This is a genomic window from Bradyrhizobium centrolobii (assembly GCF_001641635.1).
In the GTDB taxonomy this organism is placed as follows: Bacteria; Pseudomonadota; Alphaproteobacteria; order Rhizobiales; family Xanthobacteraceae; genus Bradyrhizobium; species Bradyrhizobium centrolobii.
Genome location: NZ_LUUB01000072.1, coordinates 1 through 55438 on the forward strand (window position 1 = coordinate 1; position 55438 = coordinate 55438).

At 64.1% G+C, this 55438-nt stretch carries 46 protein-coding genes and 3 pseudogenes; 18 read left to right on the forward strand and 31 right to left on the reverse strand.

Translation table 11 applies throughout. The features are described 5' to 3' along the window. Positions 1-87: 87 nt before the first annotated feature. Positions 88-1223, forward strand: a protein-coding gene (locus tag AYJ54_RS23265; RefSeq protein WP_136623864.1) for an IS3 family transposase whose coding sequence is annotated in 2 segments (ribosomal slippage) — positions 88-346 and positions 346-1223 — 1137 coding nt in all. Because the reading frame shifts where the segments join, the coding sequence is not laid out codon by codon here. A 389-nt stretch (positions 1224-1612) separates the two neighbouring features. Here the strand turns inward: AYJ54_RS23265 and AYJ54_RS23270 are convergent. From AYJ54_RS23270 to AYJ54_RS23280, 3 genes are all read right to left on the reverse strand, one after another. Next, positions 1613-2305: a response regulator transcription factor gene (locus tag AYJ54_RS23270; RefSeq protein WP_063702524.1), complete on the reverse strand. Its 693-nt coding sequence runs from the start codon at positions 2303-2305 to the stop codon at positions 1613-1615. A gap of 96 nt (positions 2306-2401) precedes the next feature. Then, entirely contained in the window at positions 2402-3040 is a 639-nt protein-coding gene (locus AYJ54_RS50795; RefSeq protein WP_063702526.1) for a hypothetical protein, read from the reverse strand. Between the two features lie 201 nt (positions 3041-3241). Continuing rightward, on the reverse strand, positions 3242-4195 hold the full coding sequence (locus tag AYJ54_RS23280; RefSeq protein ID WP_063702528.1) for an AraC-like ligand-binding domain-containing protein: 954 nt from the start codon (positions 4193-4195) through the stop codon (positions 3242-3244). A gap of 93 nt (positions 4196-4288) precedes the next feature. Here AYJ54_RS23280 and AYJ54_RS23285 point away from each other — a divergent pair, with 93 nt between their 5' ends. Both AYJ54_RS23285 and AYJ54_RS23290 read left to right on the forward strand, forming a co-directional pair. After that, positions 4289-5293: an NAD(P)H-dependent flavin oxidoreductase gene (locus tag AYJ54_RS23285; RefSeq protein WP_063702530.1), complete on the forward strand. Its 1005-nt coding sequence runs from the start codon at positions 4289-4291 to the stop codon at positions 5291-5293. A gap of 411 nt (positions 5294-5704) precedes the next feature. Beyond that, entirely contained in the window at positions 5705-6754 is a 1050-nt protein-coding gene (locus AYJ54_RS23290) for a transporter family protein (RefSeq protein WP_063702532.1), read from the forward strand. A 280-nt stretch (positions 6755-7034) separates the two neighbouring features. On the opposite strand, the gene AYJ54_RS51370 is transcribed toward AYJ54_RS23290, so the two are convergent. Next, complete coding sequence (locus AYJ54_RS51370) at positions 7035-8147, reverse strand: ABC transporter substrate-binding protein (protein WP_430641443.1); 1113 nt, start codon at positions 8145-8147, stop codon at positions 7035-7037. A gap of 24 nt (positions 8148-8171) precedes the next feature. Beyond that, positions 8172-8432, reverse strand: a pseudogene (locus tag AYJ54_RS53750) (acyl-CoA dehydrogenase family protein); the annotation flags it as partial. A gap of 412 nt (positions 8433-8844) precedes the next feature. On the opposite strand from AYJ54_RS53750, the gene AYJ54_RS23300 reads away from it, so the two are divergent. Then, positions 8845-10005 (forward strand): DUF937 domain-containing protein, encoded by a 1161-nt coding sequence (locus AYJ54_RS23300; RefSeq protein ID WP_063702536.1) that lies wholly within the window; start codon positions 8845-8847, stop codon positions 10003-10005. A gap of 390 nt (positions 10006-10395) precedes the next feature. On the opposite strand, the pseudogene AYJ54_RS52650 reads toward AYJ54_RS23300, so the two are convergent. After that, a pseudogene (locus tag AYJ54_RS52650) lies at positions 10396-10821 on the reverse strand (hypothetical protein); the annotation flags it as partial. A gap of 223 nt (positions 10822-11044) precedes the next feature. Between AYJ54_RS52650 and AYJ54_RS23310 the strand changes: the two are divergent. After that, complete coding sequence (locus AYJ54_RS23310) at positions 11045-11296, forward strand: hypothetical protein (protein ID WP_063702540.1); 252 nt, start codon at positions 11045-11047, stop codon at positions 11294-11296. 607 nt (positions 11297-11903) lie between these two features. On the opposite strand, the gene AYJ54_RS23315 is transcribed toward AYJ54_RS23310, so the two are convergent. The 8 genes from AYJ54_RS23315 to AYJ54_RS50800 form a co-directional block, all read right to left on the reverse strand. Continuing rightward, positions 11904-13121, reverse strand: coding sequence for an acyl-CoA dehydrogenase family protein (locus AYJ54_RS23315; protein ID WP_063702543.1), 1218 nt, complete (start codon positions 13119-13121; stop codon positions 11904-11906). Positions 13122-13409: 288 nt separating this feature from the next. Beyond that, complete coding sequence (locus AYJ54_RS23320; RefSeq protein ID WP_063702545.1) at positions 13410-14621, reverse strand: ABC transporter substrate-binding protein; 1212 nt, start codon at positions 14619-14621, stop codon at positions 13410-13412. A 122-nt stretch (positions 14622-14743) separates the two neighbouring features. Then, positions 14744-14968 (reverse strand): LapA family protein, encoded by a 225-nt coding sequence (locus AYJ54_RS23325; RefSeq protein ID WP_063702547.1) that lies wholly within the window; start codon positions 14966-14968, stop codon positions 14744-14746. Positions 14969-15001: 33 nt separating this feature from the next. Further along, positions 15002-15577: an HdeD family acid-resistance protein gene (locus AYJ54_RS23330; RefSeq protein ID WP_063702549.1), complete on the reverse strand. Its 576-nt coding sequence runs from the start codon at positions 15575-15577 to the stop codon at positions 15002-15004. Positions 15578-15701: 124 nt separating this feature from the next. Beyond that, positions 15702-17225 carry an FAD-dependent oxidoreductase gene (locus tag AYJ54_RS23335; RefSeq protein WP_063702550.1) on the reverse strand — a complete coding sequence of 508 codons (1524 nt, stop codon included), beginning with the start codon at positions 17223-17225 and terminating at the stop codon, positions 15702-15704. 76 nt (positions 17226-17301) lie between these two features. Further along, positions 17302-18198 (reverse strand): alpha/beta fold hydrolase, encoded by an 897-nt coding sequence (locus AYJ54_RS23340; protein ID WP_063702552.1) that lies wholly within the window; start codon positions 18196-18198, stop codon positions 17302-17304. A gap of 125 nt (positions 18199-18323) precedes the next feature. Then, entirely contained in the window at positions 18324-19154 is an 831-nt protein-coding gene (locus tag AYJ54_RS23345) for a hypothetical protein (RefSeq protein WP_063702605.1), read from the reverse strand. Between the two features lie 305 nt (positions 19155-19459). Continuing rightward, complete coding sequence (locus tag AYJ54_RS50800) at positions 19460-19612, reverse strand: hypothetical protein (protein WP_161491895.1); 153 nt, start codon at positions 19610-19612, stop codon at positions 19460-19462. A 62-nt stretch (positions 19613-19674) separates the two neighbouring features. Between AYJ54_RS50800 and AYJ54_RS23350 the strand changes: the two genes are divergently transcribed. Then, positions 19675-20325 (forward strand): hypothetical protein, encoded by a 651-nt coding sequence (locus AYJ54_RS23350; RefSeq protein ID WP_063702554.1) that lies wholly within the window; start codon positions 19675-19677, stop codon positions 20323-20325. Here the strand turns inward: AYJ54_RS23350 and AYJ54_RS47705 are convergent. The 9 genes from AYJ54_RS47705 to hpaR all read right to left on the reverse strand — a co-directional run bounded on the left by AYJ54_RS47705 (position 20231) and on the right by hpaR (position 33157). Continuing rightward, positions 20231-20809 carry a tetratricopeptide repeat protein gene (locus AYJ54_RS47705; protein WP_347337227.1) on the reverse strand — a complete coding sequence of 193 codons (579 nt, stop codon included), beginning with the start codon at positions 20807-20809 and terminating at the stop codon, positions 20231-20233. The two genes, AYJ54_RS23350 and AYJ54_RS47705, sit on opposite strands and share 95 nt — an antisense overlap. A 292-nt stretch (positions 20810-21101) precedes the next feature. Next, a complete protein-coding gene (locus tag AYJ54_RS23360; RefSeq protein WP_063702558.1) occupies positions 21102-21776 on the reverse strand; it encodes a formyltransferase family protein in 675 nt (224 codons plus the stop codon). A 159-nt stretch (positions 21777-21935) separates the two neighbouring features. Beyond that, a complete protein-coding gene (locus AYJ54_RS23365) occupies positions 21936-22814 on the reverse strand; it encodes a transglutaminase family protein (protein ID WP_063702560.1) in 879 nt (292 codons plus the stop codon). Beyond that, positions 22811-25330 (reverse strand): circularly permuted type 2 ATP-grasp protein, encoded by a 2520-nt coding sequence (locus AYJ54_RS23370; protein WP_063702561.1) that lies wholly within the window; start codon positions 25328-25330, stop codon positions 22811-22813. The genes AYJ54_RS23365 and AYJ54_RS23370 overlap by 4 nt, the downstream gene beginning before the upstream one ends. Before the next feature lie 27 nt (positions 25331-25357). Continuing rightward, positions 25358-28627 carry a transglutaminase family protein gene (locus tag AYJ54_RS23375; RefSeq protein WP_063702607.1) on the reverse strand — a complete coding sequence of 1090 codons (3270 nt, stop codon included), beginning with the start codon at positions 28625-28627 and terminating at the stop codon, positions 25358-25360. A gap of 166 nt (positions 28628-28793) precedes the next feature. Beyond that, positions 28794-30317: a UxaA family hydrolase gene (locus AYJ54_RS23380; RefSeq protein WP_063702563.1), complete on the reverse strand. Its 1524-nt coding sequence runs from the start codon at positions 30315-30317 to the stop codon at positions 28794-28796. A 170-nt stretch (positions 30318-30487) separates the two neighbouring features. Beyond that, positions 30488-31264 carry an HpcH/HpaI aldolase family protein gene (locus tag AYJ54_RS23385; protein ID WP_063702565.1) on the reverse strand — a complete coding sequence of 259 codons (777 nt, stop codon included), beginning with the start codon at positions 31262-31264 and terminating at the stop codon, positions 30488-30490. Between the two features lie 126 nt (positions 31265-31390). After that, the gene (locus tag AYJ54_RS23390; protein ID WP_063702567.1) at positions 31391-32476 is read right to left on the reverse strand and encodes a malate/lactate/ureidoglycolate dehydrogenase; all 1086 of its coding nucleotides are present in this window, start codon (positions 32474-32476) and stop codon (positions 31391-31393) included. A 162-nt stretch (positions 32477-32638) separates the two neighbouring features. Beyond that, positions 32639-33157 carry a homoprotocatechuate degradation operon regulator HpaR gene (hpaR, locus tag AYJ54_RS23395; RefSeq protein WP_063702569.1) on the reverse strand — a complete coding sequence of 173 codons (519 nt, stop codon included), beginning with the start codon at positions 33155-33157 and terminating at the stop codon, positions 32639-32641. Between the two features lie 114 nt (positions 33158-33271). On the opposite strand from hpaR, the gene hpaH reads away from it, so the two are divergent. The 7 genes and pseudogenes from hpaH (at position 33272) to AYJ54_RS23425 (ending at position 39678) form a co-directional block, all read left to right on the forward strand. After that, a complete protein-coding gene (gene hpaH, locus AYJ54_RS23400) occupies positions 33272-34078 on the forward strand; it encodes a 2-oxo-hept-4-ene-1,7-dioate hydratase (protein WP_063702571.1) in 807 nt (268 codons plus the stop codon). A 30-nt stretch (positions 34079-34108) separates the two neighbouring features. Continuing rightward, positions 34109-34507, forward strand: coding sequence for a 5-carboxymethyl-2-hydroxymuconate Delta-isomerase (locus AYJ54_RS23405; RefSeq protein ID WP_063702573.1), 399 nt, complete (start codon positions 34109-34111; stop codon positions 34505-34507). Next, positions 34500-36038, forward strand: a complete 1539-nt coding sequence (gene hpaE, locus AYJ54_RS23410; RefSeq protein ID WP_063702575.1) for a 5-carboxymethyl-2-hydroxymuconate semialdehyde dehydrogenase — start codon at positions 34500-34502, stop codon at positions 36036-36038. Before AYJ54_RS23405 ends, hpaE begins: the two co-directional genes overlap by 8 nt. Positions 36039-36166: 128 nt before the next feature. Then, a partial coding sequence (gene hpaD / locus AYJ54_RS23415) for a 3,4-dihydroxyphenylacetate 2,3-dioxygenase (RefSeq protein WP_245329113.1) occupies positions 36167-36958 on the forward strand: 792 nt, incomplete at its 3' end. 1 nt (position 36959) lies between these two features. Further along, positions 36960-37154 (forward strand): annotated as a pseudogene (locus AYJ54_RS52660) (3,4-dihydroxyphenylacetate 2,3-dioxygenase); the annotation flags it as partial. A 3-nt stretch (positions 37155-37157) separates the two neighbouring features. Beyond that, positions 37158-38027 carry a fumarylacetoacetate hydrolase family protein gene (locus AYJ54_RS23420; RefSeq protein WP_063702577.1) on the forward strand — a complete coding sequence of 290 codons (870 nt, stop codon included), beginning with the start codon at positions 37158-37160 and terminating at the stop codon, positions 38025-38027. A gap of 25 nt (positions 38028-38052) precedes the next feature. Next, a complete protein-coding gene (locus tag AYJ54_RS23425) occupies positions 38053-39678 on the forward strand; it encodes a thiamine pyrophosphate-dependent enzyme (protein ID WP_063702579.1) in 1626 nt (541 codons plus the stop codon). A 22-nt stretch (positions 39679-39700) separates the two neighbouring features. Here AYJ54_RS23425 and alkB read toward each other — a convergent pair whose 3' ends face one another. The 4 genes from alkB to AYJ54_RS23445 all read right to left on the reverse strand — a co-directional run bounded on the left by alkB (position 39701) and on the right by AYJ54_RS23445 (position 43295). After that, the gene (gene alkB / locus AYJ54_RS23430; protein ID WP_063702581.1) at positions 39701-40354 is read right to left on the reverse strand and encodes a DNA oxidative demethylase AlkB; all 654 of its coding nucleotides are present in this window, start codon (positions 40352-40354) and stop codon (positions 39701-39703) included. Positions 40355-40363: 9 nt separating this feature from the next. Then, positions 40364-41110 carry a 2OG-Fe(II) oxygenase gene (locus tag AYJ54_RS23435; RefSeq protein ID WP_063702583.1) on the reverse strand — a complete coding sequence of 249 codons (747 nt, stop codon included), beginning with the start codon at positions 41108-41110 and terminating at the stop codon, positions 40364-40366. Positions 41111-41266: 156 nt separating this feature from the next. Then, complete coding sequence (locus tag AYJ54_RS23440) at positions 41267-41953, reverse strand: DUF2848 domain-containing protein (RefSeq protein ID WP_063702585.1); 687 nt, start codon at positions 41951-41953, stop codon at positions 41267-41269. Then, on the reverse strand, positions 41946-43295 hold the full coding sequence (locus AYJ54_RS23445; RefSeq protein WP_063702587.1) for an amidase: 1350 nt from the start codon (positions 43293-43295) through the stop codon (positions 41946-41948). Before AYJ54_RS23445 ends, AYJ54_RS23440 begins: the two co-directional genes overlap by 8 nt. A 193-nt stretch (positions 43296-43488) precedes the next feature. Here AYJ54_RS23445 and AYJ54_RS23450 point away from each other — a divergent pair, with 193 nt between their 5' ends. From AYJ54_RS23450 to AYJ54_RS23465, 4 genes are all read left to right on the forward strand, one after another. Continuing rightward, positions 43489-43902 (forward strand): Zn-ribbon domain-containing OB-fold protein, encoded by a 414-nt coding sequence (locus AYJ54_RS23450; RefSeq protein ID WP_063702589.1) that lies wholly within the window; start codon positions 43489-43491, stop codon positions 43900-43902. Between the two features lie 3 nt (positions 43903-43905). After that, entirely contained in the window at positions 43906-45045 is a 1140-nt protein-coding gene (locus AYJ54_RS23455; RefSeq protein WP_063702593.1) for a thiolase C-terminal domain-containing protein, read from the forward strand. A 159-nt stretch (positions 45046-45204) separates the two neighbouring features. Beyond that, complete coding sequence (locus tag AYJ54_RS23460; RefSeq protein WP_063702595.1) at positions 45205-46119, forward strand: SDR family oxidoreductase; 915 nt, start codon at positions 45205-45207, stop codon at positions 46117-46119. Positions 46120-46232: 113 nt separating this feature from the next. Continuing rightward, positions 46233-47405 carry an SMP-30/gluconolactonase/LRE family protein gene (locus tag AYJ54_RS23465; RefSeq protein ID WP_063702609.1) on the forward strand — a complete coding sequence of 391 codons (1173 nt, stop codon included), beginning with the start codon at positions 46233-46235 and terminating at the stop codon, positions 47403-47405. Between the two features lie 62 nt (positions 47406-47467). Here the strand turns inward: AYJ54_RS23465 and ppc are convergent, their stop codons facing one another. The 4 genes from ppc to AYJ54_RS23485 all read right to left on the reverse strand — a co-directional run bounded on the left by ppc (position 47468) and on the right by AYJ54_RS23485 (position 54045). Further along, positions 47468-50266, reverse strand: coding sequence for a phosphoenolpyruvate carboxylase (gene ppc / locus AYJ54_RS23470; RefSeq protein WP_063702597.1), 2799 nt, complete (start codon positions 50264-50266; stop codon positions 47468-47470). 149 nt (positions 50267-50415) lie between these two features. Further along, entirely contained in the window at positions 50416-50820 is a 405-nt protein-coding gene (locus tag AYJ54_RS23475) for a YccF domain-containing protein (protein WP_063702599.1), read from the reverse strand. 243 nt (positions 50821-51063) lie between these two features. Next, positions 51064-52161: a rhomboid family intramembrane serine protease gene (locus tag AYJ54_RS23480; RefSeq protein WP_063702601.1), complete on the reverse strand. Its 1098-nt coding sequence runs from the start codon at positions 52159-52161 to the stop codon at positions 51064-51066. Positions 52162-52500: 339 nt separating this feature from the next. Continuing rightward, entirely contained in the window at positions 52501-54045 is a 1545-nt protein-coding gene (locus AYJ54_RS23485) for an acyl-CoA synthetase (protein ID WP_063702603.1), read from the reverse strand. Positions 54046-54247: 202 nt separating this feature from the next. Here AYJ54_RS23485 and AYJ54_RS23490 point away from each other — a divergent pair, with 202 nt between their 5' ends. Beyond that, positions 54248-55387: an IS481 family transposase gene (locus AYJ54_RS23490; RefSeq protein ID WP_063696331.1), complete on the forward strand. Its 1140-nt coding sequence runs from the start codon at positions 54248-54250 to the stop codon at positions 55385-55387. Positions 55388-55438: the final 51 nt, after the last annotated feature.

The following is a 55438-nucleotide window of genomic DNA, read 5'->3' on the forward strand; positions in this document are numbered from 1 at the left end:
AGAGCTGGCTCCGGAAATCTGGACAGGGCGATAAGTGGAGTTTCTGCCTGACGGCGGGCAAGATTGTCCCGCGAATCAGGAGAGACGATGAGCAGACGAGCCCGCCGGCACCACGCACCGGCATTCAAGGCCAAGGTAGCGTTAGCCGCAATCAAGGGCGAGATGACGCTGGCCCAGCTGGCTGAGCATTTCGACGTGCACCCGAACCAGATCACGCAGTGGAAGTCCCAGCTTCAGGAAGCGGCGGCCGAGGTATTTGGTGCTGGCGGTGGCAACAGAACGAGCGAGCCGGCGGTGGACGTGAAAACGCTGCACGCCAAGATCGGGGAGCTGACGCTGGAGAACGATTTTTTAGAAGGCGCGCTCAGCAAAGCCGGTCTGCTGAGCGCAAAGCGATGATCGACCGTGAGCACGGCCTGCCGATCACGAAACAGGCGGAAGTTTTGAAGATCAGCCGTGGCAGTGTCTATTATCTACCACGTCCGGTGTCGCCCGCCGACCTCGCGATCATGCGCCGGCTCGACCGGCTGCACCTGGAGTTTCCTTTCGCCGGTTCGCGAATGTTGCGAGACCTGCTGGCTGCCGAGGGGTGCAAGATCGGCCGCCGGCATGTCAAAACGCTGATGCGGCGGATGGGGATAGAGGCGCTCTACCGCCGTCCGCGCACCACCAAACCCGAACCCGGGCACAAGATCTATCCGTATCTGCTGCGCGGGATCGAGATCACACGACCGAACCAGGTCTGGGCAATGGACATCACCTACATCCCGATGGCGCGCGGCTTCGTCTATCTCGCGGTGGTGCTTGACTGGTTCAGCCGCAGGGTGCTGTCGTGGCGCGTCTCGATCACGATGGAAGCCGCATTCTGCGTCGAGACGCTGGAGGATGCTCTTGCTTGCCACGGCAAGCCGGAAATCTTCAACACCGACCAAGGCTCGCAGTTCACGGGCGCCGCGTTCACCGGCGTGCTCGCCAGTCAGGGCATCGCCATCAGCATGGACGGCCGGGGCGCCTGGCGCGACAATGTGTTCGTCGAGCGGCTGTGGCGCAGTGTCAAATATGAGGAGGCCTATCTGCGCGCCTACGACACCGTGTCCGACGCCCGCGCCTCGATCGGCCGATACCTCGACTTTTACAATGGCCGGCGCCCCCACTCGAGCCTTGACCGCGGCACCCCGGATCAAGCTTACTTCAACCCGCTGCCGTTCCGCGCGGCAGCCTAACTCTGGCAGAAGCTCCACTTATCGACGCGGAATTGCTGTTCAGACAACCGAGACCATCTCACTCGTTGCGCGGCGACCGGATGCGAAAGCGTCGACGTAAGCCGTTTGATGGGTGCTATCGGTTGATTTTCGCCCCGATGTCTCTTGTGGGGGTCACAAGCGGCAGTCGAGGCAAGCGCGGCCGGGCATCCGGTTTACCGCCGACAACCGACATGACAATGGCTTGAGCGCTGTTCGGCTTGGGGCCACTTCCGGACTCATGCATCGCAGCAAATTACGTTCTATTCGATCAGCTCGTCGGCGCTGGCGAGCAGGGGTGGAGGCACCAAGACCTCAATCTCCCGCCGATCGCGATCAGCGCCTGCTTGAAAGTCGTTGAGCTGAGCGTCTTAGCCAGGAGCACGGAGACAGTATCCGACACCGCGAATTGTATGGATCAGCGGATAGGCCTGCTGGTCGTCCACCTTGCGACGCAGGCGTCCGACATAGACGTCAATGATATTCATCGATTGATCGAAATGAAGATCCCAGACGTTGTGCAGCAACATCGCCCGCGACACGATGCGGTCTTCGTTGCGCACCAGATATTCCAGAAGTTGGAATTCCTTGGGCCTAAGGAGAATCTCCCTGCCGCGCCGGGTGGCGGTCCGAGAGATCAGGTCGATTGCGAGATCGCCGACACGCAGGATCGTCTCCTTGGCGATGGTGTCGCTGCGCCGGCCAAGCGCTTCCAGTCGCGCCAACAGCTCGAGGAAGGAGAAAGGCTTGACCAGATAGTCGTCGCCACCGGCCCGCAAGCCACGGACCTTGTCGTCGACTTCTCCGAGCGCGCTGATGATCAGGAAGGGCGCGGCGACGCCGCTGTCGCGCAACTGGCGCATCACCGCAATGCCATCGATGTCGGGAAGCATGCGGTCGATCGTGATCACGGCATAGTCGTGTGCCGCACCGTGGCTCAGCGCTTCGTTGCCGCTGGAAGCCAAATCCACCCGGTAGCCGCTGGCCGTGAGCTGTTCCATAAGCTGACCGGCGGTTTCCAGGTCGTCCTCGACAACCAGAATGCGGCGGTGGCCACCCGTCATCGTCGTTCTCCGACGATCGCCACCCGCCTATCCAGTTTCTCTTCGCCAAAGAATGCGCCAGTGGCGATCATCGCAATGATGTAGGTTCGCCAGCGTTTAGTAGCCGTAGTCGTAGCAGACGTTGACCCACTGCAGTCCGTATCGTGTCCACACTCTGCGCCAGCAATAGTCGTAGTTGTAGGCGGCGTAGACGAAGGGCGCGCCAAAGAAGGCGAAGCGGTGGAAGCGACGATGGAAGAAGCGGTGATGGAAGCCGGGGTGGAACGCGAAGCGTTGACCCGGCACGAATGCCGCGCGCGCCCTGAAGGGCGCCCCCGCGAAACGAGCGCCGCCGAAATGCGGGCCTATCATGCCTCCGGTGCGCGGGCCTATGCCCGTGCCGAAGAAGCGGGCGCCGCCGAAATGCGGGCCTACCATGCCTCCGGTGCGAGGGCCTAGGCCCGCGCCGCCGAAGCGGGCGCCGCCGAAGCCGCCGCCGATGCCTCGCCCGCCACCGAAGCCACCACCGCCACCGAAGCGCGCGCCGCCGAAGCCACCACCGCCGCCGATAGCATGCCCGCCACCGAAGCCGCCACCGCCGCCTCCCATAGCATGCCCGCCACCGCCGCCCATGCCACCACCGCCACCATGCCCGCCACCGCCACCACCCCCTCTCTGGGCAAGGGCCGGTGGTACAAGGGCAAGCGTGGAGGCGAGCGCACCCGCGATGAGGTAACTTACGAGCCTGTTGCTCATCGAAGAATCCTCCGTTGTTGACGCGACAGCGAGAACGCCTGTCGCAGGAAGAACAACAATGGGGACGCCGAAATTGTTCTGTAATTTCAAATAACTAACGCGTCAGATTCTGACACCGAAGTTAGTGTTACGATCCGACGCGACGAGCAGGTGCCCTGCCGTGGCGGCGCCGAAAGCGACGATCTGACGCGATTCGATCAGTCATTTTCCAAGGTGACGGCGGCGCCAACCGCCCGGGGTTTCCTTGTAAGTGCGCACGAACGCGTGAGTGAAATGTGACAGCTCGCAGAAGCCGGCCATGAACGCTAACTCGCCAATCGTTTGCTCGCGCATCGCCGGATCGGCAAGCCATCGCGCTACAGTTGCTATTCGCCTGTTTTGGATATGCCGGCTGATCGCGTCTCCACGTTCGGCGAAGATGTCCTGAAGCGTGCGCAGCGAGGTGCCGACCGCGTGAGCTACGCCGCGTGGCGTCAACCCCGGCGTTCGGTGCGCTTCACCTATGTGCGAGACAGCACAAGCATAAATGCCGGCTCGCATTGCTCGTCGAGGCAAGCCGGCATCACCATAACGCCGATCGACTTCATACGCCACGAGCGAGAACAGGTGATCCATGGCCTGAGGATTTCCCGCGTCCTGTTCGGCCTCGCCCTGCCGCCACAGGGTTTTGATGTAGCCGTTCAGAAGTTTGCCAATGTGGCTTGCGCCGCGAATGCGGGCACCGCGCGTACGCTCCGGATGGCGCATTCGTTCCCAGAGAAGGTGACGTGGAATCTTAAGTGAGATCTGAGTGACTCCGCCCTCGCAACCAAGCTCGAAAGGTCGCACCGCATCGAGGATAAAAAGGTCGCCGGGATTCAGCACGAGTTCGTCCTCCTCCTGACGATATGAGCCTCCGCCGTGCAAGTGAAGGTTCAGGAAGACAAGATCATACGGCGAGCGCGAAATTTCCCGCATAGCGCGGTAAACGCGCTGGGGCGCCGCATGTACGCGCGAGAACGAATGCCCCTCTAGTTGTTGAGCCTCGATGGTACAGCAGAATGGATCAAGCCCGACGCGCTCTGGACGCAAGTGAACGAAATGCTGAGCCAGCACGTCGCGCCAATAGGCAAATGCCTCATGTGAGGGGACGGTATCCGTCGAAAGAACCCGCATGATAGGTGGACCAGACGAGAGATTTGCGCGCTCAACCAAGCGATCCCTGAGGAAGTCGGGTACGGCTGGAGAAATTTCAAGGAGTGCACGAAAATGTGGAACACTGAGATTACGCGACAGCTCGGAATCAAGCTCCCGTTTGTCGGAGCCGGCATGGCGATCGTCGGCAGTCCCGAGCTCGCGGCGGCGGTGTCGAATGCAGGCGGCGTCGGCCTCTTTTGCCTCGGGCCCGGCGCGCCGGAGATGCTCGCCGACCGGATTGACAGCATTCGCCGCCTGAGCTCAGCACCTTTTGGTGTAGACTTCATCGTCGAAGAGACCGGCTTTGGTCCCGCAACGACAGAAGCCCATGTCGAGGTCGCCATAGCTAAGCGCGTCCCGCTCGCGGTCTTCTTCTGGAATCCACCAGAGCAGCGCTGGATTACCAAGCTGAAACGCGCTGGCATCAAAGTATGGGGAACGGCTTACTCGGTGGAGAGCGCGCGGCAACTGAAGGCGCTCGGCGCAGATGCAGTTATTGTTCAGTCGCAAGAAGCAGGCGGGCACGTGAAGTCCGCTCTCGGCGCGATATCGCTTGTACCTGCGGTGGTGGATGCGCTGGGTCGAACGCCGGTTATCGCGGCGGGTGGAATCGCAGATGGCCGGACAGCTGCGGCCGCGTTTATGCTCGGTGCCCAGGCCGTCTGCGTCGGCACGCGGCTCGTTGCGAGCGTCGAGAGCCTAGCGAGCACCGAGTACAAAGAACGCCTCGTGCGCGCACACGGAGACGACACAGCCGTGACGACGATCTTTGGTCCTGAATGGCCAGACGCGCCGATGCGGGTTCTAAAAAATCGTGCTGTCGCTCGCTCCGAGGAAGGAAACATGCCCCCGAAGCACCCGATCGGCGAGACGGTCGTCTTCGGACGATCTTACGAAATGCCGGCCAACAGTGCCGTGCTGCCGACCACGCAAACGCGAGGCGATCACGAAGAGATGTGCCTCGCTGCAGGCGCCGGTGTAGCAGCCGTCCGCTCGATCAAGCCTGCGAAGCAGATCGTGCAGGACTTGATGATAGACGCCTGGGCGCTCATCGGAGGAAACAATGTCGCTCAATAGATGAGACACGCCACTCAAATCGCTGGGGATGTTTATACCGATGAAAACATCCGCCATCGATCAGCGTCGGCTGAGGGGTCACCTCGGGACTCATGCACCGCAGCAAAGGTGCGCGCTTATCGATCACCTTATCATCAAGCCCGAGTAACGTTGGAGGCATCGTAATGCTCAAACCGCTTTGCCGTTCTGAGATCCAGGGGCAAATCTGGTTCGCTCTTCGAGCCTCCGAATGGTTGAGATCAAGATACGACTGGTAACGGTCATTGCAGCGCCTTCACCTCTTCAGCTTTTTATACGTACTGTTGCAAGGCAATCACAGCATTCGTCTCCATCAGGAGTACCCTCTCCGATGCAATTTACGGAAGGAGATCCAGACCGGCCTCGGCCGTGCGAACAATGAGGAGGGAGGAGATGTGGGCGAAATCCTGGTGGAGTGTCTTGTCAACTGGAGTCGCCGCGCTGCTCGGCAGCATCATTGGAGGCAATACACCCGCAATCGCGGCCTCCGACAACAACCCAAGAACATACGCGGGAGATTACCAGGGCGGGTCGCTTCCGATCGGGACCTTCATTGCGTTCCAATACGCAAGCTTTGCGCATGCCGATGCCTTTGTCGATCCCACCGGACGCGCGCTGCCTGACTCGCACGCCAATACTTGGGTAGAGTTTACGCGCCTGACGTATTTTGCAGAGGTCGCGGATCATCCCTTCGTGATCGAAGCAGACCTGCCATTTGCGACATTGACGGATGTGAATATCCCGGGCACGAACAACCGGGTTGCCGGGGGACTCGTCGACCCGGTGTTTCACATGACCTATTTCTTCATCTCCGACGCCAAGGTCCAGCGCTGGTTCGGGGTCTCGAATTTTCTCTGGCTGCCGCTCGGGCGCAGCTTCGACGACAGAAGTGCGGTGAATGTCTCGACACCGGGGCAGCTCACCGACACCCCTCAGTTCGGCTACACCGAGGGACTTGGAAAGATTTCGCCAAGCCTTAATGGGCTGTTTTTCGATCTGATCGCCAATGCATCGTTCCACGGCAACGGCAGCAGTCCTCTCGAGGTGGTCAATCCGCCTGGCGCCCCGTTCCCCGGAGTCCTGCGATACGATGCGTTGACGCAGCGGCCGTCGTACGACGTCAAGGCATTCCTGCGTTATAATCCGAGCACGTTCCTATTTGCCGCCTTTGGCATAGAGAAGTCTTGGGGCGGCGAGCAGATAGGCACAAACGGCAGATTTGTCGTCGCCGGACTGCCGGTCGCGATACCTCAGCCCGATATGTCGCTCGGTCGAGATGACTTCTTGAGGGGCCATTTCCAATTTCAAATCCCGCTCGCTCAGGATTTTACCATAGCCGGTGACGTGTTTCACGATTTCCAGGCGACCGGCGGGTTCAGGGAGAACATCGGGGTCGAAGTTCGCCTGGCCAAATTCTTCTTTCCGCCATCGCGCGCGAATTAAGGCCCCTCTGACTGGATCGATGGAGTCGGCCGCCACCAGTCGCCGATTGACTTCGGTTGGCTCTGACAAGGCTGGATTTGTCGTCGAACGATACGGCTACACTGCCAGAGGGTCTCGTGCAAAAGCCGACACGCTGGTTCGACTGCTTTGGGTCCAAAATGCGAATAACTCAATGTGAGCAACTTTAGTCCGCTATACCCCCTTGTCCGGACCTCGACGAGGCGTGGGGACACTTCGCGGATGGGCCAGAAGGCGACATTTGCAAGCAAGAGCCTGCGCCCTAGTCGATCACCTCGTCGGCCACCACAAGCAGGTTTGGGGGAACGCTAATCCCAAGCTGCTTGGCGGTCTTGAGATTGACCACTAGCCAGAACTTGCTGGCCTGCTCGATCGGGAGATCGGCAGGTTTTACGCCCCGGACTATTTTGGCCGCGTAGGCACCGGCGCGCCGATAGCCATCCAACGCATCAGTGGAATAAGTCAGGAGCAGGCCCGCCCGCCCCCACTCAGGATAGACACCCAGCGTAGGCTTTCCTGCCGCCAGAATGTGCGGCATCACGCGGGACATGTTGCTGGTCAACAGCGGATCGCCGGAGATATAGAGCGCGTCGACGCCATCAGACAACGCCTTGGCAAAGACCCCTTCGATATCCTCATGGGTCTTGACCGCATAATTCTCAAAACGGAAGCCCAGTTGAACGGAGACTTTTTGCAGGGCCGTTTCTTCCTGATGTGACAGCACGCCTTGGAGGACTTGAGGATCCCAAACCACTCCAATCATACCAAGCCGCTCGATGTTCGGGACTAGGTCCTTGAAGAACCCGACCCGCTTCTCGGCGAGGCTGTCTTCGCCACCGACTGCGTTTATCACGTTGCCAGTAGCCGTCCCGCCTGGCTTCCTGTAGCTCTCGGCGAGTCCTACCGCAATCGGATCGACTGCCATACCAGTGAAGACCAACGGTCTGTCCGGCAGCACGCTGTGCACGACGGCGGCAGCAGTGGCAGCAGCCACAAAGACCTCCGGTTGCCGCGCGTCCAGTTCCTGGGTGAGGCGAGGCAGCTGTGAAAAATCGCCACTCGCGACGCGCGTCTCGAGAAGATAGTCGCGGCCTTCGACCATCCCTTCGTCCTTCAGGCCGCCGCGCAATGCCGCCACTCTTGGATTGAAGAGTTCTTCAGTGCTCGGAAATAACACCGCCACCAGCAGCAGCTTCGTGTCTTTTTTAGCCCACGCCCGCATCGGCCATGTGATGACCGCGCTGCCCGACGCTTGCAAAAACGCGCGTCGCCTCATGTTCTTGCTCCGGCGGTTGCTCGGTTCGCCCCCAATCATCAAACCACGAGGACTATCGGCCTGCCAGACTCTTTCGCCCCTCATCCGGCGGGCGGCCATGCGGGCATCACAATATTGGCCGCGGCGATCCACCTTGTTGCCTTCGCGGTCCATCTTGTCGGCGGTTTGCAGGGTCAATAGCCGCGCCTGCGCGATCTCGCAGAATGAGTTTGCGATGTCCTCGCGCACCGAGCCCTGACCGCGCGCTGGCACATCAATTCCAGCGCGCGCTGGGCCCAGCCGATCGGCCGCGTGCAGTGTTGGATGCGGCCCTGGGCCGAGCCGGCCCTGCGCGATCTCGAGGCCGCGGCCCTCGCCGGGCAGGATGTTCTCGGCCGGCACGCGGGTGCCCCTTTGGCCGAAACTGCATAGTGCCTCGGCCGCGACTTCTCTACCTCTGTCCCTGGTCCTCGAGCGCGGCCAGCTGGCGATGGTTGCGAATGGGAGGACAGCACAAGCATCCTCGGTGTGCGGACGGGCGGATGTAAATCCTCCGCGGCACCCGCTCTCCGTGTTGTGATTAGACAGGCCGGAGATTTGGGCGTGGACATTCCGTTTCGTCACGATGAATGGGATCGATTGGCAGGCAGCGCAAATCCGTTGGCGAGACATTCGGCCTGCGAGATCGCTTAACTTGCACAATCGCGAACCGAAATTTCTGATGTAGCAAGCGCCGGACAACGCGGCTTGCGTGACCAAGCCGCAGCAGTGGAGGCAAGGAGACAACTCACCTCACAACCAAAAATGGAGAGATCGCATGGCAGCCAATCTCATCTCTGTTGTGATGCAGTTTCTGACCCCTGACATGATCGCAAAGATCGCTTCTGCGTTGGGCGTTGACCGCAACGTCGCGCAAAAGGCAATTGGAGGCGCGGTCCCCGCTCTGCTTGCGGGCCTCGCGGACGTGGCCTCCACTCCGAACGGGGCGCGCCAGCTCTCCAGCACGTTGGCGCAGCAACCTGGGTCGCCTGGGTCGCTGGAGAATTTCAAGAACCTCATCGGCGGTTCAGGTCAGAACACGCTCGCGGAAACCGGATCGAGCCTGTTATCCGGCCTGTTCGGCGGCGGAGCAACTGACGCGATAGCGCAGTCGATTGGCAAGTTCGCAGGAGTCGACGGGGGATCCAGCAAGTCGCTACTCGGTCTGCTCGCCCCTGTGGTCCTCGGGGCGTTGGGCCAACACCAGCGCAGTGCGGGCCTGGACGCAAGCGGGCTGGCATCGCTTCTCGGTTCGCAAAAAGATCAGATCGCCGCAGCTATTCCGTCCGGCCTCGCCGATCAGTTGAGCGCTGCCGGCCTCATCGACAAAGCGGCGGGAACCATGCGCAGCGGTACCGCAGCCGCTTCGGCCGCCGGGAGCCGAATTGCCGACGCCTCGGAGCGTACAGCTGCCGGGGCCAGCCGAGCGGCTTATGCCGCAACGAGCGCAGCATCGTCGCAGTGGCCCTATTGGTTAGTCGCGCTGGTCGTATTGGGGGGACTTCTCTGGTATGCCACCGGGCGCCAGGCCGGCGAAACGGTTGCCGAATTGCCGCGTCCCGCCACAACGGAGCCCGCGACCGGAACGGTGGGTCTGGCACAGCCAGATCTGACGATCGGAGGAGTGAACCTGGCGACCCAGGTCAACTCGTCCGTCGGCACCTTGCGATCCGTGCTGCCAACCATCACGGACGCCGCCTCCGCCCAAGCCGCCCTTCCCAAGCTTCGGGAAGCAACGACCCAATTGAACGACGTCGGCAACCTCGCGACGAAGCTCAGCCCTGAAGGCAAAAGCGCCCTTGCCAAGTTGATTGCAGCAGCAACGCCGACCATCAACCAGATGTGCGACAAGGTGCTGGAGACCCCCGGAGTCGGGGACATTGCGAAGCCAACGATCGATGAGCTTCGCGGAAAGCTCGATGCGCTCTCACGTGCTTGATCGGTAGATGCCGTTGGCGCGGTCTACTCGAGGCGGACCGCGCCGAACAGCAGGCGTTGCGTACGGCTACTACAACAACAGCAACTGCTACTACGACACGTATGGCAACTGGGTCCGACCGGGTCAGTATCCTTACGGATATCGGTACTGACGAAATCGATCGAGCGCGGACGGCGTCCGCTCAAGTGTCGCCGCCCGCCCTTCCAATGGGTGAATTCTTCGGGGAGCGCCTCAAGCTGTTCGTGCGATCGGATTTGCAATCTTTCGATCAGCCTTCAGCGCTGCAAGCCGACCTGATCTTTTCTGCCGCCAATCTCCGCCGCGATCTGCCCGTCTGTCCTTCCTTGGACCAGACGTCTCAAGAGCTTTTTCTCTCTTGGCTCGGGATGGGCATGAGCGATACATCGCTTGCAGCGCCTTTCCGCGCAGAAAGATGGCTCGGGGCGTTAAGCCGCCACGATAAGCGATCCACCGTTGCACCGGCCCGGGATACATCGAATAGAGCATTCGGGTCGCTCCGGGGTTCGTGACGGGCCGTCCACGAGGGCCAAACTCCCATGCCGCATGGAAGGCAAGGCTCGCCCGTGAAGTCACGCAAATCCTGTCGGAAGGGATGGCGGAAAGGACAATGGTGCAAGCCGACGCGCAGAAGCCATCGATGACGACAGGCTGACCTGAAGTCCGCAATCTCTCATACCTGTATATGTACTTCCCGATTAATCCGCCGGGATCGTCTGTGATCCGCACGGCGGCATCGCTTGCGCGCGATCCGGATACCAAGAGAGCAGCGATGACCAGTCCCGCCCAGCATTTCATGCTGTCGCCCCCCAATAGGTTGGACAGCCCCGCGCCTTGCCCAATGGCAATCCTCTCGGAGCGGGCGGCAGCCAAGCTTGATCTAGATCAACGGCAACGCTGACCGCCGTGCCAGGCACCAACAACGCAGCAGATTGAAACACCGTGAAGCCGGGCCTAACTGATAGTGGTGGATCAGCGAGGAATCTCGCAGCTTAGCGCCAACCGAGTTGAGCGACTGGCAATGTCCCTGCAATTCCACCGGGCCGTCGAGACCATGGAACTATGGATCGCAAACAGCGATGGCTTCTCGTTTGTGATCAGCTTCGAGCGCACCACCGGCCCCGGCTTTCATGGACGTCCGGGCTACGTGGCGTCTTGGCGTCCCCTCTATGAGACCAAAGGCGCGATCAAGATCAGCGGATCACCATTCAAGACCTTTGGTGAAGCCGAGGAAGCCTGCAATCGGATGCTGGAGCATCTAAGCGCCGAATAAGATTTGGCGGTGAGCCCTCCGGGCCCACCGCCGACAAACGGCATCTCACCAACAAACGTTCACGGGGACGACGCGCCACCCCCAGCCAGTCCAGACCCGACGCCATCGCGTACAACCATCCCACCCAGCATAACCCCAACCCGGAGCACCCCAGCCGGGCCCCCAGCCTGGTCCCCAAGCTGCCGCGCTCGCAAGCCCGAGGCCTAGGCCAAAACCAACAGCCGGTCCGCGCCAACCCCAACCGCCGCCGCGCCAACCGCCGCCCCATCCGCCGCCGCGCCAACCTCCCCCTGCAAATCCGCCGTGAAAGCCGCGTTGTGCGGAAGCAACGCTCGGCGCGAGGGCAAGGATCGCAGCAATACCGAGCGCGAAAAGCGCTTTCTTGACCATGAAAACCTCCATAGGTTGAGGAGCAGAGCCAAGTAAACGCATCGTAGTCAGGTTTGTTGCAGTCCCGGAGTTCTCGGAACAGCAGCGACCTTTGCACGATCTTCTTATCCGCACCGCGCATCACGATCCTGAGCGATTCATCCGGCAGAGGCTGCTGCAACGCGCCTTGGCCTCATCCCATGGCGCGCATCCAGACGTCGCGCGGCTAGCACCGCCCCTACCCCGCCATCACGCCGCCGCGCTTGATCAGATCCTTGCCGATTGCGGCGAGGTGCACCTGATCGGGGCCGTCACCGATGCGGATGAAGCGGGCGTAGACATAGGCGCGGGCGAGGAAGGTGTCCTGCGAGACGCCGGCGGCGCCGTGGATCTGGATGGCGCGGTCGATCACGCGCGCAGCCATGCTGGGCACCACGATCTTGGCCGCGGCGATCAGGTCGCGCGCGGCCTTGTTGCCCTCGCGGTCCATCTTGTCGGCGGCCTGGAGCGTGAGCAGTCGTGCCTGCGCGATCTCGCAGAAGGAGTGCGCGATGTCCTCGCGCACCGAGCCCTGTTCGGCCAGCGGCTTGCCGAAGGCGACGCGGGAGACCGCACGCTGGCACATCAGCTCCAGCGCACGCTGCGCGCAGCCGATCAGCCGCATGCAATGGTGGATGCGGCCGGGGCCGAGCCGCCCCTGCGCGATCTCGAAGCCGCGGCCCTCGCCGAGCAGGATGTTCTCTGCGGGCACGCGGACGTTGTCGTAGACGATCTCGGGATGGCCGACCGGCGCGTCGTCATAGCCGTAAGTCAGCATGTCGCGGACGATGCGCACGCCGGGCGTCGCCTTCGGCACCAGGATCATGGATTGCTGGCGATGACGGTCCGGGTGATCGGGCGCGGTCTTGCCCATCACGATCAGGATCTCGCAATCCTCGTTCATCGCACCGGAGGTGAACCATTTCCGCCCGTTGATGACATAGTCGTCGCCGTCGCGCCGGATCTCGCACTGGATGTTGGTGGCGTCGCTGGAGGCGACCTGCGGCTCCGTCATCGAGAAACCCGAACGGATGCGTCCCTCCAGGAGCGGCTTCAGCCAGCGCTCCTGCTGTGCCGGCGTGCCGTAATTGGCGAGGACTTCCATATTGCCGACGTCGGGCGCCGAGCAGTTGAAAACCTCGGGCGCCCAGAGGATGCGGCCCATGATCTCCTTGACCGGCGCATATTCGAGATTGGTGAGCCCCGGGCCGTGCTCGCCCGACAGGAACAGGTTCCAAAGCCCCTGCTCGCGCGCCAGCCGCTTCAGGTCCTGCAACACCTGCGGCGTCCGGTAGCGCGCGGCCTCCGGCTTGACCTCCTCGTAATAGAGCTCCTCGACCGGCTCGACATGCTGGCGCATGAACTGGCGGACGCGCTCCTGGAGCGCCAGCGAACGTTCGGAGTGTTGAAAGTCCATTGTGTTCTCCTGTTCGTGCCGAGCAAGCCGCGCACAATGAAGGTGCCTCATCCCTTCCCCCCTTGTGGGAGAAGGTGGCATAGGCGGCCTCCGGCCGCCGTTCTTGAGAACGCCGAAGCGGAGCTTCGGCTACGGCGCCGGATGAGGGGTCTCTATCGGAAAATGCTACTGCGCAAGGGTGACTCGCGGAGAGAGCCCCCTCATCCGGCTCGCCGCTTCGCGGCGATCCACCCTCTCCCACAAGGGGAGAGGGTGCATCGTCTCTGCGGCCGTTCGCCGCCTTGCACGTCAGGTGCCGCGCAAAAGCTCGCTCGCCACGATCCAGTCGTTGCCGTCGAACTGGAGCATATAACCGTCCTTGATGGGGCGGAAATCCTGTGGCGTGGTATTGAGCGTGATGCCCGGCATCAGCAGCGACAGCGGCACATTCTTCAGGTTCGCCGCCTGCGCCATGATGTTCTCGCGCGTCAGATTGTCCCTGCACTGCTTCAGCACGACGACCAGCGCCTCGGCGACGGTGTAGCCGTACAGGCCAGCGACATTGTTGACGTCAGCACTGGGCAGGCGCCGCTTCATGAACTCGATATAGGCCGACATCGCCGGGTCGTCCTTCGGCTCGGCCACGAAGGGTTTCAGTGAGCCGAGCGACAGCACGCCCTTGCCCGCATCGAGGCCCGCCGGCACCATCACCGTCGCCTTGTTGGCGCAGCCGCTGGCGAGGAAACGCTGCGGCTGCCAGCCGACTTCGTGGGCCTTGCGGATCGCCTGCGCGCAGGCGCGCGGCGTCACCGAATAGATCATGAAGACGTCGGCCTTGGTGTTGGCGAGCGTCAGCACCTGGGAATCGATGGTGGGATCGGTCACCTCGAAGCTCGAAGCCATCGCGATCGCCTTGTCGGCGTCCGCCCCGAGCGCTTCCTTGACACCACGCAGATATTCCTTGCCGGCGTCGTCGTTCTGATAGAGCACCGCAAAACGCGCATTCGGGTTCTTGGCGCGGGCATAGGCGACGTCGATCGCAGCCTCGCTGGTGTAGTTCGGCGCCCAGGGCAGCGCCATCGACCAGGGCATGTTGACGGGATCGTTCCACTTCGAGGCCGAGCTGATCAGGAAGAGCTGCGGCACCTTGTTGCTGTTGAGATATTTCGCGATCGCCGAGCTCGGCGCGGTGCCCATGGTCGCGAAGATGAACGCGACGCCGTCGCCCTCGACCAGCCGCCGCGCCGCCTCCATGGTCTTGGGCGGCGAGAACGCGTCGTCGAGCGAGATCAGATTGAACTTGCGCCCGTTGACGCCGCCCTTCTCGTTGACCTCGTCGAAATAGGCCGCGATCACCTTTCCGGTGATGCTCAGCGGCGAGGCCGGCCCGCTATAGGGCATGGTATTGCCGATCTTGATCTCGGTGTCGCTGACCCCGGGACCGTAGGATTTTTGCGCTGAGACGGGCGTCGACAGGCTGGCGGCAGCAAGCGCTGCGGCCAGGGCCAGAGCGGCTTTCATGGTTTCTCCCCAGTGATTTATCGCCTGCGCGGGGTGACGAAACGATCGCGCGGCGCGCTGCTTTTTGTCAGCGCGTCAGATCACCGGAGTTCCGCAACATGGTCTTGCGTCGAGTTGCTGGTCTATCCGGCACCTCGCTTCGAGCCCGCGTAGGAGCGCCGCAGCAGGGCAAACAGGCTGCCGCCAGTCGCGGCATCAAGCAGATAGACCACAACGGTCTGGACCGCGAGCGGCAGGCTGAGATTCATCCTGAAGAACGAGATCGTGACCGTCTCGAAATTCTGTACGGCAAAGATCATCGTCGCCGCGGCGAACAGCACGATGACGGCGAGATAAAACCAGCGCATGAACGATCCCTCCCGCGGCGTGGACGCCCGCGCCTAGCGGCGCTGTCGCATGCCGAAGCCCAGACTGACCCATCCGGCGCCCGCCATGATCAGGTCGATGCCGAGGAACAGGCCGAGGATGTAGACGCTGTTCACGGGCCAGCGCGCCACGATCAGCAGCCCGAGCAGCAGGGTGATGGCTGCCGACAGGGCCACCCACCCCCACGGGCTTTCGCGCTTCATGCTGAAAGCGAGAAACAGCCTGACCGCGCCGGAGGCGATCAGCGACACGCCCAGGAAGAGTGTCAGCAGCACCGCAGCGAACAGCGGATTCTCGAAGGTCAGGAAGCCCGCGATCACATAGAGCACGCCGAGCAAGGCCCAGACCAGGAACTTGCCCCAGCTCTTCATCTGGAACGCGCCGATGACTTCGGCGACACCGGCGATGATCATCATCGCGCCAACCACGAGCACGCTCGCCACCGTTGCCAACACGACGCTGCCGAGCGCGATGAAGCCTGTAATCAGATAGACGACGCCGAGAGCGACGATCCAGCCCCATTTGGCATGCAGCGCCGCGATGCCGGAGCCCAGGCCTAAATTTTGAGACGTATCCGAAGCACTTGTCATGACAGCTACTCCTGCATGCGAAGCCCGGAGGCACACGCCAGGATAGCACGGGCCGCGCCGGGACAACAGCCAGCAGAGCAGCCCCTGCCCGCGCCAACATTGACGCAAATCAAGGGAAAACGAGTCATGCGTGCGACCGCTCCATCTCGAGCTCGGCCTTCAGGCTGTCGAGATCGCGATAAATTGACGCGACCGCGAGCACGCGGCCGCCCTTGCGGTACTTCAACAGGCAGTCCTTTCCGGCAATGCTGCCGTCGACCGCGATGTCGTCAAAGCCTTCGGCGTGACCGACATAGTTGATCGGCACATCGTAGTGCTGGGACCAGAAGAACGGCACGGCGTCGAAGCGCTCGCGCCGGCCCAGCATGTTGAGCGCCGCGGTCTGCCCCTGGCGCTCGGCGACCACCCAATGCTCGACGCGGATATCCTGGCCCGAATGCCGATCGGGCCAGCGCGCGATGTCACCGGCGGCAAAGATGCCGGCCTCACTGGTTTCGAGAAAGGCATTGACGCTGACCCCGCGATCAATGGCAAGTCCCGCCTGCTCGGCCAGCGCAAGACGCGGCTTCACGCCGATGCCGGTCACGACCAGATCGGCGTCGATGACGCCGCCGCTCTTCAGCGTGGCGCGCGTGCGGTCGAAGCGCACCGCCGTGTCATTGAGGTGGAAATCGACGCCGTTCTCCTCATGCAGCGCGCGAACGAAATCGCCCATCTCGCGCCCGAGAATGCGCTCCATCGGCCGCTCTTCCGGCGCGACGACGTGAACCTCGAGCTTGCGCGCCCGCAAGGAGGCCGCGACTTCCAGGCCGATGAAGCTGGCGCCGATCACGAGCGCGCGCTTGGCGCCGCCCGCAGCGTTGATGATGGCGCGGCTGTCGGCGACCGAGCGCAAGGTGTGAATGTGCGGCTGGTCGGCGCCCGGGATCTGCAATGTCACGGGCTCGGCGCCGGTCGCGAGCAGGAGCCGGTCGAACGGCAGCTTGTCACCGTTCCCCAGCGTCACGCTACGCGCTTTCGGATCGATCGCGGCAACAGCGGTGTTGAGGCGGAGGTCGATCCCGGCATCCCGATAGTAGTCTTCGGGCCGCAACGGCAGCCAGTCCTCCGGGGCGCTGCCGGCAAGGTAGTCCTTGGAGAGGTTCGGCCGGTCGACCGGCATCGCGCCGTCATGGCTGAGCATGGTGATGGCGCCGGCAAATCCCTCGCGCCGAAGCATCTCGGCCGCCCCAAAGCCCGCCGCGCCGCCGCCGACGATGACGAACCTGTCCGGCGTCGGCGCCGCGCGATGCGATGCCGACGGCTGCGGCACCTCGCGCTTACGCTGCACGAGGATCCTGTCCTGATCTCGCGTCACCTCCCACACGCTAAGCGCATTCAGCGCCGGCGGGCGCGTGGCCTCGCCGGTGCGCAAGGAAAAGCAGGCGTGATGCCAGGGACAGCGGATGGTGTCGTCGACCACCAACCCTTCGGCGAGCGGCCCGTGATAATGGCTACAGGCGGGCTCGATCGCAAAGACCTCGCTACCTGCCTGCACCAGCAGGACATCTTCGCCGCCGACATGGCCGAGCAGCTTGCCGTCCCTGAAATCGGCGAGCGACACGCCTTTCGTCAGGTCGGGCCCGCTCGGCTTGCTCTCCTCGCCCATGGTCGTCTCCTCGCGGCGTGTGGCGTTCCGAGGTTGGACGGCGCCGACCGCAAAAAGTTCCCGCGATCGGCAAAAATCAGGTGTGCCCGGCCGCCTTGCGGACGTCGAGCACGGCCTGCGCCCATTCGACGGGCCGCTCCTGCGGCAGATTGTGGCCGGCGCCCGCGAATACGCGCCGCTCGAACAAGCCCTCGAACTTGCGCGCATGATGCGCGGTGCCGGGATTGACGCCATCGCTGTCACCATCGATCGCGATGGTCGGCACACGGATCGGCGGCTGCGCTGCAAGCTTCACCTCGATCGCGGCATAGGCGGGATCGCCCGCGACGAGCGCGTAGCGATGGCGGTAGGAGTGGATCACGACATCGACGAAGTCGGGATTGTCGAAGGAGACGGCGCTGCGCTCGAACGTTGCATCGTCGAACGACCATTTGGGCGACCACATCGACCAGAGCTGACGGGCAAAGCCGCGCCGGTTGCGCTCCAGCGCCCGGCGTCCGCGCTCGTTATGGAAGAGGTATTGATACCAGAGCGCCGCTTCCTCCGGCGGCGAGGCCGGCTCCATCGCGCGTGCAATGTTCTGGATATTGTAGGAATTGCCGGAGACGAGCCCGACCACGCGCTCCGGATGGAGCGCGGAGACGACGCAGGCCGCGCGCCCGCCCCAGTCGTAGCCGCCGAGCACCGCACGCGCGATTCCGAGCGCGTCCATGAAAGCGAGAAGGTCAGCGCCCAGCGCCGCCTGCTCGCCGGAGCGCAGCGTCTGCGCGGAACGAAACCGCGTCGGGCCGTAGCCGCGCAGCCAGGGCACCAGCACGCGGGCGCCCGATTGCGCGAGGATCGGCGCGGCCTCGTTATAGACGTTCACGTCATAGGGAAAGCCGTGGCCCATGATACAGGGCCAGCCGTCGGGCGCGCCGAATTCGAGATAGGCGATGTCGAGGACGCCGGCGGTCACTGTTCTTGGTTGCATTCTTGCGACAACCTTCTGCGAACGAACTCGGTACTGCAGCCCGGATGGAGCGCAGCGAAATCCGGGATTCGCAGACGTCGGCGTCCCGCATTCCGCTTCGCTGCATGCGGACTACAAGAGCCCATCTATTTCTGCGGCCCCGAAAGGGAGATCTCGCGTTCGGCACGGAACACGTTGCTGTAGAGATTGGCAATCCACTGCCGGCCGATCTCGGTCTTGTTGAGATAGCCGATCTCGGTCTGGATGTGCGGCGCGACGCTGTTCCAATAGAATTGTGGGTAGCGGTTCACGATGTCGGCGGGCGAGTCGTAGCCGAGCTGCCGGTTGATGCCGACCTCCTCGAACTCGTAATAGAGCGCATTGGCCTTGCGCAGATAGTTGGGATCGCCGAGCTGCCCGATGAAGTCGGCGGCGCGCAGGATCGAGGCTTCGTCGTCATACTCCTGCCCTTCGCAGGCCGGGAAGCGCGTGCCCTCGATGGCGCGGGCGACGCGCTCGCTGTCGAGGCCGCGGATCGGCGGCAGCCGCCGCCTCACAAAAAGCTTCGACCGATCAACGTGATACATCATGAGACTGGCATCGGATGCACCGCGCGGCAGCGACACCTTGGTCCCGGCCTCATCGATCAGAAAACCGTCCTCGTCATCCTCCTCGAACAGGCCACGCACATAGCCGATGTCGTGGGCAAGGCAGGCGATGAGGACATGGTTGTAGTCCTCCGCCGCAAGGTGCGTGTGGAGATTTCGGCCCATCAGGATCGCCTGGCCTGCCAGCGTCACCAGCATCGTATGCTCGATGTTGTGGTAGAGCGCGTCGCTATTGCCGATGCATTCCAGCGCGGTGCGCGTCGCGCCTTCCAACACCCTGGCATGGGACTCGTCGTCGTACCTGCGACGCATGAACGAGCCCAGCAACTTCTCCAGGGTTTCGGCCGCCAGTCTCGGTAACGTCATCATCGATGCAGCCCCGTTGTCGGTGGTGTCCCACGCCAACTCCCGACGTCTCATTTCCCGTCCGCGACGCGGGGCCCAGCATAGCCCATCTCGGGCGACCTGACCAAACCCCGAAGCGAAAATACGGTAATATGTTTCTTGCTTCGCTCCGCAATGTTAGGTCGGCGGTAACGGATCGGCGCCGGCGCGGACGCGCGAGCGGACCTGCCCGACGGCGGACATCGGCCGCGACATTCGCTTTATCGGATTTTGGTTGCAGATACCTGCCAGCTCGCGCACACGCCTGCACGGCTTTGCGGACGGCAGCATCAATTCCGCTGCGCAATCCGCTCGAGCATGCCATCGAAGGCGAGCTTGATCCTGCGGATATATGGATCCTTGTAAGGAAATTCCGGATTCTGGTCGTGGACCAGCATGGAGGCATTGACCTCGAACACGACGAGGTTGCCGTCGCGGTCCAATCCGCATCGATGCCGAAATAGTCGAGGCCGACGCGATCGCAGATGACGCGCAGGACGCCGTAATGACGCGCGTCGAAGACCGATCCGGGATCGCTCAGGAAACGCTCCTCCTCCTGCTGCATCCAGATGTGATGGCCCATCTCGGTGCTGTCGCGGTGCAGCTTCCAGTGATCGCCGATCGCCAGATGGTAGGGAAGGATCTGGTCCCCTACGAAAAGGAACCGGTATTTGCGAAAGAGGCCATCCGCGGAACGATAGTCGACGTAGTCGATCACATAGCAATCCTGATCCGTGCGTTCGGCAAGGAATGCGGTGAGCGTCGCGGCGTCCTCGACCTTCTCGAAGAAATCACCGCCATGCGTCCCGGCAGGCCGCGCCAGCAGCGGGAAGGCAAGATCGAGCCCCGGCGGAAGGCCCGCGCCAGCGTCGATGCGTACCGTGCGCGGCACGCGGCAGCCGGGAATGGCGGCCAGATCGAAGGCTGTCCCGTCCCGCGTCGTCCGCATGACCTTCGCCGGATCATTGACGACGGGCTTGCCCAGGCCTCGCACGATGGCGGCAGCAAGGGGAAGCACCTCCGCGCCCTGATCGGCGTCGGAGATGAGGTTGATGACGATGTCAGCCTCGGCCGCGAGCGCCGATATATCCGGCGGGCTCCCGGCAAACAGCGGCAAACAGGGACAGGATGTTGGCCTGATATGCGCAGTCCCTGAACAGGAATTCGACCGGCGTGTTGCCGACAAAAGGCGCGAACAGTGCGAGCGCCCGGAACGCCGGCGGCGATTTCGTCGCGGGCCTGCGCATGATCGGATGCATCTCCACCGCACGCGCATAAGCGGCCTGCGCGGCTTCGGTCTCCCCGAGCGCCTGCCGGATCGCCCCGATCCAGTAAAAATTCTCGGCTTGCTCAGGCGCGAGCGCGATCGCCCGCTCGAAATGCGCGATTGCCTCGTCGCTCTCGTTGAGCTCGAAGCAGACCTTGCCAAGCTGGCTGTGGAAGCCGGCGTCGTCCGGCGCCTCTTCCAGCAGTTCGCACAGCAAGGTCCTGGCGATCGCCAATTGCCTGGTCTCGACCAGCGCCTGAACCAGATTCGTCCGCGACGGCCGATGGCCCGGATTGAGACGCAGCGCCTCGAGGTAAAGCCGATCGCATCGCGCGCCATGCCGGTCCGCTGATGGACGTTGCCGAGGTTGCACCAGCAGGCGACAAGATGGGGCGCAAGACGCAGCGCGGCCTTGTAGTTCTCCGCCGCAGCCGCGAGATTGTCAGAGAGCATAAAGGCATTGGCGAGCGCAGCGTGGAGGTCGGCCACGATACCATCCACCGCCGAACCGATCGACACCGTGGCCGCGAGCGCAAGCCCGGCCTGAAAGACCGCGATCGCCTGCCTGAGTTCGCCTCGCGCATAATGCTCTCGCCCCGCACGCAGCAGGTCGGATACGCTCGGCACGCCGGTTGGCGGCGCCGAGAGGGCGATCGATGTCAGGGTCATGCGTTCTCCGGAGATGTCGCCGTGAAGGCGACACCGTGCAGGCTGATCGTGGGCGAGATGCCGTAATGATTGCCGCCGAAGGCCCGCATGCGGCGCCACAGCTCGTCCCTGGAGATATCCAGAGGAATTTCACAAGCGTCCCTGTAGCTGCGGCGCGTATTGGTGCGCCCGCTCCACGGCATCGTGCGACGCGGGACCAGCACCGGCTCCGTCGCTAATTGCGCTTGCCACGCCCCAAACAATTTTAGCAGGTGCGTATAGGTCAACTCGCCGAGTCCCAACAGGCCGCAGGTCTCCGGAATCGGAAACGACGCGACATCGAAGATCGTGCCCGCGTCGACCTGCTCGATCATGGCGTGAAAAGTCACGCCGAACTCGCTTGCGCGGTCATAGAGCGCGAAATGGGCCGGAGCCCAGCCCGGATAGTTCGGCGGTCCTGGATGAAAATTGTAGGCGCCGTAGCCAAGGCTCGCGAGCAAATCGGCAGGCACGATGGCAGTGGAAGCGAAAGCCACCAGCCGGGCGTTGCGCAGAAACGCCGTCTCGATGCCGCGCAGCTCTTCGGTGCCGGAGACCGGCCGAATTGTCAGATCCGGCCTGTGGCTCCGCAGGATCCGCGACAACGCCACCTGCTCGGCGGCTTCAGTCAGCAACACAAGGCCTTCGAACATGCTTCGGCTTCAGCAACGATGATGGTGAGCCAAGATGTCGCGGGACGTCGTTAACAGCGCATTAATGGACAGTGCTTCGTCACATCAGGGAAACATACCGAAACAAATCTCCCTTGCCCGGACTCATTCGTTCACAGACCTGGACGGTGAAAACCACGGTCACCCCACCAGCAGCACGTCCACGGCGACGCCGAGCTTCTGCTTCGGCGAGCCGACGATGATGCCGTCGACCGGCGAGACGTCGGAGAAGTCGCGACCGACCGCGAGCACGATGTGATCGTTGGCGACCAGGAGATCATTGGTCGGATCGAAGTCGACCCAGCCAAGCTCCGCCCCGCACCACAGCGACACCCAGGCATGCGTGGCGTCCGCGCCTTGCAGGCGCGGCTGCCCCGGCGGCGGAATGGTGCGCAAATAGCCGCTGACATAGGCCGCGGGCAAGCCAAGCCCGCGAAGGCCTGCGATCATCACATGGGCAAAGTCCTGGCAAACGCCGTGGCGCTTGTCGAAGACCTCGTTGAGCGGTGTCGAGATCACTGTCGCCTTCGGGTCGTAGCGAAACTCGCTGCGGATACGATGCATCAGATCAACCGCGCCGGCGAGGATGCCCGTATCAGGCGCAAAGCTCTCCGCCGCATAGGCGCTGACGGGACGCAGCACCGGCACCAGCGGGCTCGCAAAGACATAGCCGACCGGCGAGGATGGTCCGAGGCTTGTTGCTTCGAAAGCGATGTCGCGGATGTTCTCCCATGACGGGCTTTGGGCATCGCGCGCCGGGGACTGGCGCGACACCGAAACGCGCGAGCGGGAGTCGATCCGCAAGTTTCGGTGCGCGGCTTCGATCACGACGCTCTCGGTCAGCGTCCCGAAGAAATCGCGCCTCGCGTTGCGCTCCGCCGGCCGCGGGCGGATCTCGACGCTGTGCGAGATCAGCTCCTGGCCGTTGCCGCTCTTCGGCTCCAGCCGCAGCGTGCAGCGGGCGAAGCTGACGGAGCTCTCGTACTCATAGGTGGTGACGTGACGGACGTCGTAGATCACGCCAGCCCCGTGAGCTTTTCCGGCCGGCTGGCATTGGGGCCGTGCGGGAAATAATGCAGCCCGATCGCCTCAGCCAGCTTGAGCAGATCCTGCTCCAGCGAGAACAGCGTCTTGACCTCGAGCTTCTCGGCCTCGGCGGTCGCAAGCATCGCCTGCACGGCGACCGCGAGCCGCTGCGGCCGCTCGATCAGGCCGTATTCCTTCAGGCTCGGCAGCGCGGCGATGTGCTCGTTCAGCGCCGTCACCTGGAACGCCACCGAGCGCGGGTTGTAGCTGTCGAGCACCGCGAGGTCGCGCACCGGCGCAAGCAGCGGCGCCAGCAGATAGCGCGAGCGGTAAGTGATCTGGCAATCGATCAGCGTCAACAGCACGTCGAGCTCTTCGTCGCCCGCCTCATCATAGGCGAACTGCCGCGCAAAGCGCGTGGTGTTGATGGCGCGCTCGGCGCGGCGGCCCATGTCGAGGAAGCGCCAGCCGGCGGCGCGGTTCATGTTCTCCTGTGCAAGGCCGGCGAAGCTAGCGAGTTCCTGCAAGGTCAATTCGGCCGCGCTGATGACGCTGTCGTCATCCTCGACCTCGTAGGCGAGGCGTTCGGCCATCTCGATGATCACCTGCCAGGCATCGGGCGACAGCCGTTCGCGGAGCGAGGTGGCGGTGCGCTGCGCCGCGCGCACCAGCGACAGCGCCGAGCCGAAACGATCCGCGCTCTGGAGCGCCTCGGCCGCGATCCGCGCCGGTGCAGCGCGTGACGATTGCGAGATCGCGCCCCAGGCGACCAGCAGGCGCTGGATGCGCTCGGTCGACTGTATCGAGGCCGGCGCGCCACCCTTGTCCGGCCCGCGCATCGGCGAGCCCAGCGCGCGCACCAGCCGCAGCGTGGCCTCGGCGCGTTCGAGATAGCGGCCGAGCCAGAACAGATTGTCGGCGGCGCGGCTCGGCAGGACGCCGGCGATACGGCGGATCCGCACCTTGTCGGTCGCGGGCAGCAGCGTCGCGGTCGAGACCTGCTTGTCGGACACGACCCAGACGTCGGCGGCGCGCGCGCCGTCACCCATCGAGACCGCCCGCGCGTCCGCCTGCTCGGCGATCCGGCAGAAGCCGCCGGGCATGATGGTCCAGCCGTCGGCCGTGGCGGCGGCGAACACCCGCAGCACGAAGGGGCGCGGTGTGATCTGCCCGTGCTCCCAGACCGGCATGGTTGACAACCGCACCACCTCCTGGCCGACATAGTCCATGCCGCGCGCGGTGATGGCGTCGACCAGGCGCCGGCGTCCGGTTGCGTCGAGCGCGCTTGCGAGCACCGGGCCGGTGCTGTCGAAGCCAGGAACGCCGCGCCGGTAGGCGCCCTCGATCGCAACCTCGTCGAGCCGGGACAACACCTCGTCACGCGCCGCGCGCTGACCGCACCACCAGGTCGCGATATGCGGCATATTCAGCTCTTCGCCGAGCAGCCGGCGGCTGAGCGCCGGCAGGAAGCCGAGCAGCGCACGCGCCTCCAGGACGCCGGAGCCCGGCATGTTGGCGACGACGACGCCGTCCTTGCGCAGCACGTCGATCAGGCCGGGCACGCCGAGGTGCGAGGAGGCGTCGAGCTCGAGCGGATCGAGCGAGTTGGAATCGACCCGGCGGAGCAGCACGTCGAGCCGCTTGAGCCCCGCGACGGTGCGGATGTGGACGCGGTTGTCGCTGACGGCGAGATCGTCGCCTTCGACCAAGAGGAATCCGAGATAGCGCGCGAGCGTGGCATGCTCGAAATAGGTCTCGCTGAAGCTGCCGGGCGTGAGCACGCCGATGCGCGGCTCGTCGCGATCGGCGCTGGCGCGAAGACTGTCGCGAAACGCCTCGAAGAACGGCGCGACGCGCGGCACGTTCATCGACTTGTAGAGATCGGAAAAGGCGCGCGAGAGCACCAGCCGGTTCTCCAGCGCATAGCCCGCGCCGGAGGGCGCCTGCGTGCGGTCGCCGAGCACCCACCAGCGGCCGTCAGGCCCGCGGCCAACATCGGCGGCATAGATCGACAGGTATCGCCCGCCGGGCGGCGGCACGCCGCAGACCGGGCGCAGATATTCGGGACTGCCGGCGATCGCGGCGGCCGGCAGCGCGCCTTCCGCAACCAGCCGGCCCCCACCATAGACGTCGCGCAGCACGAGCTCGAGAAGCTCGGCGCGCTGCTTGATGCCTGCGGAGAGCTGCTGCCAGTCGGCCTCGTCAATCAGGAGCGGCAAGTGGCTGAGCGACCAGGGCCGGTCGGCGCTGTCACCGGGCGCGCGATAGGTGACGCCGGCCTCGCGCAGATGGCGGTCGGCCATGGCGAAGCGGCGCTCGATCTCATCTGGCGCCAGCGCGCCGAAAGCATCGAAGAAGCTGCTCCACACCGCGCGCGGGGTGCCGTCCGGGCCGAGAAACTCGTCGGGGATGCCGGGCAGCCGGCTATAGTCGCGCACCCATTGCGCCACGCGGCGCTGGCCGGGCGCCCTGCCCGCCTCGCCAGTCCCCTCGGTTGCGCCTTCGCCCATGCGCCTCTCCTTGCCCCGCCCCCATACTCATTGCAGGAGCGGCGTTCGCAAGTCGAGGGTCAGCGGAAACTCATTTGTGCGTTCCTCCGGCGGCGGCTGGACCGGACCGGGCGTATGGCCATGGTCCTGGAAGCGCGCCAGCCGCCGCGCCTCGGCCTCGTAGGTGTTGACGGGCTTGGTATCGTAGTTGCGCCCACCGGGATGGGCGACGTGATAGACGCAGCCGCCGAGCGAGCGGCCGTTCCAGGTGTCGATCAGGTCAAAGGTGAGCGGCGCATGGACCGGAATGGTCGGGTGCAGGCCGGAGGCCGGCTGCCAGGCCTTGAAGCGGACGCCGGCCACGGCTTCCGCCGAGCGGCCGGTCGAGGTCATCGGCAGGCGGCGGCCGTTGCAGGTCACGATGTGGCGGCCCTCTATGAAGCCTTCCGCCTTCACCTGAAGCCGCTCAACCGAACTATCAACATAGCGTACGGTGCCGCCGGCCGAGCCCTCCTCGCCAAGCACATGCCAGGGCTCCAGCGCCTGCCGCAACTCCAGCGTCACGCCGCCATGATGGACGCGGCCGAAGGCAGGAAAACGGAATTCGAGCTGGGCGAGATACCATTCCGGCTCAAAGGGATAGCCGGACTGCTTCAACTCAGACAGCACTTCAAGAAAATCCTGCCAAATGAAGTGAGGCAGCATGAAGCGGTCGTGCAGCGCCGTGCTCCAGCGCACGAACTTGCCTCCCTGCGGCTCGCGCCAGAGCTTTGCGATCAGCGCGCGGATCAGGAGCTGCTGCGCCAGCGACATGCGCGGATCGGGCGGCATTTCGAGCGCACGGAATTCGACGAGGCCCAGACGGCCTGTGGGCCCTTCGGGCGAATAGAGCTTGTCGATGCAGATCTCGGCGCGGTGAGTGTTGCCGGTGATGTCGACCAGCAGATGCCGGAACAGCCGGTCCACCAGCCACAGCGGCGTCTGGTAACCCGGCGGCGGCACGTGCGAGAGCGCGATCTCGAGCTCATAGATGCTGTCGTGCCGCGCCTCGTCGATGCGCGGCGCCTGGCTGGTCGGACCGATGAACAGGCCGGAGAAGAAGTAGGACAGCGACGGATGCCGCTGCCAATACAGCGCGAGGCTCTTCAAGAGATCCGGCCGGCGCAGGAACGGCGAGTCCTGCGGGCTGGAGCCGCCGACTACGACGTGGTTGCCACCGCCGGTGCCGGTGTGGCGGCCGTCGATCAGGAAACGGTTGGCTCCGAGCCGAACCTTCGCGGCGTCCTCATAAAGACCGGAGGTGATGTCGACCGTCTCGCGCCAGTTCTTCGCCGGCTGGATGTTGATTTCGATAACGCCAGGATCGGGCGTCACCTTGATGACCTCGATGCGCGGGTCGAACGGCGGCGGGTAGCCCTCGACATGGACCTGGAGCTGCATCTCCTCGGCCGTGGCTTCGAGCGCCGCGATCAGCTCGAGATAGTCCTCGACGCGCTCGACCGGCGGCATGAAGGCGCAGAGCACGCCGTCGCGGATCTCCACCGCCATCGCGGTGCGCACGGGAATCGTCGTGTTGAGATATTCGGGCGCAATGCGCGGCGGCGATGGCGGGCGCGGCATGCGGCTGAACACCGGCAGCTTGGCCCGCTGCTCCATGGGGTCCTGCTCGACGATGTAGGGATATTGATTGGGCGGGACGTAGCCGAGCGCCCCCATCGGCAAGCGCAGGCCCAAGGGTGAATCGCCCGGAGACAGGAACAGATGGCTGCGCCGGAGCTGCCAGCGTTCGCTGCGCCAGCGTGGCGGCGCATTCCAGCGCTGGATCGGCAGCACGAAGCCGCGAGGCGTACCCACGCCCTGGTCGAACACTCGCGCCATCCGCGCCCGCGCCTCCGGGTCGGACAATTTGGAATCGGATGGGTCGACGTTGACGGGAAGATCGGCCTCCTTCTGAAGCCAATACGCCGGATCCTCATATGCCGGCATGATGTAGCCGGGGTCGAGCCCGAGCCGCGCCGCGGTGCCTTCCATGAAGGCTTCGGCGTCCTTGATCTCCGGCCGCCGGGAATTCTCCACCTTGGCGATGAGGTCGGCATTCTTCCAGATCGGCACGCCGTCCTTGCGCCAGTACAGGCCGAAGGCCCAGCGCGGCAGGCTTTCGCCGGGATACCATTTGCCCTGGCCGTAGTGCAGCAGGCCGCCCGGCGCGAAGCGCGTGCGCAGGCGGCGGATGAGATCGTCGGCGAGCGCGCGCTTGGTCGGGCCGACGGCCTCCGTATTCCATTCCGGCGCTTCGAGATCATCAACCGAGACGAAGGTCGGCTCGCCCCCCATGGTGAGCCGCACGTCCTGTGCCGCGAGATCGCCATCGACCTGCTCACCGAGATCGTTGAGCCGTGCCCAGGCTTCGTCGGAAAACGGCTTTGTAATGCGCGGTGCCTCGCGGATGCGCCGGACGCTCATGTCGAAGGCGAATTCGACCTCGGCCATGCCGGCGCTGCCGGAGATCGGCGCGGCCGAACGATAGTGCGGCGTCGCGGCGACCGGGATGTGCCCCTCGCCCGCGAGCATGCCGGATGTCGCATCGAACCCGATCCAGCCCGCACCCGGCAGATAAACTTCGGCCCATGCGTGCAGGTCGGTGAAATCGTTCTCGACCTCGGGCGGCCCCTCGATCGGATCGATGTCGGGGCGGATCTGGATCAGATAGCCGGAGACGAAGCGCGCCGCGAGGCCGAGATGACGCAGCGTCTGGATCAGGAGCCAGGCGGAGTCGCGGCACGAGCCGGCGCAGGTGCTGAGCGTCTCCTCCGGCGTCTGCACGCCCGCCTCCATGCGGATGACGTAGCGGACGCGTTTCTGAAGCTCACGATTGAGCTCGACCAGGAAGTTGACGGTGTTGCTGGCCTCACGTGGGATCGAGGCGAGGTATTGCGCGAAAAGCGGACCGGGCTCGATGGTCTCGAGGTAAGGCGCAAGCTCGGTCTTCAGAGCCTTCGGATAGTCAAACGGAAAGCTGTCGGCATAGGGCTCGACGAAGAAATCGAACGGGTTGATCACGGTCATCTGTGCCGTGAAGTCGACCTCGATCTTAAGCTCCGTCGTCTTCTCCGGGAAGACATAGCGCGCCAGCCAGTTGCCTTGCGGATCCTGTTGCCAGTTCACGAAGTGGTTTGATGGCGTGACCTTGAGCGAATAGCTCAGGATCGGCGTGCGCGTGTGCGGCGCCGGCCGCAGTCGGATGGTCTGCGGGCCGAGATCGATCGGACGGTCGTATTTGTAATGCGTGACGTGATGCAGTGCGACGTAGATCGACACGGGTTGCGGTGCTCCGGCAGCTTTTTTAAGCAGAACACCGCCGGTGATGGCGATCAAGCACTAACAACGGGCAGCCGGTGCCTACGGCGCAGGCGAATAGTGAGTAGCGAATGGCGGATAGCCGATGGGCAACCCTATTCGCTACTCGCCATTCCCTACTCGCTCATCACATCGTCGCGCCAAGCACCCAGGGCGCGAACTCGGCGCCGCCGAAATCGAAGCTCTCGCTCTTGGTCGGCTGGCCTGAGGCCGTCTTGAGGATGAGATCGAAGATGCGCTGGCCGCATTGCTCGACGCTCTCCTCGCCTTCGAGAATGGTGCCGCAATTGACGTCCATGTCGTCTTCCATGCGCTTGTACATGGGCGTGTTGGTCGCAAGCTTGATCGACGGCGCCGGCTTGCAGCCGAACACGCTGCCGCGGCCGGTGGTGAAGCAGACCAGGTTGGCGCCGCCCGCGACCTGACCGGTCGCCGCGACCGGGTCGTAGCCGGGCGTATCCATGAACACAAAGCCCCTCTTCGTCACCGGCTCGGCGTAGCGCAGCACGTCGACGAGATTGGTGGTGCCGGCCTTCGCCATCGCGCCCAGCGATTTCTCCAGAATGGTGGTGAGGCCGCCGGCCTTGTTGCCGGGGCTCGGATTGGCGTTCATCTCGGCGCCTTCGCGCTCGGTATATTCCTCCCACCAGCGCATGAGATCGACCAGCTTCTCGCCCACCTCGCGGCTGACGGCGCGGCGCGTGAGCAGATGTTCGGCGCCGTAGGTCTCGGGCGTCTCCGACAGGATCACGGTGCCGCCGTGACGCACGATGAGATCGCTGGCCGCGCCGAGCGCAGGGTTGGCGGAGACGCCGGAATAGCCGTCCGAGCCGCCGCATTGCAGGGCGACGGTCAGTTCGCTCGCCGGTACCGCTTCGCGCTTGACCTTGTTGGCGTCGGAAAGCGCCTCGCGCACGAAGGCGACGCCCGCTTCCACCGTCTTGCGGGTGCCGCCGACCTCCTGGATGTCCATCGCGCGCAGGCGGCCGGCGAGCTTCTGCTCCTCCATCAGGCCGCCGATCTGGTTCACCTCGCAGCCGAGACCGAGCACGATCACGTGGGAGAAATTCACGTGCCGCGCATAGCCGCCGAGCGTGCGGCGGAGCAGCGCCAAGGGCTCGTTCTGCGTCATGCCGCAGCCGGTCTTGTGGGTCAGCGCGATCACACCGTCGACGTTCGGAAATTCGGCCAGCGGGTTTTCGCCGGTGAAGGGATTCTTCTTGAAGACGTCGGCAACGAGGCTGGCGACATGGGCGCTGCAATTCACCGAGGTGAGGATGCCGATATAGTTGCGCGTGGCGACGCGGCCGTCCGGGCGGCGGATGCCTTCGAAGGTCGCCGGCAGATCGAAGTTCGGCGTCGGCTTCACGTCGGCGCAATAGGCATAATCCTTGGAGAAATCGCCCATGCCGCAGTTCTGCGTGTGCACGTGCTGGCCCGGCGCGATCGGCGCCGTGGCAAAGCCGATAATCTGGCCGTAGCGCCTGACCGGTTCACCCACCGCGATCGGCTTGATCGCGACCTTGTGCCCGGAGGGAATGCGATCGACCGTCGCGACGCCTTCGGCCACGACCGTTCCAGGCGGCAGGCTCGCGCGCGCGATCACCACGCCATCATCGGGATGCAGGCGGATGACGGGGCTGATAGTCATGGTCGTTCTCCTTGGTCGCTCAAACTATCGTGCCCCGGACGCAGCGCCCGCGTGAAACGATACGCTGCTGATCCGGGGCCCACTGTCACATCACGTGTTTCGTCGGCAGCTGGGTCCCGGCTCTGCGGCGCGTCACTTCCGTGCCGCACCGCGTCCGGGACACGAGCGCTTTACGCCTTGCCGGCGGAATCCTTCCGGGTCTGGTTGACCTGCATTTTCGCGTAGGTCGCCATCAGGCCGACCTCGTTCGAGAGCGTCACCAGCTTGAACCCCATGTTGATCGCGCGCGCCGCGCCTTCAGCGCCGCTGCAATGGATGCCCGGGTTGAGGCCGCGCTTGCCGCATTCCTTGATGATCTTCTCGTAGATCGCGAGGATCTCCGGCTCGGTGCGGTCGAGCTTCGGCTCGAGCCCGTAGGAGAAGCCGAGATCGGACGGCCCGATATAGACGCCGTCGATGCCCTCGACATCGAGGATCGCCTCCATGTTCTCGACCGCGGTCCTGGTCTCCATCATCGGCAGCAGCACGATCTCGTCGTTCGCCGTCTTCTGGTAGGAGCCCGCGGTGCCGTACATGCCGGCACGGATCGGGCCGTTGGAGCGCACGCCCTTCGGCGGGTACTTGGAATAGGAGACGAGGTTCCGCGCTTCCTGTGGCGTGTTGACCATCGGGCAGATCACGCCATAGGCACCGCCATCGAGCACCTTGCCGATAATGCCGGGCTCGTTCCAGGGCACGCGCACCATCGGGGTAATCGGATGCTTGTCCATGGCCTGGAAGCACTGGACCATCGACAGATAGTCCTGCACGCCATGCTGCATGTCGACGGTGACGCTGTCGAAACCGCATTGCGCGACCATCTCGGCCGAGAAGCCGGAGGGAATCGCGAGCCACGCGTTGACCACGGCCTTGCCCGACTTCCAGATTTCTTTGACTTTGTTCGCCACGTTGCCTTCCTTCCCTGTTGGCCAATGCCGCCGTCACTTACGAGCGGCGCGAAATAATCCGGAATCTCTCCGCTGCGAGATTCTGGATTGCCCCGGAGCCCACGCTTTCGCAATGACGAAATTGTCTCAGCTCATCGCCCTCTGAATGCTCACCTCGCTGACGCCGACGTCGCGGGCGGTGGCCACTATCGCCGCCCAGGTGTCATCCGGCAAGGGCACGCCGTTCTTCGTGCGCTCGGCCCGGGTCTTCCTTTCGGAATCGCCGGGGATCAAGACCTGCTCGACACCGGCCACCGGCTTGGTCGCCCGGATGAAGTCGACATAGCGCGACACTTCGTCGTCGAAAAGACTGGAGGTGTCGATCACCTTGGGATCGACATAGAAGGCCAGCATGCCGTTGGCGAAGCGGCGGCCGCCCGAGGTGGCGCCGGTTCCGGTCAGCGCGCCGCCAAGCAGCTCGCACATGAACGCGAGCCCCGATCCCTTATGCTCGCCAAACGCGCGGATCGCGCCCGTTCCCTTGGTGTGATCGCGCGGACCTTCCGCTGTGTAGGGCCCGTAGAGCACGGCCGGATCCTCGCTCAAGCTGCCGTCGGAATCGACCAGGGCGCCCTTCGGCAGCTTCTTGCCGCCGCGGCTTGCCACCAGCACCTTACCCTCGGCGACGACCGAGGTCGCAAAATCGAGCACGATCGGATCCTGCCCGGGACGCGGAATGCCGACGCAATAGGGTGCGGTCGATAGCCGCTTCTCGACACCCCCGAACGGCGCGACCAGAAGCGAGCCCGCGGCATTGACGAAATGAACCGAGACGAGGCCTTCTGCGGCCGCCATCTCGGCCCAGTCGCCGACGCGGCCGATATGACCTGCATTGCGCAGCGCGACGGCAGCAAGACCCGCCTTCCTGCATTTCTCGATGCCGATTTTCACCGCCTGCGGCGTCACCGTCTGGCCGTAGCCGAACTTGCCATCGACCACCGCGAGCGAAGGCGTATCGAGTACGATTTCGGCGTTCTGGTTGGGCACGACCGAGCCGGTCTTCTGCCAGCGGATGTAGACCGGCACGCGGATCACGCCGTGGCTGTCATGGCCCGTCAGATTTGCCGTCGTCAGATAGGTGGCGATGCGCCTGGCTTCCTCCGGCGACGACTCCGCATGCGCAAAGACCTCCGAGACGAAGTCGATCAGCCTCTGAACCTGAATGGTGACCATAACGGGTCTATTTGCCTCAACCTCGTTCCCAGCGGAGGCCGCGCTTCATACGGCATCATCCATCCCGGCGCCGATTTTGCACGGATCGGCTTGACCGGCACTTTGAGCGAAAAAACGCGCAGATGTCCATGGCCGTTGCCGTGCGCACGCGCATATCTGCTTTCACTCCTCGGCTATTGCTTCGTCGCCTGCGCCAAGCCCTGCGAGACTCTGCTCGAGCTCGCCCAGCATCTCCTGCAACTCGGCGAGCTTGCGTGCCCCGTAGCGCCGCGTGATCTCGGCATAGATGGCTTCCGAGGACGGCGCGACGGAGGCCATCAGCTTCACGCCCTTCTCCGAGATCGAGACCATGCTGCGGCGCTGATCCGCCTTCGCTGTCTTGCGTTCGATCAGGTGCCGCGCCTCGAGATCGCGCAGGATGCGCGACAGGCTGGGTCCCAGGAGAAACGCCGTGCGCGCCAGTTCCGTGACCTCGACCGCCTCGATGGCGGCGAGAGCGCGCAGGATGCGCCACTGCTGCTCGGTGAGACCGTGCTGGCGCAGCGAGGGGCGGAACTGCCGCATCACCGCTTCGCGTGCCCTCAAGAGCGACATCGGCAGCGAGCGCGAGAAGTCGCGCATCGGCACCTGCCGGGCGGCAGGCGCGCTTCCGTTCGATGGATCGGCCGATCTCTTCGCCATATTACCCCGCCTTCAAACCGCAAAAAGTTTGCAGTGCAGCAAGCCAGAATTGTGTTTGACGCATTCACTTAACATGTTAAGTATCTCCCGGCACCACGATTTGTAAGATCACAGATGGCGCTTTCCAACGACGATATTCTGACCTCCGCGAACCGTCTGCACCAGGCGGAGAAGACCCGCATGCAGATCCGGCAGCTCTCGCAGGACTTCCCCGGCATCACCATCGACGATGCTTACGCGATTCAGAAGGCGTGGGTCGACCTCAAGCTCGCCGAGGGCCGCATCGTCAAAGGCCACAAGATCGGCCTGACCTCGAAGGCGATGCAGAGCGCGCTCAACATCGACGAGCCCGATTCCGGCGTGCTGCTCGACGACATGTTCTTTGCCGACGGCGGGCTCGTCCCGACCGACCGCTTCATCGCAACGCGTGTGGAGGCTGAGCTCGCCTTCATCATGAGCAAGCGCCTCACTGGGCCGAACTGCACGATGTTCGACGTGCTCAACGCCACCGACTTCGTGGTGCCCGCGCTGGAGATTTTGGATACGCGGATCGAGCGCGTCGATCCCAGGACCAAGGCAACGCGAAAACTCTTCGACACCATCGCCGACAATGCGGCGAATGCCGGCATCGTGCTCGGCGGGCGGCCGATCCGCCCCCTGGAGACCGACCTGCGCTGGATCGGCGCGCTCTGCTTCAAGAACGGCCAGCTCGAGGAAACCGGTCTTGCCGCCGGCGTGCTCAATCATCCGGCAACCGCAGTCGCATGGCTTGCCAACAAGATCGCCCCGTTCGGCCTTGCGTTGGAGCCCGGTCAGGTGGTGCTCGCCGGCTCCTTCATCCGTCCGATCGAGACCCGCAAGGGCGACACAATTCAGGCTGACTATGGCGCCTACGGCTCGGTGAGCTGCTACTTCGCCTGACAAACGAAAAAGACAGGGAGTGAAACCGCCATGCCGCATTTCACGATCGAATATTCGGCGAATCTCGATGACCGCCTCGACATGAGTGCGGTGTGCGAGGTCGTGCGCAAGGCGGCGGTGGAGACAGGCATCTTCCCGCTCGGCGGCATCCGCGTGCGCGCTGTCAGGTGCGAGCATTATGCGATCGCCGACGCCCGGCAAGATTATGGCTTCCTCGACATGGTGCTGCGCATCGGCGAGGGCCGCGACCTGCCGACCCGCAAAAAGGCCGGCGAGCACGTCTTCCAGGTGCTCTCCCGACATCTCGACCCCGTCTTCGCCGCCAGCAAGTTCGCCCTGTCGTTCGACATGCAGATCAACGACAAGGAGACGAGCTGGAAGCGCAACAACATCCACGATGCCCTAAAAGTGGAGGCTGCACATGGATAAGCCCACGCCGAAAGCCGACGTGTTCCAGGCCAACCGCGATCGTGTCGCGCCGCTCCTGAAAAAGCTCCGCGCCGACGGCATCGGTCACATGATTGACGGCAAGACCGTAGCCTCGATCTCCGGCGAGACGTTCGAGACGAAATCGCCCGTCGACGGCGCGGCGCTCGCGAGCGTGGCGCGCGGCGATGCCGAGGATATCGATCGCGCGGCCACCGCCGCCGCCCTCGCCTTCAAGTCCTGGCGCGACATGGGACCTGCGATGCGGCGCAAGCTGCTGCACCGGGTCGCCGACGCGATCGAGGACAACGCAGACGACATCGCCGTGCTCGAATGCATCGACACCGGGCAGGCCTATCGCTTCATGGCCAAGGCCGCGATCCGCGCCGCCGAGAACTTCCGCTTTTTCGCTGACAAATGCGCCGAGGCGCGCGACGGCCTCAACACGCCGAGCGAGGAGCACTGGAACATCTCGACGCGCGTGCCGATCGGTCCCGTCGGCGTGATTACGCCGTGGAACACGCCGTTCATGCTCTCGACCTGGAAGATCGCTCCGGCTCTCGCCGCCGGCTGCACTGTCGTGCACAAGCCGGCCGAATGGTCGCCGGTGACAGCGGATATGCTGGCAAAACTCGTCAGGGAAGCCGGCGTTCCCGATGGCGTCCTCAACACCGTGCACGGTTTTGGCGAAGAGGCCGGCAAGGCCCTGACCGAACATCCCGCGATCAAGGCGATCGGCTTCGTCGGCGAAAGCGCGACTGGCTCGGCGATCATGAAGCAGGGCGCGCCGACGTTGAAGCGCGTGCATTTCGAGCTCGGCGGCAAGAACCCGGTGATCGTGTTCGACGACGCCGACCTCGACCGCGCGCTCGATGCCGTCGTGTTCATGATCTACTCGCTCAATGGCGAGCGCTGCACCTCATCGAGCCGCCTGCTGATCCAGGCGAGCATCGCGGATAAATTCATCGAGAAGCTGACGGCGCGAGTGAAGGCCTTGAAGGTCGGCCATCCCCTCGATCCCTCAACCGAGATCGGGCCGCTGATCCACGAGCGGCATCTGGCAAAGGTCTGTTCCTATTTCGACGTCGCGCGCCAGGACGGTGCGGTGATCGCAGTCGGCGGCAAGGCCTATGACGGTCCGGGCGGCGGACATTACGTCGAGCCCACCTTGGTCACCGGCGCGAACGGCAAGATGCGCGTGGCGCAGGAGGAGGTGTTCGGCCCCTTCCTCACCGTCCTGCCCTTCCGCGACGAGGCGGATGCGGTCGAGATCGCCAACGACATCCGCTATGGCCTCACCGGCTATGTCTGGACCAACGACATGGGCCGCGCACTGCGCGTCGCGGACGCACTCGAAGCCGGCATGATCTGGCTGAACTCGGAGAACGTCCGCCATCTGCCGACGCCGTTCGGCGGCATGAAGGCCAGCGGCATCGGCCGCGACGGCGGCGACTACTCGTTCGACTTCTACATGGAAACAAAACACGTCTCGCTCGCGCGGGGCACGCACAAGATTCAGAAACTGGGAGTGTAACGCTTCGTCATTCCGGAGCGTGCGAAGCACGAACCCGGAATCCAATCATCCACCAACTCTGCTGCGCGATGGATTCCGGGTTCGGCTCTTCGAGCCTCCCCGGAATGACAAATCCGAGGGGAACCGCAATGCCCGTACCGCAACACGTCTTCGAGCCGCCGTTCAACATCATCCGCTCGAGCCACGCCGTGCTCGACGTGACGGACCTGAAGCTCAGCCGCGAGTTCTACGAGACCACCGTCGGCCTGCATGTCGAGGATGCCGACGACAACGTCGTCTACCTGCGCGGCGCCGAAGAGCATCAGCACCACTCGCTCGTACTGCGCAAAGCGGCGGTGCCGGCCTGCAACCGGCTCGGCTTCAAGGTCGGCAACGAGAAGGATCTCGACAAGGCGGCGGCGTTCCTCTCCGAGAACGGCCTCGCCTATGCGTTCGTTGACCAGCCGTTCCAGGGCCGCACGCTGCAGTTCACCGATCCCTTCGGCTTCCAGATCGAGCTCTACGCCTCGATGGACCGGCGGCCCCACCTCTTGCGCCGCTACGACCTCTACAAGGGCTGTCACCCGCAGCGGCTCGACCATTTCAACGTCTTTGCAGCCGAGGTGCAGGACACCGTCGATTTCTACGCGCGGCTCGGCTTCCGCCTCACCGAATATGCCGAGGAGGATGGCCCGAACGGACGCATCGCGGCCGCCTGGATGCATCGCAAGGGCAATGTCCACGACTTCGCCATCACCAACGGCAAGGGCCCGCGGCTGCACCACTTCGCCTACTGGACGCCGACGGCGATGAACATCATCCATCTCTGCGACGTGATGGCCTCCTCAGGCTTCGTCAAGAACCTCGAGCGCGGCCCCGGCCGCCACGGCATCTCGAACGCGTTCTTCCTCTACGTCCGCGATCCCGATGGCCATCGGCTCNCTCGAGCTCTACACCAGCGACTATTTTACCGGCGATCACGACCACGAGCCGCTGCGCTGGTCGCTGCGCGATCCGCGCCGCCAGACGCTGTGGGGCGCGCCGGCCCCGCGCTCCTGGTTCGAGCAGGGCTCGCCGTTCACGGGCCAGGCCGTGCGCGAGCCGAAATTCGTGGCCGACGTGCTGGTGGCGGACTGAACAATGACGCTGCCTCGCCTCGCTACCTATTCCGTCAAGGGTACGACCCGATATGGCGCCGTCGTCGACGGCGGCATCGTCGATCTCTCAGCACGCCACGCGAAGGACTATCCGACGCTGCGCGAGGTGATTGCGGCCGGTAAGCTCTCCAGCCTTGCCGAGGAAGCCGCCGGGCGCGCGCCGGATCATGGACTCGCCGACATCACCTGGCTGCCGCCGGTGCCGGCGCCGGAAAAAATCATCTGCATCGGCGTCAACTATCCCGACCGCAACGCCGAGTACAAGGACGGGCAGGACGCGCCGAAATATCCGAGCATGTTCATGCGCTCGCCGCGCTCCTTCGTCGGCCACGATACGCCGCTAGTGCGCCCGCGCGCCTCCGCGCAGCTCGACTATGAAGGCGAGATCGTGCTGGTGATCGGCAAGACCGGCCGGCACATTCCGGAAAGCGCCGCGCTCGACCACATCGCGGCACTGACCCTTTGCAACGAAGGCTCCGTGCGCGACTGGCTGCGCCACGCAAAGTTCAACGTCACCCAGGGCAAGAATTTCGACTCCAGCGGCAGCCTCGGTCCGTGGCTCGTGCCCTACACGCAGGAATCGCAGATCGCCGACATGCGCCTGACCACGCGCGTCAATGGCGAGTTGCGCCAGGATGACTCTACCGGCCGACTGATCTTTCCGTTCCGCTACCTCATCAACTACATCTCGACCTTCGCAACGCTCGTTCCCGGCGACATCATCGTCACGGGCACGCCGACCGGCGCCGGCGCGCGGTTCGATCCGCCGCGGTACCTAAAGCCTGGCGATGTCATCGAGGTCGAGGCTGAGGGCATCGGAACTTTGCGCAACGGCGTCGTCGACGAAGCCTGATCAACGAAACGTATGGAATGATGCAATGACCACCCTCACCGGCGGCGAAGCGATCGTAAGCGGCCTTGTCGCGCATGGCGTCGACACCGTGTTCGGCCTGCCCGGCGCGCAGGTCTATGGCCTGTTCGACGCCTTCCATCAGGCCCAGCTCAAGGTGATCGGCGCGCGGCACGAACAGGCCTGCGGCTACATGGCGTTCGGTTATGCGCGCTCCAGCGGCAGGCCCGGTGTGTTCAGCGTGGTGCCCGGCCCCGGCGTGCTCAATGCCAGCGCCGCGCTGCTCACCGCGTTCGGCTGCAACGAGCCGGTACTGTGCGTCACCGGCCAGGTGCCGACGCAGTTCTTGGGCAAGGGCCGCGGTCACCTGCACGAGATGCCGGACCAGCTCGCGACGTTGCGCACCTATGTGAAATGGGCGGAGCGGATCGAATACCCCGGCAATGCGCCCACGGTCGTGGCACGCGCCTTCCAGGAGATGATGTCGGGCCGCCGCGGTCCCGCCTCGGTCGAAATGCCCTGGGATATCTTTACCCAGCGCGCGGACACGACCGCCGCAAAAGTGCTGGAGCCCCTGCCTGCGCCGCAACCCGATCCCGATCTCGTGAAGCAGGCGGCCGCGCTGATCAAGGCGAGCACAACGCCAATGATCTTCGTCGGCAGCGGCGCGATCGAGGCGCGCGAAGAAATCCTCGAGCTCGCCGAGATGATCGATGCGCCTGTGGTCGCTTTCCGCAGCGGACGCGGCATCGTCTCCAACGCGCATGAACTCGGACTGACCATGGCGGCCGCTTACAAGCTGTGGCCGAAGACCGACCTCATGATCGGCATCGGTTCGCGGCTCGAGCTGCCGACCATGTCGCGCTGGCCCTATCGCCCCGAGGGGCTGAAGAGCATCCGCATCGACATCGATCCTGTCGAGATGCGGCGCTTCTTCTCGGATGCAGCCATCATCGCCGATGCCAAGGCCGCGACCGCCGATCTCGCCGCTGCCGTACGCAAGGCCGGTTACAGCAAGTCCGCCGGCCGTCGCGCCGCGATCCGCGAGGCTACGGCATCAGCGCAAGCCGATATCCAGCGCATCCAGCCGCAGATGGCGTATCTGAACATCCTGCGCGAGGTGCTGCCCGCGAACGCGATCGTCACCGATGAATTGTCGCAGGTCGGCTTCGCGTCCTGGTACGGCTTTCCGATCTACGAGCCGCGCACCTTCATCACCTCCGGCTACCAGGGTACGCTCGGCTCGGGTTTCCCGACCGCGTTAGGGGCCAAGGTCGCCAATCCCGACAAGCCGGTGGTGGCGATCACCGGCGACGGCGGCTTCATGTTCGGCGTGCAGGAGCTTGCCACCGCCGTGCAGTTCAACATCGGCGTGGTGACGCTGGTGTTCAACAACAACGCCTATGGCAACGTCCGCCGCGACCAGCGCGAGCGTTTTGACGGCCGCGTGGTGGCGTCCGACCTCGTCAACCCTGATTTCGTCAAGCTCGCGGAGTCCTTTGGCGTAGCTGCGTCGCGCGTAACGTCGCCGGATCATTTCAAGACCGCGCTGGAGAAGGCGCTCGCCCATGCCGGACCGTATCTGATCTCGGTCGAGGTGCCGCGGGACTCCGAAGTCAGCCCCTGGGCGTTCATTCACCCGCCGAAGCCGTAGCTCCTCAGGATGAGGAGATAGATTAGCGCGTCCTGCGAAACGTCAGATTGATGCGCTGCCGGCCGAGTAGCGCGTGCTCGCCGTCGGCGAGCGGCGCGACGCCATGATAGGCGAGCCGGGATGGCCCACCCCAGACCACAACGTCGCCATGCACGAGCCGGAAGCGGCGCGGCTTGTCGCTGCGCGCCATGCCGCCGAACAGGAAGATCGCGGGCAGGCCAAGCGAAACCGAGACGATCGGCGCGGAGAAATCCAGCTCATCCTTGTCCTGATGCAGCGACAGCCGCGTGCCGGGCTCGTAACGATTAACGAGGCATGCATCGGGCGCGAAGCCGGTGAACCCGCCCTGCTCCGCCGCACGGCGGGCCAGATCGCGGAACACGAGCGGCATCGCGGGCCACGGCGTATCGGAGCGCGGATCGATCGGATCATAGCGATAGCCGGTGTGATCGGTGATCCAGCCGCGCTCACCGCAATTGGTCATCGCCACCGACATCTGATAGCCACCGGGCGTGGTCATCCGCCGAAACGGCGACTGCGCCACGATCGCGCGCACCGCCGCGATCAGTCCACTCTCGATCGGCTTGGCGAAGCCGCGCAGCAACACAGCGCCATCAGCGATCTGCTCACGCGACGGCTGCGCCTCAGCAACGCTGTCGAACAAATCCGCCGTCAATAGCTGCGCTCACTTGGCATCATGGAAGATCACACCCAGCGTGTGGCGCTGGCCGGATCGAAGCCGGCTCACGCCGTGGCGCAGATTAACCCGATAAGTGCCGCGTGTCCCCTGCACCGGACGATGATGCACGGCAAAGGCCACCGCATCGCCCTGCGTCAACGGCACGACTTCTGCGCGGGATTGCATGCGTGGGCGCTGCTCGGTCAGTACGAACTCGCCGCCGGTAAAGTCGCGTCCCGGCTCCGAGAGCAAGAACGCGACCTGGATCGGGAACACATGCTCGCCGTAGAGGTCCTGGTGCAGGCAGTTATAGTCGCCGGCCTCGTATTGCAGCAGCAGCGGTGTCGGCCGGCTCTGGCCCGCCTCATGGCAGCGCTTGAGGAAGGCTGAATGCGCGGCGGGATAGCGGACGTCGATCCCCATCGCCTCGTTCCAGCGATTGGCGACGCCGTGCAGATGCGCGTAGAGCGCCGGGCGCAACTGCGCGATGAGGTCGGGAAGCGGATAGGCGAAATATTTGTACTCGCCTCGGCCAAAACCGTGGCGGCCCATCACGATGCGGCTGCGGAAGTGGGCATCGTCCGGATAGAGCGCGGCTACGTCGCGGCATTCGTCCGGCGTGAGTAAGCCCTTCAGGACGGCGCAGCCCTGGGAGTCGAGTTCATTGGTAATCAGCGCCCAGTCGAGGCCGTCGACGCGGGCGGCAAGGTCGACGGATGGCGAATGAGATGATTTGCGTGCTGTTGCTGTCATGGTCACGACTTTCGCAAGACCGCTCCGCCCTCCGCCACCCGATTTCCGACGACTTCTCCGTCATTGCGAGCGAAGCGAAGCAATCCAGAATCCCACCGCGGAACCAGTCTGGATTGCTTCGTCGCTATCGCTCCTCGCAATGACGGTCGGGATACATCAGCCCAACACCGGCAACGTGGTCACATCGTACGCATGCCGGATCGCTCGTTTCAGCACAGGATCCTCCAGCTCGAACTCGAAACGGTCGGCGGGGCGGATGCCGCCCTTGGCGGCGAAGGTGCCGCCGAACATGGCGCAGCCGTCGGGCAGCTTCTTGCCGTCGAAGCCGCGCGCGATCAGTTCGTCGACCGGCAGCATCGCGTCCAGCGTGCCCTCCTGGTAGAGCACCCGCTCGCCTTTGATCCAGGCGTAGGAGCGCAGGATCATCTTGTCCCAGTGATTGACGACCTCCTCGAGTTCCCACAGGGTCGGCGCGACCACCTTGTCGCACATCTGCTTCGAGACCGTGACGTTATAGGCCTCGACCTTGCGGTCGGTGTGGTCGGAACCGCAACCGACGAAGATGCGGCCCTGCCATCCGATCAGCACGAACTCGACCTCGCCGGAGGAATCGCCGCCGCAGCACTCGATGCTGTCTTCCATGGTCAACCGCCGCGCCGAGACACGGTAGTAGATCGGCGTCGAGGCCGGCCGCGCGATGCCGACCGCCTCCAGTTCCGCGATGTGCTTGTCGCGCGCGACGGGATCGCGGCCGGTCCAGCCGGCGATCACGGCCTGGTCGATCGCGAGCGTCAGCGGTGTTGTCGCGTCCTGGGCGTCCACGGTGAAAGTCAGGTCAAACACGGATCACGGCCTCCATGCCGGCAGCAAGTTCGAAAATGCGATGATCCGATCCGCCCGCACCCGCCAGCATCAGGCCGACGGGCACGTCGCCCTCGCGATGCGCAGGCAGCGAGATGGCGCAGCCGTCGATCATGTTGATCAGGGTGCAATTGCGCAAGGAGCGCAGGTTCGCGGTGGTGAACGCCTTGTCGTCGGCGAGATCGGCGATCTTCGGCGGCGTGTTGGCAGTGGTCGGCAGCACCAGCGCGTCATAGGGTGCAATGCGCGCATTGACGCGCGCGATCAGCGAGCGGCGCTCGTTGAGGAGGTCGATATAGTCGGCCGCACTCTGCGCCTCGCCGCGCATGATGCGCACGAAGACGCGGGGATCATAGACGTCGCCCTTGGCCGTGATGAGATAGCGGTGCCAGGCGAAGCTCTCGGCCGCGGCAAAGCCGCCCTTGGCGTTCATCGGGCCGATGTCGTGGAATTCCGCCATCTCGATGCGCTCGATGCTGGCGCCATGATCGGCGAGTGCCTTCAGCGAGCGCTCGAACGTCTCCGCCACCGCCGCGTCGAGATCATCGAGCGCGATCGTGGTCGGCACCGCAAGGCGCATACCCTTCACAGGCCGCGGCCTCAACGCAACGATAGGCTCGTTCGCCAGCACCGCATCGAGTATAGCACAGCAACTGACCGATCGCGCCAAGGGCCCGATGCTGTCGAGCGAGAACGACAGCGGCACCGCGCCGTCGAGCGGCACGCGGCGCTGCGTCGGCTTGAAGCCGACGATGCCGTTATAGGCGGCGGGAATCCGGCAGGAGCCACCGGTGTCGGTGCCGAGTGCGCCATGTGCCATCCCGTCCAGCACGGATACGGCCGCGCCGGAGGACGAGCCGCCGGGCACATGGCCCACAGCCCGGTTCCAGGCGCCCTTCGGCGTGCCATAGTGCGGATTGATGCCGATGCCGGAATAGGCGAACTCGGTCATGTTGGTCCGCCCGATCAGGACGAAGCCGGCCTGGCGCAACCGCGCAACCGCCGCCGCATCGTGCTCCGCCGAATCGGAATCATCGAGCGCGCGGGAGCCGGCGCGCGTCGTCTGGCCCTTGATGTCGAAGAGATCCTTGATCGAGATCGGGATACCGGCATAGCGCGACGGCGCAGCCTTGGCCTTGCGCAAGGTATCCATCGCGTCCGCAGTCGCGAGCGCCGCGTCCTTGTCGACATGGATGAAGGCGAGCTGACCCTCGCCGCCGGGGTCGGCGATCCTGGCGATGCAGTCCTCGACCAGCTTGCGGGAGGTCGTGCGGCCGCTTTCGAGGTCTTCGGCAAGCTTTGCCAGTGTCGGGAAATTGGGCATGTCTGTCTCACGGAATATTGGCGCACGCAATCTATCGCGCTGGCTCAGTTCGACACAAGCATTGTGCGCATGATGGCATGCGCGTGCGTTGCTGGACCGTTGACGCGCCATAGTCAATTGTCGCATCAAGATCGAAAGAGGCGGGCGTCAAGCCCAAGCCTTTCGAAGAAATGCCTCGGGAGGACTTGCCGACATGGCCGAACCGCAGCGTGCGCGACCGAAACCGACGCCGGAAACCCAGCATTTCTGGGAGGGCACGAAAGCGGGCGAACTGCGCCTGCAGCGCTGCGACGCCTGCGCGCATGTCTACTTCCCGCCGCGCCCGTTCTGCCCGTCCTGCGCCTCGCGCAAGGTCAGCATCTTCAAGGCGAGCGGCAAGGGTTTCCTCTACAGCTACGTGATCAACCATCGTCCGGCCGCGCCCGGCTTCACGCCGCCTTACGCGATCGCGGTGGTCGAGCTCGACGAAGGGCCGCGGATGATGAGCAACATCATCGACAGCCCGCAGACGCCTGAGGCGCTCGAACTCGACATGAAGCTCGAGGTTGCCTTCCAGAAGCTCGACGACAACATCACCCTCCCCGTCTTCCGTCCGGCGAAGGGATAGGCCATGCGCAGGAACCAGGTTGCCGTCGTCGGCGCGGCCGAGACCACCGAACTCGGCGTCATCCCCAATATGTCGCAGCTCCAGCTCCACGCGGATGCGGCGCTCAATGCCATTGCCGATGCCGAGCTGAAGTTGTCCGACATCGACGGCTTCGCCACCGCGGTCGAGACGCCGCAGCAGGTCTGCCATTATCTCGGCATCACGCCGACCTGGGTGGACGGTACCTCGGTCGGCGGCTGTTCCTTCATGCTGCACGTCCGCCACGCCGCCGCGGCGATAGAGGCGGGCCTGTGCAAGACGGTGCTGATCACGCATGCCGAGAGCGGCAAGTCGATGATCGGCAAGCTGCCGCGCTCGATCCCCGCCGACAGCCTGCAGGGCCAGTTCGAGGCGCCGTTCGGCGTCTACGGCCCGCCCAGCATGTTCCCGATCCCCGTGCTGCGCTTCATGAAGACCTATGGCATCACCCATGAGCAGCTCGCCTCGGTCGCGGTGGTGCAGCGGGAATGGGCGGCGAAGAATCCGCGCGCGATGATGAAGGACCCGATCACGGTTGCCGACGTCCTCAACTCGCGCATGATCGCCTACCCGTTCCGGCTGCTGCAGTGCTGCCTCGTCACCGACGGCGGCGGCGCGCTGATCCTGACCTCGGCCGACCGCGCCAAGGACTTTCCGAGGAAGCCCGTCTACATCATGGGCACCGGCGAGAGCGTCGAGACGCCGATGGTCAGCCAGATGGAGACCTTCAACTCCTCGCGCGCCTTCAAGGTCGCCGGCCCCCTCGCCTTCAAGGAGGCCGGCATCGCGCACAAGGACGTCGACCATCTCATGATCTACGATGCGTTTGCGCACCTGCCGCTGTTCGGCCTCGGCGACCTCGGCTTCATGCCGTATGAAGAGACCGGCAAGTTCATCGCCGACGGCAACACCCGGCCCGGCGGCAAGCTGCCGCTCAACACCAATGGCGGCGGCCTCTCCTACATGCATTCGGGCATGTACGGGATGTACGCGCTCCAGGAGAGCGTGCGTCAGATGCGCGGCATTGCGCCGGCTCAGGTGGCGAAAGCGAAGATTTCGGTGTGCCACGGCGTCGGCGGCATGTTCGCAGCATCCGGCACGATCGTGTTTACGAACGAGAGGTAACCACCTGTCATTCCGGGGCGTCGCGCAAGCGACGAGCCCGGAATCCATAACCACGATCGGGAGTATGGATTCTCAGATGCGCAATTGCGCATCATAGCTCGCGCCAAGAGGCGCGCCCCGGAATGACGCCGGAAATTGAATCGATAGCGGAGAACCCACATGACGAAATCACTGCAAGACAAGGTCATCATCGTCACCGGCGCCGGCCGCGGCATCGGCCGCGAGATCGCGCTGCTCTGCGCCGCGGAGGGCGCCAAGGTCGTCGTCAACGATCCCGGCGGCGCGTCGGACGGCGCCGGTTCGAGCGCTGCACCGGCTGAGGAGGTGGTCGAGGAGATCAAGAAGCGCGGCGGCACCGCGGTCGCCAACTTCGAGTCGGTCGCGGAAGCGATTCCCGCGAGCAAGATCGTGAAGACCGCGACCGATCATTTCGGCCGGCTCGACGGCGTGGTCAACAATGCCGGCATCTTACGCGACATGATCTTCCACAAGATGAGCGTGGAAGCCTTCGAGGCCGTCATCAAGGTGCACCTGATGGGCTCGTTCTACGTCTCCCACGCCGCGGCGCGGATTTTCCGCGAGCAGGAGAGCGGCTCCTTCGTGCACTTCACGTCGACTTCGGGCCTGATCGGCAATTTTGGCCAGGCCAACTACGCCGCCGCCAAGCTCGGCATTGTCGGCCTGTCGAAGTCGATCGCGCTCGACATGGGCCGCTTCAACGTCCGTTCCAACTGCGTCTCGCCTTTCGCCTGGACCCGCATGATCGGCACCATCCCGACCGAGACCGAAGCCGAGAAGGCGCGCGTCGAGAAGATCAAGCAGATGGGACCGGAGAAGATCGCGCCGGTCTGCGCCTATCTGCTCTCGGATGCCGCCAAGGACGTCACAGGGCAGATCTTCGGCGTGCGCATGAACGAGATCTTCCTGTTCAGCCAGAATCGTCCACTGCGCTCGGTGCAGAGCAGCGACGGCTGGACGCCGCAGTCGATCGCGGAACATGCGATGCCGGCGCTCAAGGGCTCGTTCTACAAGCTCGACCGTTCGGCCGACATCTTCACCTGGGATCCCGTCTAGCCCGATCCGAGCTGTTGTTGCGTTGCGATCTCGGGTTGTCCGGCCGGAGATCGCCTTGCTTTATGCCAGATTGCGGGTCGATGCTGTCCTCCCAACAAAAGCGGGAGGAGACCATGACAAAACCACTGACCTATTCCCATCACGAAGGCGAAGACAGAGCCAAATCTGTCGATCGCCGCGGATTGCTGAAAGGTGCAGCAGTGCTTGCGGCATCGACCGTGATGGCTTCGCAAGCCTCTGCGGCGACCGTAGCTCCACTTGGCCAAACGGGTGCTCCGACGAGGTCGACTGGGCCGCTGCCCTTGGGACCGCTGCCCGGCAGCCGTTATCCGGACTCCCATCTGGAATCCGCCAAGAAGGGGCCGCCATCGTTCGGGCCCTCCGGTTTTCCGGCCTTCGCCGGCACCATGGCGGTTGAGCGTGTCGCAACCGGGATGCGCTGGGCCGAAGGCCCGGTCTACTTCCCCGCTGGGCGCTATGTGTTGTTCAGCGACATTCCCAACAACCGCATCATGCGCTTCTGCGAGGATGATGGTCACCTGAGCGTATACCGCCAGCCATCGATGAACTCGAACGGCAACACCATTGATCGCGAAGGTCGCTTGATCACTTGCGAACATAGCGGCCGACGGGTCACCCGGACCGAACTCGACGGCTCGATCACCATCATCGCCGACAAGTACAATGGCAAGAGACTGAACTCGCCGAACGATGTGGTTGTCGCTGCCGATGGTTCGATCTGGTTCACCGATCCAATCTACGGCATCGGCGGCTACTATGAGGGCATCAAGGCCGAACCTGAGCAGGAAAAGCATAACGTCTACCGGGTCGATCCGAAATCCGGTGACATCAAGGTCGTCGTCGATGACTTCGTGGAGCCCAACGGCATTACCTTCTCGCCTGACGAGAAGAAGCTCTATGTCCTCGATACCGGCTTCACAGATGGGCCGGACAACCCGTCGCATATCCGCGTGTTCGACGTGGATGTGGCAGCCGGAAAGCTGTCGAACAGCAAGGTCTTCGCGGAAATGCCAAAGCCCAGCATTACTGACGGAATGCGCGCTGACACCGCCGGGCGCATCTGGTGCTCTGTGGGCTGGGGCGATCCCAACGAGGACGGCGTGCGCTGCTATACGCCGCAAGGCGAGCTGCTCGGCAAGATCCACATTCCCGAGACGGTCGCCAACTTGTGCTTCGGCGGCCAACAGCGCAACCGGCTCTACATCTGCGGCTCGACCTCGCTGTATGCGGTGTACACGAGTGTGCAAGGCGCGATGAAGCCTTGAGACACGAAGGGAGAGTGGCGGGCGGCGAACAGGACTCTATTCGCTACTCGCCATTCGCCTCATCAACCCGTATTTCTCAGCCCCGCCGAGATGCCGTTGATCGTGAGCTGAATCCCGCGCAGCACCTGCTCGTCCGGGTTCTGCGCGCGGTGCTCCTTCAAGAGCTCGACCTGCACGTGGTTGAGCGGGTCGAGATAGGGGAAGCGGTGGCGCACCGAGCGCTCCAGCAGCGGGTTGCCCTGGAGCAGCCGGTCCTGGCCCATGATGTCCAAGAGCGTCTCGATGCAGGAATGCCATTCGCGGCGTATGCGGCCAAAAATCTTTTCGCGCAGAGCTTCATCCGGCACGAGTTCGGCATAGCGCGAGGCGATCGCGATCGAGCTCTTGGCAAGCACCATGTCCATGTTCGACAGCAGCATGCGGAAGAACGGCCAGTCGCGGTAGAGCTCTTTCAGGAACGGCATCCCCTTCTCGGGATGTTCCGCGATCCAGGTTTCGACCGCGCTGCCAAAGCCGTACCAGCCCGGCAGCATCAGGCGGCATTGCGCCCAGGAGAACACCCAGGGAATCGCGCGGAGATCCTCGATGGTGCGGGTCTTCTTGCGCGATGCCGGGCGGCTGCCGATGTTGAGCGTCGCGATCTCGTTGATGACGGTGGACGCCCAGAAGTAATCGACGAAGCCGTCGGTCTCGTAGACGAGGCCGCGATAGGCCTTGAAGGCAAGGCTCGACAATTCATCCATCGCGGTCAGATATTCGCGTCGCGGCGCGCTCTGGCGCGGATGCAGAAGGCTTGCCTCCAGCGTCGCTGCGGCAAGGATTTCCAGATTGTTGCGGCCGACCTCGGCATTGGAATATTTCGAGGAGATGATCTCGCCCTGCTCGGTGATGCGGATCTGGCCGTTCACCGCACCACCGGGCTGCGCGACGATCGCGTCGTAGCTCGGCCCGCCGCCGCGGCCGACCGAGCCGCCGCGGCCGTGGAACAGGCGCAGACGCACGCTGTGGCGCTCGAACACTTCGACGAGCCCGATCTCGGCCTTGTAGAGCTCCCAGCCCGAGGTGACGAAGCCGCCATCCTTGTTGCTGTCGGAATAGCCGAGCATCACCTCCTGCACGCTGCCGCGGCTGTCGACGAGACGGCGGTAGTCGTGCAGCGCCAGCATGCGGTCCATGATGCCGCTTGATGCCTGCAAGTCCTCGATGGTCTCGAACAGCGGCACGATGTTGATGGCACTGCGGCCCGACGGATTGACGAGGCCGACCTCCTTAAGCAGCACCGCCACCTCGAGCATGTCGGACATGCCCTTGCACATCGAGATGATGCATTGGGGGATGGCATCAGAGCCGAATTTGGCGTGCGCCTCCGCCGCAGCGTGGAACACGGCAAGCTCGCCCATGGTCTCGTCGCTGTACTTGACGAATTGCGAGACCAGCGAACGGGTGCTTCGCAACTCGTTGGTGAGCAGCGCGATGCGCGCCTCCTCGCCGAGCGCGAGATAGGACATGCCGGGATTGGCCGCATCAAACAGCTCGGCGATCGTGCGCTCGTGCACGGCGGAGTTCTGGCGGATGTCAAGTCGCGCCAGGTGGAAGCCGAAGCAATCGACCGCGCGCCGCAGCAGCCGCAGCCGGCCGCGCGCGATGACGCGAGCGTTGTTTGCGATCAGCGAGCGGTGCAACACGTCGAGATCGGCCTGCAGCTCCTTCACGCCCTCGTAGGGCGCGTCCTTGCCGACCGGACGCCGCGTGATCTCGACCTCGAGCTTTTCAGCGGTCGCCGTGAGGCGGGCATAGATACCGGAGACCGCGAGGCGATAGGGCTCGCCGCTCCGATGCGGCGAGGTGTCGGGTGAACGCTCGGCGAGCGCGCGCAGCTCTTCAGAGACGTCGGCGAGGTGCGCGGCGATCGACAGCTCGGAGCCGAGCACGTGCAGCTCGTTCAGATAGAACTGCATCACCCGGCTCGACTGGAGCCGCAGCGTGCCGCGCATCACGTCGGCGGTGACGAAGGGATTGCCGTCGCGGTCGCCGCCAATCCAGCTCCCCATGCGCAGGAACGAGGCGAGCTCGGCCGCCGCCTGCTCGCCGCCCTCCTCCAGCCGGTCCTCCAGTGCGTTGACCAGCCGCGGCACCTCGTGGAGGAAGGTGTAATCATAGAACGATAGGCCGTTGCCGACCTCGTCGAGCACGTTGAGCTTGGTCCGGCGCAACAGGTTCGTCTGCCACAGCGTCAGGACCTCGCGGCGGAGCTGCTCGTCGCTGGCCGCGGCCTCCTCCGCTGTCATGGCAAGCCGCTCGCGGCGATCGAGCAGTGCCGCGATCTCCATCTCGCGATCCATGGTGCTCTTGCGGCGGACCTCAGTCGGGTGCGCGGTCAGGACTGGGCTGACGAGGGCCTCCTTGAAGAAACGGCGCAGCTCTTCGGCGCTGATGCCGGCGTCCTTCGCATGTGACAGCGTCTCAGCCAGCACACCGGAGCCACCGCTTTTCGCTGCCCCGCGGGCGCGCATCTGGCGGATGTTGTTCTGGTCCTCGGCGATGTTGGCGAGATGGGAGAAATAGCTGAAGGCGCGGACGATCCGCACCGTCTCGGAGGTCGACATGCCGTCGAGGATCTGCTCGAGCTCACGGCGGGCGAGCCGGTCCTCGTCGCGGTGGAACCGGATCGAGGTCTGCCGGATGAGCTCGACCAGGTCGAACACGTCGGCGCCCTCCTGGTCGCGCACGGTATCGCCCAGGATGCGCCCAAGCAGGCGGATGTCGTCCCGCAGCCGCGCATCGGCCTCCAGCGCCTGGGCGTCCTCGGGACGGTTGGGGCGTTGGTCGGCGGTGTCGGAGGATACGGTCTGGAGGGACATTGCTCGCTCCCAAAAGCTGCCCGGTCGGGCCGAGTGTGCAATTTTTTTGCCGCAGCGCAAGGTGAACTTGGGGGCGGTGCACACTGAGGGACGGGGCTGGGCCAAATCGTCCGCTGTCGTCCCGGCGAACGCGGTGGCCGGCCGCTTCTTTAGGCTGGCACAATCACCTTTCCGATCGGCCAGAGCGCAATGCCCGCGAGCTTCAGATGGGCCCAGGCGAACGGGATGCCGATGATGGTGATCGCGAGGATCACTGCGGTGACGAAGTGGCCGAGCGCCAGCCACCACCCGGCGAGCAATAACCAGACGATATTGCCGAGCATCCCGAGCGGGCCGGTGCCGATATCGCTCTCGCCGGTGACCTCGTCGCGCCGTACCGCCTTCGAGCCGAACGGCAGGAGAGTGTAGACGGCGATGTTGAACGCCGCCCGCGCCCAGGGCAGGCCGACGATGGTGATGGCCATGATGACGGAAGCCACCAGCCAACCGAACGCCATCCAGGCGCCGCCGATGAGAATCCAGAGCAAGTTGAGCAGGAGCGAAACCGGAGCCATGGGATAATCCACCGTCAATGACCCTGCTTGTATAAGCTCGAAAACCGTCGCTGCGAAGACAGCTCGATATCTGCTGCCGGCGATGCCGGGAATTGTCCCTTCTCGTTATTTCGCTGCTGCGATCGGCGAACGTCTCGTTCAGGCGCGCGCCCATCATGTGCTTGCAGGCCTGCACCGCGAGCGGAAAGATCAACTACGGTCATTGACTCAGATTTCTTTCCTGAGCCAGTCGTCTCGTACGGATCAAAGTCCTTGGCGCCGGCTGCGTTCGGCGCGAAGCGAAGCGCCGACAAATCCCACATCTTCGATCCCGCGGAGGATCTCCGTTGAGCAAATCCAAAGCGTCAGTGCGACGGCGCCAAACGAGGTCAATCCGGTTACAATAACCGGGCTCGAACAGAATGCTCCGAGAAGATTGTCGAGCGGTAAGAGCCCGCTCGGCCAGCGCGCCACGCACGCCGAGGACGCGACAGCCCACCCGCCAAGCAACACACCGACCGCGTTTGCGCCGGCAAGCGCTGTCACGACGATCGCGAGCCCCTTCTTCATGGAGAGCCCGACATCGACCAGCTTGACGATAGCGCCACACGCAGCGGCAAAAACGACGGCCGCGCCCCATCCCGAAACCCCCAAGACCATGGCCTGCGCCTGACTTGTCCAAAACCAGAGGCCGGCTACGCAGGCCAGCAGAGTGAGGTTGACCTTCACGGCTTCCGGAAACTTGCAGCGAAGCGCATAGGCATTCGCCTTCTCGACGAGGTCGAGCAGCGCGCAGGCGATCAGGCCGGCAGCAAAGCCGCCGAGGTGCACGCCCCAGTCGATGCGCGAATTGCTGATCGCAAAGGCCACGTTCAATCCGATATTGATGGCGAAGAAGTCGAATCTGAGGTCGAGCTTGCCGAGAACCCACAGGCAGAGCAGCGCCCCCAGGATGCCTGACGTGGCGCCGGACGCGCCTACCGACAGGTAAGAGGTCGCATGAATGGCGTTGCCGATGATGGCGCCGAGCACCATCGCGCAGAAATAGATGATGAGGAAATAGGCCGACCCGACCCGCTTCTCGAGATGTCCGCCCCACAGAACGAGACACAGCATGTTGGTCGTGAGGTGAACGAAATTGACGTGAAGGAAGCCATAGGCGAACAACCGCCAGTACTCATGCCGCGGCAACGCGCCTGAATACATCCCGCCGTAGCGAAACAGCAGTTCGGCCGGCGCCGACGAACCACCGCCCGACTGAATGAGGCAAAGGCCCGACGCCAGAACCGTCGCCGTCATCACGACATAGAGTGCTGCGTGAGGGGCTTCGAAGAAGCCAGGGTTGGTGCGGTATATGGCCATGGATCATCGCAAACGAATGAGGTGAGCACCGCAACCTAGCCGAGCCGCTCCATGATTGCTACTCCTGCGTGCAAGAGCGCGGTCTCATGTCCGGAGGCGAGGCAACGCCTCGAGCGTTGCGGCGCAGAGCCGGCCTCACATCGCTCCACTCGGTAGCTTGCGACACGGCCCAAGATCGCGCTGCGCTCCGTCCGGGCCACGGGAGTGGGCCTACCGCCCCTCGAACGTCGGCTCGCACTTTTCCATGAAGGCCACTCGTAGCCGGATGAGCGTGGCGACATCCGGGGATTGTCCCGGGTATCGCTCCGCTCACCCCGGCTACCGATCACGCCGCCCGCGTCAGATCTTCCGTCCCGCCTGCTCCCAATAGGGATCGCGCAGGCGGCGTTTGAAGATCTTGCCGGAATCTTCGCGCGGCAGCTGGGTGCGGATCTCGATGTGTTTCGGCACCTTGTAGTCGGCGAGCGAGGCCTTCAGCCGCGCGCGGATGTCGGCAGCATCGAGCCTGATACCGGTTTGCGGCTCGACCACAGCCATCAGCGCCTCGCCGAACTCGGTGTCGGGGATGCCGAACACCGCGCAATCATGCACGCCGGCCACGGCATGCAGCACGGACTCGATTTCCGCAGGATAGATGTTGACGCCGCCCGAGATCACCATGTCGCGCTTGCGGTCGCAGATGAAGACGTAACCGTCCTCATCGATGTAACCGACATCGCCGGAAGTGATGAAACCGTCGCGGTCGATCTCGGCGCGCTTCTCCGGCTTGTTGTGGTAGGTGAAGTCCGCATTCTGCGCCATGCGCGAATAGATCTCGCCGATCTCACCAGCAGGCAGCACGCGCCCATCCTCACCGAGGAAACGCAGCTCCGCGCCGGGCGAGATCTTTCCGACAGTGCCGGGTTTCTTCAGCGCGTCCTCGGAGGTCGCGAAGGTGACGGCGCCGGACTCGGTCGAGCCGTAGAATTCGTAGATCACCGGCCCCCACCACTCGATCATGGCGCGCTTGACGTCCGCCGGACATGGCGCGGCGGCGTGGATGACGTGGCGCAACGAGGAGACGTCGTATTGCTTGCGCACCTTCTCCGGCAGCTTCATCAGGCGGATGAACATGGTCGGCACCATGAAGATGGTATCGATCTCAAAGCGCTCGATCAGCTCCAGAAACTCTTCCGCCTCGAATCGCGGCATCAGCACCAGCGCGCCGCCGAGGCGCCCTGCGCGGATGCCGAACGAGTTCGGCGCGGAGTGATAGAGCGGCCCCGGCAGCAGCGCGCGGGCGCCGGGCTTCAGCCCGTAGATCAACGCACGCATGCGCTCGCCGGCAGCGACCTGCTCCGGCGTCGGCGCACTGCGCCGCACACCCTTGGGATGACCGGTCGTGCCTGACGTGTAGATCATGTTCATGGGCTGCGGCACGACCGGGCCGTCATAGGGCTGGAATTGCGCGAGCCATGACTCGAAATCGATCGCGAAGTCCGGTGTCGTCAGATGATCCCGATCGATCTTGTAGGTGACGAGGATCTCCGGCGGCGTCGGCACGCTGAGCACCGTGACGCCCTTGGGGATCGCATCGCGCAAGGAGTGCAGCATGTCGGCATGCGCAATCAGGACGGCAGTGCCGGAGTCCTTCAGGATGTAGTTGATCTCCTCCGGCTTGAAGTGCCAGTTGATCGGCACGCCATAGGCGCCCAGGCGCATCGCCGCGTAGGCGGCCTCCAGGAAGGCGATGTCGTTGCGCATGAGCATGCAGACGCAATCGCCCTGCCTGACACCGATCGTGGCAAGGCCGCTCGCGATGCGATCGGCGCGATTGGCGACATCGGCATGGGAACGGAGGCGCTCGCCGGAGACGATGCCGTGGAATTGGGACGTTTCGCTCATTTGTTGGTTTTCTTTGTTGTTTAGCGACGGTGCCAGTTATTTCGTCATTACAGGGCTTGTCCACGTGATCCACGCCCTTGCTCCGTCGCCTTGGCCAAGAATGTGGATGGCCGGGACAAAGTGTGCGGACCGGGGACATGGGTAACACCGTTCGGAGACATGGGTAACACATCGACGGCATGGAAGGCTTGGGAGGGCCGACATGCCGTGGCGCGAGGTGTCACTCATGGACCAGAGGAAAGAGTTCGTTCGATTGTTCCGGCAGGCGGACGTGAACCGGCGGGAGCTGTGCCGTCGCTTCGGGATCAGTCCGAGGACCGCGTACAAGTGGCTGGCTAGGGCGACCGCGGCAGAGGCCGTCGAGAAGGATTGGGCTCAGGACCAGTCGCGGCGGCCGCATGTCTCTCCGGCGCGAAGCGCGGAGGCGATCGAAGCGGCCGTCTTGGAGGTACGAGACGCGCATCCGACATGGGGCGCCCGCAAGATTCGCCGTCGCCTGGAGGATCGGCAGAAGAGCGTGCCTGCGGCCTCGACGGTCCACGCGATTCTAGCCCGGCATGAGCGCGTCCCGCCGCCTGCACAGCCGGCGCAATACATCCGCTTCGAACACCCGGCTCCTAACGACGTCTGGCAGATGGACTTCAAGGGACGCTTCCCTCTGGGCGACCGGCAGATGTGTCACCCGCTCACCATGGTTGACGACCATTCCCGTTATGCCTTGTGCCTGCAGGCCTGCACCAACGAGCAAAGTGAGACGGTCCAGCAGCATCTCGAACGGACGTTTCGCCGCTACGGCCTGCCCAATGCGTTCCTGGTCGATAACGGTGTGCCCTGGGGCACGTGCTCCGAAGTTCGATGGACCAAACTTCGTGTCTGGCTGCTCAAGCTGGGCGTCGACGTCATCTATGCCCGCCCCTATCATCCTCAGACCAAGGGAAAGAATGAGCGCTTCCACCGCACGCTGAAGACCGAAGTCCTGTCCATGACAACGTTCAGAACCACGCGCGACTTGCAGAAGGCATTCGACCGCTGGCGGCACGTCTACAATACCGAGCGGCCCCACCAATCATTGGACTACGACGTCCCGGCGAACCGGTATCGGCCAAGCTCCCGTTCATTGCCAAGCAAGCTGCCCGAGCCCGAGTACGAGGAAGGAGCAATCGTGCGCAGGGCCAGTCAGCTCAAGGCCAACTTACGCTTCGGCAAGCAGCGCTGGCGCGTTCCGGAGGCCTTCCGGGGCGAGCTTCTGGCCATCAGGCCACTCGCCACGGATGGTCAGTTCGGCGTCTACTTCGGAGCCCATCAAATCGCATCCATCGATCTTCGAGGTGATGCAAAATGAATGTGTTACCCATGTCTCCGAACGGTGTTACCCATGTCCCCGGTCCGCACA

Bases quoted from the DNA above. Each gene is read 5' to 3' on its own strand.
- AYJ54_RS23270 (WP_063702524.1), bottom strand. From the start codon at position 2,305: ATGACGGGTGGCCACCGCCGCATTCTGGTTGTCGAGGACGACCTGGAA.
- AYJ54_RS50795 (WP_063702526.1), bottom strand. From the start codon at position 3,040: ATGAGCAACAGGCTCGTAAGTTACCTCATCGCGGGTGCGCTCGCCTCC.
- AYJ54_RS23280 (WP_063702528.1), bottom strand. From the start codon at position 4,195: ATGCGGGTTCTTTCGACGGATACCGTCCCCTCACATGAGGCATTTGCC.
- AYJ54_RS23285 (WP_063702530.1), top strand. From the start codon at position 4,289: ATGTGGAACACTGAGATTACGCGACAGCTCGGAATCAAGCTCCCGTTT.
- AYJ54_RS23290 (WP_063702532.1), top strand. From the start codon at position 5,705: ATGTGGGCGAAATCCTGGTGGAGTGTCTTGTCAACTGGAGTCGCCGCG.
- AYJ54_RS51370 (WP_430641443.1), bottom strand. From the start codon at position 8,147: ATGGCCGCCCGCCGGATGAGGGGCGAAAGAGTCTGGCAGGCCGATAGT.
- AYJ54_RS23300 (WP_063702536.1), top strand. From the start codon at position 8,845: ATGGCAGCCAATCTCATCTCTGTTGTGATGCAGTTTCTGACCCCTGAC.
- AYJ54_RS23310 (WP_063702540.1), top strand. From the start codon at position 11,045: ATGTCCCTGCAATTCCACCGGGCCGTCGAGACCATGGAACTATGGATC.
- AYJ54_RS23315 (WP_063702543.1), bottom strand. From the start codon at position 13,121: ATGGACTTTCAACACTCCGAACGTTCGCTGGCGCTCCAGGAGCGCGTC.
- AYJ54_RS23320 (WP_063702545.1), bottom strand. From the start codon at position 14,621: ATGAAAGCCGCTCTGGCCCTGGCCGCAGCGCTTGCTGCCGCCAGCCTG.
- AYJ54_RS23325 (WP_063702547.1), bottom strand. From the start codon at position 14,968: ATGCGCTGGTTTTATCTCGCCGTCATCGTGCTGTTCGCCGCGGCGACG.
- AYJ54_RS23330 (WP_063702549.1), bottom strand. From the start codon at position 15,577: ATGACAAGTGCTTCGGATACGTCTCAAAATTTAGGCCTGGGCTCCGGC.
- AYJ54_RS23335 (WP_063702550.1), bottom strand. From the start codon at position 17,225: ATGGGCGAGGAGAGCAAGCCGAGCGGGCCCGACCTGACGAAAGGCGTG.
- AYJ54_RS23340 (WP_063702552.1), bottom strand. From the start codon at position 18,198: ATGCAACCAAGAACAGTGACCGCCGGCGTCCTCGACATCGCCTATCTC.
- AYJ54_RS23345 (WP_063702605.1), bottom strand. From the start codon at position 19,154: ATGATGACGTTACCGAGACTGGCGGCCGAAACCCTGGAGAAGTTGCTG.
- AYJ54_RS23350 (WP_063702554.1), top strand. From the start codon at position 19,675: ATGACGCGCGTCGAAGACCGATCCGGGATCGCTCAGGAAACGCTCCTC.
- AYJ54_RS23360 (WP_063702558.1), bottom strand. From the start codon at position 21,776: ATGTTCGAAGGCCTTGTGTTGCTGACTGAAGCCGCCGAGCAGGTGGCG.
- AYJ54_RS23370 (WP_063702561.1), bottom strand. From the start codon at position 25,330: ATGGGCGAAGGCGCAACCGAGGGGACTGGCGAGGCGGGCAGGGCGCCC.
- AYJ54_RS23380 (WP_063702563.1), bottom strand. From the start codon at position 30,317: ATGACTATCAGCCCCGTCATCCGCCTGCATCCCGATGATGGCGTGGTG.
- AYJ54_RS23390 (WP_063702567.1), bottom strand. From the start codon at position 32,476: ATGGTCACCATTCAGGTTCAGAGGCTGATCGACTTCGTCTCGGAGGTC.
- hpaR (WP_063702569.1), bottom strand. From the start codon at position 33,157: ATGGCGAAGAGATCGGCCGATCCATCGAACGGAAGCGCGCCTGCCGCC.
- hpaH (WP_063702571.1), top strand. From the start codon at position 33,272: ATGGCGCTTTCCAACGACGATATTCTGACCTCCGCGAACCGTCTGCAC.
- AYJ54_RS23405 (WP_063702573.1), top strand. From the start codon at position 34,109: ATGCCGCATTTCACGATCGAATATTCGGCGAATCTCGATGACCGCCTC.
- hpaE (WP_063702575.1), top strand. From the start codon at position 34,500: ATGGATAAGCCCACGCCGAAAGCCGACGTGTTCCAGGCCAACCGCGAT.
- AYJ54_RS23420 (WP_063702577.1), top strand. From the start codon at position 37,158: ATGACGCTGCCTCGCCTCGCTACCTATTCCGTCAAGGGTACGACCCGA.
- AYJ54_RS23425 (WP_063702579.1), top strand. From the start codon at position 38,053: ATGACCACCCTCACCGGCGGCGAAGCGATCGTAAGCGGCCTTGTCGCG.
- AYJ54_RS23435 (WP_063702583.1), bottom strand. From the start codon at position 41,110: ATGACAGCAACAGCACGCAAATCATCTCATTCGCCATCCGTCGACCTT.
- AYJ54_RS23445 (WP_063702587.1), bottom strand. From the start codon at position 43,295: ATGCCCAATTTCCCGACACTGGCAAAGCTTGCCGAAGACCTCGAAAGC.
- AYJ54_RS23450 (WP_063702589.1), top strand. From the start codon at position 43,489: ATGGCCGAACCGCAGCGTGCGCGACCGAAACCGACGCCGGAAACCCAG.
- AYJ54_RS23455 (WP_063702593.1), top strand. From the start codon at position 43,906: ATGCGCAGGAACCAGGTTGCCGTCGTCGGCGCGGCCGAGACCACCGAA.
- AYJ54_RS23460 (WP_063702595.1), top strand. From the start codon at position 45,205: ATGACGAAATCACTGCAAGACAAGGTCATCATCGTCACCGGCGCCGGC.
- AYJ54_RS23465 (WP_063702609.1), top strand. From the start codon at position 46,233: ATGACAAAACCACTGACCTATTCCCATCACGAAGGCGAAGACAGAGCC.
- ppc (WP_063702597.1), bottom strand. From the start codon at position 50,266: ATGTCCCTCCAGACCGTATCCTCCGACACCGCCGACCAACGCCCCAAC.
- AYJ54_RS23475 (WP_063702599.1), bottom strand. From the start codon at position 50,820: ATGGCTCCGGTTTCGCTCCTGCTCAACTTGCTCTGGATTCTCATCGGC.
- AYJ54_RS23480 (WP_063702601.1), bottom strand. From the start codon at position 52,161: ATGGCCATATACCGCACCAACCCTGGCTTCTTCGAAGCCCCTCACGCA.
- AYJ54_RS23485 (WP_063702603.1), bottom strand. From the start codon at position 54,045: ATGAGCGAAACGTCCCAATTCCACGGCATCGTCTCCGGCGAGCGCCTC.
- AYJ54_RS23490 (WP_063696331.1), top strand. From the start codon at position 54,248: ATGCCGTGGCGCGAGGTGTCACTCATGGACCAGAGGAAAGAGTTCGTT.